Raw genomic sequence first — 57,671 nt, 5'->3', positions numbered from 1 at the left:
GTTGCTGCCGCAGAGCTATCGGTTATTTATGCCAATACGGCTGCAAATCTGGAAGACCTCTACCGATCGCTATACCGGGAGGGATGTAACTATCCCAACTATGAGATGCTTATCTCTCGTGGGTGATTTATTCTAAGAGGCGTATTCTGCAAAGACCCGCTTAAAATGGGGAATAGATGTAACTTAATCATTTATCGGGAAGTCGTTCGAGTAGTTTCTGTTTGAGCCGGTTTTATTGACGGCTCAACAATCAATCTAAGAGAAGGTTTATATAAGTTTTACAGGGAGTTTTCTGGTGGATCAATATCTGAGCTATAAATCAGGAAGATTAAAATTAAAATCACTTTATGAATACGCCAGTCAATACAGTGGTGAATACCCAGCTAATGGCAGCGATCCGATTGCGAAGGAATACACAGATAAAGTGCGCGAGCTATTGGCACAGGTGCCCGATTGTAGCGGGGTCTATCTGTGGGGTTGTTACGATGAAAAAGGTCGTTGGAGTACGATTTATATTGGCAAAACGGACTCAACAAAAAAGGCCGGCTTGCAGACTCGCCTTCGGGAGGAGCTCTGTACAGAAAATATTTTTATTTGGCGGCCGGGTTTTAGCAATGATCAAGAACTGCTGGATTATGCTTTGCAGCACTATGCCAACCCAGGTCCCAAGTCCGCAGCTCACTATAAACGGGCTCTGAAGAAAAGTGGTACTACGCATATTTACTGGGCAGAAACGGCTCAAGGTCAAAGCGCAGAGGAAGTCGAAAGTTGGTTAGTTGAACTGATGAATCCCAGTGCTAATCAGCGCAAACTATTGCCAAACGCCCTTTATCGGCAGGGCGCGCTTAGTGTATTGGAAGCTTTTAGTCAGCATATCAGTGAACAGCGCCCCGCTATCGGTCCCAGCTCAGAATACAGCGATACGCCATTAACGCTTACACCACATCAGCGTTTTCAAGGCTGCCTGCTTGCTGGTGCAGTGGGAGATGCCCTGGGGGCCCCGGTGGAGTTTATTCGCTCGGAGGATATTAGGCGGAAATTTGGTCCCCAGGGGATTCGCGATTTCTCCCCGGTCTATGGGCGCTTGGGCGCGATTACTGATGATACCCAGATGACGCTATTTACAGCAGAGGGGCTGTTGCGGGCTTATGTCCGTGGTGTCAGTAGGGGGATATGCAATGTGGAAAGTACAGTGGCTAGAGCCTATCTGCGCTGGCTGCATACCCAGTCAGGGGCTCTCAGTAATCGCAGTGATATCGTAAATAGAAGCTGGTTACTGGAGCTGCCACAATTGCACTACCGCCGGGCTCCGGGTATGACCTGTCTACAGGCCCTCAATGCCTATGCCGACGGGGCTGGAATTCGCGCCGACAATGACAGCAAAGGCTGCGGAGGAGTGATGCGAGTTGCGCCGGTAGCCTTGTACCAGTGGCGTGCTAATGGTGTATACAATATTGAGATCGCATTCAAGCAGGCGTCTGATTTTGCCGCGATTACCCACGGCCATGCCACAGGTCAGCTCACCGCAGGCGTATTAGCGGTTGTTATTTTAATACTATTAGATGGGCAGTCGTTAAATAAAGCTATAGCTACCGCTAAAACGGAGCTGTGCAAATATCCAAACCATATGGAAACCCTTACAGCCATCGAGTGGGCTGAACAGCTCGCCGCTGGAAATACGCCTCCAGGTCAGGCGATTAAACAGATGGGAGAGGGATGGGTGGCTGAGGAGGCGCTCGCTATTTCCCTGTACTGCGCCCTTAAAGCTCCGAACCTTAAAGAAGCCTTGCTGATGGCGGTTAACCATGATGGAGACTCAGACTCTACCGGGGCTATTACCGGTAATCTCCTCGGTGCGCAGCTGGGGGTGGATGCCATTCCCGCAGATTGGCTGGCTCAGCTTGAGTTATCGAATGAGATAGCGGAAATAGCTCAAGACCTGCTGGAGTTCCGCAGCTGGCCTGTGGGTGAGTTCGATGAGCGGTGTGATTATGCTGATTCAATAATAGAGAAATATCCCGGTTATTAATTTCTCTCTCAGAGAAGTATTTGTGTATCGCTCGATAGACTTGTAATACAAGTATCGACTGGTTCCCCTATCGGGACTTAAAGGCCATGGCTGCTGTGTTGCAGCTGTGGCCTTCAAGCTCCGCAGAGGTATGGCGGAGTTGTTTGGAGGCGTTCTTAAGCCTTGAATAAGAGACGTGGCGTGAGCCAAAAATGTGGCCAGCTGTTTAAAACGTTAAATGCATTAGCTTTTCGTGCCATAGTAGCGATAGCTTTTAAATCCTTTGCCGCTTGAGTCAAATCGTTCCACTTCATTAATCGATACGCCACACTCGCCCAGTGTTTTTAATATCCACTGCTTAGGGAGTATATGGACTTCCATTACACCGTGTTTCCCATACTTGACTCTTCTGAGAATATTTAAAATACGATTGCCGAGTAGGAAGTAAGCCCAGCCAGAAATGACAGAAAGATCATGCTGCGACGGAGTCTGGAAAACTATAATTCCACTGGGGCGTAGCACTCGGCAAAACTCCTCAATAAACCGCTTCTGCTGTTTGCTGGGGATATGCTGTAACACAATATTGCTATAAATAAAGTCAATAGATCCATCGGGGATTATGGATAGGTCGTTTGCGGTATTATGTATAAAGTCAATATTGGGATGCTCTCGGTGTTGAGTGCGAGCTTCTGCAATCATAGAGCTAGAAATATCTACGCCAATGACTTTTTTAAAGTGCGTTGACAGCGCACGGCTAAGGCGGCCCACACCACAGCCAAAATCCAGAGCCGTGCCTAAGCACGGTTGCATATGCTGCTGGCGAAGGTTGGCTAAAACTCGGTGTATCTCCTGTTTTCCCGAGTTGAAAAAGATCTCCTTATCCCATTGCCTATTTTTTTTTGACGGGTCTGACAGTACAGCCCAATAGGGGTCGTGAGTGCCCAAGTTTTCCCATTGTTCTTGGTGTCGATTTTTCATATGACTACTTATTTCCATATTATCAGGCACTAATGCCTGTCGGGTGTTTATAGACACCCTTTTAATCCATTCAGAGCTTCAATACAGGGGCGGTGCCGAGAATTGAGCCCCGAAGTCAAGCGTTGATAAGATTGCTGAGTGCCGTATCAAGGCATATTGGCAACCTGCTCTTTTATCGAGCTGGCTTAAAAAAGAAATTATGAAGTTTCCATTCTGGCGGTTATAAATTGTGTTTTCGAATTTGATAAATAGGACTTGCTAGTCCCCGCTATCCTGCACCTATTTCATCACTTCCTTTTCTGCTTGATTTTTGGCCTGTGAGGTCAAATGACTTTCGGTATTAAAACCGGTAGTAGCGGTATCCACTACGCCCCCCGGGGGGGGTGATGTGTTCTCCTGGCCCCCTTATTAGTCTATCACGAGCCAGGATTGCTGTAATTCCGGGCTTGTAGTAGCACATGGAGTGCATATTAATACTGTTTTTTGGTATTTGTTCACATATTGTCCCGATTGGAAATCTCTCCGGATAGCATGTGGATGTCTCAGGATGAGTGATCAGCAGGGCGGGGATAGCGCCCACCAGGCCTGATAGAGGGTAACTAAAGTGCCCGTATATCGGGGTTGAGCTGCAAAAATAATAAATGGTCACCCGCGATGATACGCCTATATCTTTCTTCGCCGCTTGCGGCGTTCTCCCCCCATCTTTTTGCTGAGCGGATGCCTATCGGTTGTAGCGCTTTAATCCGCTTCCGGGATCTGTGCAAGCAAGATACTTGTAGGGAGGGCTATGGCTGTGGAGAAAGGTGTAGTTACAAGTAGACCACCCCGGTGTAGGGAGATAATCGTTAATCATTGGCAGATAACTGCCTGTGGAGCTTTCCCTACGCGAAAAACATAACGACTACAGATGAGAGAAAAAGGAACGTGAAAATGAAAAAATCATTTCCGTTAAAGGGGCTTTTGGGAGGTGCGGGTATTGTACTCGGTGCCATGTCCAGTACCCATGCCAGCGCCGGTACCGCCTTTGTACACCTGTTTGAGTGGAGCTGGAATGATATTGCCAGTGAGTGTGAAGAATTCCTGGGCCCGAAAGGGTTTGATGCGGTACAGATTTCACCGCCCCAGGAACATATCAGCCACTCCACCTGGTGGGCGCGCTATCAGCCGGTCACTTACACTAACCTGACCAGCCGCAGCGGTACCGAGGAAGAGTTGCAGAGCATGATCAACCGCTGTAATGCGGCGGGTGTTAAGGTTTATGCAGACGCAGTAATTAACCACACGGCAGCCTGGAATGGCGGCGGCACGGGTTGGGGCGGTACCGAGTGGACTCTGCTGAATCACCCCGAGTTTTCCCCAGCGGATTATCACTCCGAGTGTACCGTCGATAACTACAGTGATGCCAATAATGTCTGGGACTGCCGCTTGGTAGGATTGCCAGACTTGGACACCGGTTCCAGCTATGTACAGCAGACCCTGGCCGATTATCTGAACAAGTTGCAGGGTATGGGCATTGCCGGTTTCCGTGTGGATGCGGTTAAGCATATGTCTCCCAGCGATATGTACGGCATTATGAGCAAAGCCGGAAATCCCTGGATCTTTTCTGAAGTTATTGGTGCGGATGGCGAAGCCAGTGAAATTCAGCCGTACAATTACACTTTCCTGGGCCGTGTGACTGAATTTAAGTACGGCACGGATGTGGCGAGTAACTTTAACGGTCAAATCAAAAACCTCGCCAGTATCGGCGAGAGCTGGGGGCTTCTGTCTTCCGGCGATGTGGTGAACTTTATCGATAACCACGATCGCGAGCGCGGCCACGGTGGTGGCGGTAACCTGACCTATCACGATGGCTACAAGTACAACTTGGCCAACGTGTTTATGCTGGCACACCCCTATGGTTACCCGAAGGTCATGTCAGGCTATGACTTTACCGATACCGATATTGGCCCTCCCAGCACGGGTCCAGAGAGCTGTGAGAACGATGAATGGGTCTGTCAGCACCGCTGGGGCAATATTGCCAATATGGTGGGTTTCCGCAACTACACCGATGGCACCAATATGGAAAATTGGTGGGATAACGGCGATAACCAGATTGCCTTTGGACGTGGTGACAAAGGCTACGTCGTTATTAATAACGAGGGTAACTCTCTCAGCCAAACGCTGTACACGGGTCTTCCGGAAGGGGATTACTGCAATGTTCTGGCGGGAGATGATGAGTGCAGCGGTGAGGTTATTTCCGTAGGCAGCAACGGCTATGCCACTTTCAATGTTGCGGCTTATTCCGCTGCGGCTATTCACGCTGGTCAGTTATCCGGCCCCTGTGACGATGCATGTTCGGGAGCGGGCTTTCCCAGCCTTTATTTCCGGGGTACGGCCAATAATTGGGGCGCGACCGCTTTTGAATTGGTGGCAGATAACACCTGGCAATTGGTGGTCAACTTTGATGGCCAGGCAGATCAGCGCTTTAAGCTGGATATCTACGCTGATTGGAGTGAAAACTACGGTGATGACGGTGCCGATGGCACACTGGATCAAACCGGAGCGGACATCTATACCTCGGTAACCGGCAGCTACCTTATCGAAGTGAATGATGAGACTCTGGCCTATACGATCACTGAGGTCTCCTCCCAGCAGGCGCCTTCAGCCGCTGTGACCCCAGTATCCAGCACCGTTGAGGTCAATGAGAGTGTTACTCTGGATGCCAGTAGCTCTACTGACAGTGACGGCAGTGTGGTTTCCTACAGCTGGAGTAGCGGTGGTAGCGCTGCCACGAAGACTTTAAGCTTCACCAGTGCAGGTACTTACACTGAGACGGTGACGGTTACCGATAACGATGGCCTCACCGATAGTGCGACGGCAACCATTACTGTAACTGACCCCAATGCGGGTTACGCACAGAACTTTGCGGCATTAAACTTCCGTGGCACGCCCAATAGCTGGGGCACGCAGGCGATGACTCTGGTAGCGGATAACACCTGGCGTGCGACAGTAGTTTTCGATGGCAGCAGTGATCAACGCTTCAAGTTTGATGTCAACGGCGACTGGGTTGAGAACTACGGCGACAACAGTGCGGACGGCTCCCTGGATCAGGGCGGTGATGATATCTACACCAATGTATCAGGCACTTATATTGTTGAGGTCAACGATGAAACCCTGAGCTACAGCCTGACCTGTGCAGACTGCACTAGCTACACGTCTAACTTCTCCTCACTTTATTTCCGGGGTACCCCAAATAGTTGGGGCGCTGACGCTATGGAATTAGTGGCCGACAACACCTGGGAAATCCAGGTCGATTTTGATGGCCAATTCCAGCAGCGCTTCAAGTTTGATGTCAATGGAGATTGGAGTGAGAACTACGGTGATAGTGACTCCGATGGCGACTTGGATCAGGACGGATCTGATATCTACACTTCTGTAACTGGCAGTTACAAAGTGCAGGTAAACGATCAAACTATGACTTATAGCGTGATAGCACTATAAAACTGCAATCAGGCAGGCTGGATTTCCAGCCTGCCTGTGTCGCTTACCCTGCCCACTACTATCCTCTGTATCTCTCCCGCGAAACTATTTTCTAAACTTATCGCTATTAAAAAAATAGCCGTAGCACCCGTTTATAGCGCATTCGTCAAAGAGTGTATGGGGGATTGGCGTCTCCTCCAGAACGCTTGGATATACTTAGTCCTGGGGATGCCTGGTAATAATAAATATATGGCTTTCAAAAGGCTCCAAATCTATTTTCATTGATCCGAGTTGATTATTGACTTCCAGATCTATAGTTTTTTGCGAAAGCTGACTTGTAGCCTTAAATTGTCCCATCTCCAAATTCCAGTGTTTAATCAGTACTTCTGGCAGCTGGAAATTAAATGACACAGCCCTGTTATCGAAGTTGGCGACTACCAACAATTTTTCTTGTTCGCTCCAGCGGGCAAAGGAAAATTGCTTTTCTCCATAGCCAGAATTTTTCTGGCGGTTGTAGCTGTGCAAGTCCAGATAATCGCCGCGCAGGGCCGGGCTCTGTTTGGAGAAATTAAGCAGGCGCTGGTAGAAGCTGCGCAGCTCTTTTTCTTCTTTTGTCAGCAGTGCAGTGTCAAAAGCGCCCTTATTGTTCCAGCGGCGTACACTGGGTACTGACCAGTAGTCAAAAATGGTGGTGCGGCTGGCTTTACCGAAGCCGGCATCTCGGTTGGCGGGTTCTCCTAACTCCTGGCCAAAGTAAATCAGGGTAGGGGCTGGGGAGAGCGCGGCGGACACCAGTATTGCGGGCTTTCCCGCCTTGGGGTTGCCGGCAAATTCTGAGCTGGCGATACGCTGCTCGTCGTGGTTTTCCATAAAACGCAACATATGAGCGGAAATATCTATCAGGCCTGCCTGCACCTCTGCAATTTTGTCAGTGCTAGCGCTGTTCTCCATAACTGCGCGAATAGCGTCGTAGGTGCCGACTTTATCGTAGAGATAATCCATTTTGCCCAGGTGCAGATAGTCCCGGTAACGCTCTGGAGTATAAATTTCAGCGAGCAGCAGTGCGTCGGGATTGCGCATTTTGATCGAGGAATTCAGGTAACTCCAGAATTCCACCGGCACCATCCCGGCCATATCGTAGCGGAATCCATCCACACCAAAGTCCAGCCAGTAGTGGGTGATATCGCGGAATTTTTTCCAGGTGTCCGGGACTTTTTTGTCCGCCCAAAATTGGGCGTGGGCGCGGTAGTCGCGCTCGGCATACTGCCGGGGCAGCTCAGAAAAGTTTTTACTGCCATCGGGGCGAACGCCAAAGTTAATCTTTACCGTTTCATACCAGTCGTGCATGGCCGGCTGTGGGCTGCGTGCGCCATTGCCGGTCCATTTGGCGGGGCTCTCCGCAAACTGTCCGTCGACAAGATCGTTGGCCTCGCCGTTGAGAGGCAGATAACCGTCCTCAGCCACGGGCACACGGAAATCTTCACCCACCACATAGTAGAAATTGTTATTGCGGGCGTAGGTGACCTGGGTGTTGTCGTCGGCGCCAAAATCCCGTAGGTTCCGGGGTTTATCGAGGGATTGATAGGCGCGGGCGACATGGTTCGGCACTATATCGATAATCACTTTTAAGCCGGCTGCGTGGCTGCGTTGCACCAGTGCCTGAAACTCCTGTAAGCGCTCTGCGGGATTGTTGGCCAGGTCCGGGTTGACGCTGTAGTAATCCTTGATGGCATAAGGGGAGCCGGCGCGGCCTTTGACCACATCTGGATCGTCGTTACTGATACCGTATTCGGTGTAGTCGCCGACGAGTGCGTGGTGCAGGGCGCCGGTGTACCAGATATGGGTGGCACCCAGTGCGTGGATTTCACTCAGTGCTTTTGGGGTAAAGTCGGAGAACTTACCCACACCATTCTCTGCGAGTGTGCCCCAGGGTTTGTTGGTGCTGTTAGTGTTGCCAAACAAGCGCGGCAGCACTTGGTAGATAACCGCTTTTTCCCCGCCGGCTTCTGTCGAGGGGTTAGTCTCTTTCGAGCTATTTTCCTGGGTGCAGCCGCCAGTACTGAATAGAGTGGCCCCCAGTAGAGAGCTCGCAAGGAGTTTGGCAATAAACAGGGAGTGTAACTTCTTCATGGTTTCCTGATGATTTTAATCTTCTCAGCCAGTGAACAGCAGCAGGTTGCTTTATGGATTTGTTAAAATTAAATCCAGCGGCTCTTTATGCCAGTCAAATTTAACCAGCAGTTGCTGTTTGCGCTTGTGATACCAGGCTCCACGGGGTGCCTGGGCAAAGTCTTTTTTACTGTCGAAAATAGGCAGGGAATCGCCACTAATATTCAGTTGCACAGGCATTTGTTGCCAGTTGTGAATATTTAAACTGACCGCACGGGATTCCGGCATACCGGTATAACCCTCGCCCTCACGCTTAAAGCTAAAAGTTAAGCTCTGCTGATTATTTTCAGCTGAGAAATACAGCTTCTCGTATTTGCCTTTTTCAAAGGCCTGCGCGGTAGCGCCATCATCTTCATAAATATAGCGCTCGGACTTTGCCGCTGCGGGATGGGCGTAGTAATCCAGGGTCAGGTTTTTGCTGGAGTAATCGCGACTGCTGTGGACAGCGTCAATGGTGGGAATAATAGCGCCGGCCCGCACCAGTACCGGGATAGTTTTCAGGTCCACTTCCACCAGGGCCTGCTCGCCAGAATATTGTTTATCCGTCCAGTAATCGAACCAGGTACCGCCGGGCAGTTTTACCGCGACCTCATCCACATCTTCTTCCACGACTGGGGCAACGAGGAAGTCCTGACCCCACAGGTAGGCATCCTTGTAGTCCAGTAGCGACAGGTCACTTTCGTTTTCGAAAAATAGCGGGCGCATCAGCGGCATGCCGGTCTGGCTGTTTTCGAAGGCGAGGGTGTAGTTGTAGGGCAGCAGGCGATAGCGCAGTTTTACATACTCGCGCAGGATATCGCGGGTGCGGCGATCGTGGAAAACCGGTTCGGAAGCAATATGCTCCTGGGCGTGCGGGCGGTAAACCGGTTGGAATACGCCGTACTGTAACCAGCGGATATAGAGTTCGCGGTCAAATTTCTCACCACCGGCAAAGCCGCCCAGGTCTGAATGGGTGTAGCCAAAGCCCAGCAAGCCCATACTCAGAGCCAATTCCACCTGGGGCTGTAAGCCACCCCATTCCCGAGCGACGTCACCGGTCCAGGGAATCATTCCGTAGCGCTGGGAGCCGGCAAAACCGGCGCGCATCATAATAAAGGGGCGGCGCTCCGGGTGTTTTGCCGTTAGGCGCTGGTGCAGTAACTGTGCCCAGGCGTGGCCAAAGGCGTTGTGGATTTCATCGGCCATACCGATTGCGTGAACGGTATCGGAGGGGTGAACTTCCGGTTCACCCAGGTCGCCCCACCAGCCGGCTACGCCCTGTTCCTGTAGTCCATCGTAAATATTCCAGAACCAATCGCGGCCATCTTCGGAGAAGACATCGATCAGGCCGGTATTGCCGAAATAAAAGTCGAAGCGCTTGGGCTCCCCGGCCAGGTTTTTGGCCAGGGCATTATTCGCCACGGCCTCCTGCCAGCGCTCGGAGGTGGAGAGAACAAAAGGCTCGGTCACCAGAATGGTGTTGATACCGCGATCTTTTAGGTCGGCCATCATTTTTTCTGGTTCGGGAAAGGCCTCCTTATCCCAGGCCAGGTTGCCCATATGGCCTTTGATATCCGGGCCAAACCAGTAGAGGTCCAACACCAGGGCGTCCAGGGGGAAATCTTCCTCGGCAAATTTGTCCACAGTTGCACGCACCTCGGCCTCGCTGTGATAGCCAAAGCGCGAGGCGAAGTTACCCAGGGCCCAGCGGGGGGGCAGGGGCTGCTTGCCGGTGGTGGATACATAATTTTCCAGCAGTTGTGGATAAGTCTCAGCAGCTACCACGATGTAAGCGGTGCGCCCGGCCACAGCTTCAAACTGTAGGACGTCTTCTTCGCTGGCGCCCAGGTCCAGGGTACCGGTGGCGGAGTTGTCGAACAGCAGAATGTATTTATTGCTGGACAGTACTGCCGGCAGGGAAAAATACATCTGGTTGGATTCGGTGGTGTAGCCGTAGTGGGCGCGGTTATACAGGGGCAGGCGTTGGCCGCGACGGTCCATACCCATAACCCGCTCTCCACCACCCAGAAGTTTTTCCTCTGGCGACAGTGCGAAGCGGAATCCGCGCATGGTCTCGGTGGCAAAGAAGCCGCTCTCCTCACTCAGGATTGGCTCTTTACCGCGCAGGTATTCAATACGGAAGGGAGACTTGTGGATAACGGCACTGAGCGCGCCCGTGCGGTAAACGAGCTTGTCGCCTTGCTGTTCCAGCGTCGCCTGGGGTTGGCCGCTGGGGTGGGGAGCGAGAGCAAATGAAGGCAACTGCTTTAGGCCCTCGCGGCGATAGTGTACCGATAGCGCTGAAGGGCCCACCGGGGTGAGGGTGACCTCTCCTTCACTTGTCTGTACAGTTAGTGAGTCTTCGCTCATGGTGTGATCGCGGTAGTTGCGCTGTTCAGCGGCTGGGGATTGTACGCTCAGGCAGAGTGCAGCTGCGAGGCATACCAGGCGCAGGAGTGGGGATTTTAGGATCATCGCGCGGGACTTCAGTTGCTTGATTGGGATTCACGGTTTCGTATTGGCCCGGCGTATACACCCGGGCTTGAGTTTATCCTAAAGCGCAGGTTCTGGCCCGCATCCTCCCCTGTGGGGGAGGATGGCTGCTGCGGGAGTGCGTGTGAGAATGGCAGAATAAGCATAACTAGTGATGCGGTGACCTCTATGACCCAATCAGCCAGCAGCGCCGTTGCGCCGCAAGCTCAGCAACCGCGCTTGCCCTTTTGGCAGGTGTGGAATGTCAGTCTCGGTTTTCTCGGGGTGCAATTTGGTTTTTCCCTGCAAAATGCCAATGCCAGTAGAATTTTGTCTGACCTGGGAGCGGACCTTCACTCCCTATCCTTGTTCTGGATAGTGGCACCGCTTATGGGGCTTATCGTACAGCCTATCGTGGGCTCGGCCTCGGACCGAACCTGGAGCCGTTTCGGCCGCCGCAACCCCTTTATCCTCTTTGGTGCCATCGCTGCGGCCCTGGGTATGGCGTTTATGCCCAACGCCGGCCTGGTTGTGGCGCTAGTGGCTCCGATTATCTTCGGCGGCGTTATGTTGGCCCTGATGGATGCGGCCTTTAATGTGACCATGCAGCCTTTCCGCGCCCTGGTGTCCGATATGGTGCCCTCAGAACAGCGCACCCTGGGTTACTCGATACAGTCTTTGCTGATTAATATCGGCGCCATCTTCGGCTCCATGTTGCCTTTTATCCTGACTAATGTGATCGGCCTGGAAAATACCGCCCGTGCGGGAGAGGTGGCCCCCTCGGTTATATGGGCCTTCTATATCGGCGCCACAGTGCTGTTGGGCAGTGTGCTGTGGACGGTACTGCGCACCAAGGAGTATCCGCCGGAGCAGTACAATGCCTATAAGGGGCTCGACTCTGCACAGCTGGAGCGGGAGCGGCAGCAGAAGGCCTCACTGGCCAAGCGCTTGAGCGGCTTTTTCCAGCTGTTAATCAAAATGCCGCGCACTATGCGCCAGCTGGCCCTGGTGCAGTTTTTCTCCTGGTTTGCCCTGTTTATTATGTGGGTTTACACCACCCCGGCGATTACTCAACACGTTTGGGGAGTGGAGGCCAAGTGGTTTGACCCGGCCTATCTGGAAAGTGTCAAAGAAATTCCCGCGCATATTGCCGCAGCCAAGGGCGCTGCCGGTGACTGGGTGGGTATTATTTTCGCGGCCTACTCCCTGTTTGCAGCGATCTTCTCCATCGTCCTGGCTCGTTTGTCTCAAGTGCTGGGGCGTAAGCTGACTTACTCGCTATCGCTGGCACTGGGCGGTTTGGGGTATATCAGCTTCCTGTTCTTCCAGGGCGGTGAGGCCACTCAGGTCAATCTGTTGATTACTCAAGTCTCCGTACCCAGTGGCGCCCTGGGGTTACTGTTGCCGATGGTGGGGGTGGGCATTGCCTGGGCCGCAATTCTGGCGATGCCCTATGCGATCCTCTCCGATTCCCTGCCAGCGGATAAAACCGGTGTTTATATGGGAATCTTTAATTTCACGATCGCCGCCCCGCAGATTGTTTCCGCCCTGCTAGCGGGCCTTATTTTAAAAACGGTGTTTGAAAACCAGGCTATTTACATCATCGTACTGGCGGGTGTGTGCATGTTGCTTGGGGCTCTATCGGTGGCCCTGGTACGAGAGCGTTCAGAGCCCCAGGCCGAATTAAAGGCAACTACTACGGCTTGATCAAAAACCGTAATAAATCTTTTAAAAAGCCCCTTTTTGGGGCTTTTTTATTGCCAGAATTTCCAGTTTTAGTGATATTTTCGCATTTATTGGGCAGTGGGGTTTCGCAGTCGTATTTTGACAGTTTGGTGTGAGCGTACCTAGACTGGGCGGATCTCACCGGAAATACATTCAATTATGTCGATATTCCCTACTATTGATCGGGCACTGGAGGCTTTTGCCAGCTTCGTTTGGGGCCCACCCTTGTTGGTGCTGTTAGTGGGTGGCGGTCTTGCGCTACTTATTTATTCTCGCGGCCGTCCCTATCGCCATTTGGGGCACAGTATTGAGCTGCTAAGCGGCCGCTACGATGACCCCAATGACCCGGGCCAGGTGAATCACAGCCAGGCACTTTCTACCGCGCTGTCGGGCACTCTGGGGCTGGGTAATATCTCCGGAGTTGCTATCGCTATAACCCTTGGCGGTCCCGGAGCGATTTTCTGGATGTGGGTCACGGCCCTGGTGGGGGTGGCCACTAAATTTTATACGGCGACCCTGGCGGTGATGTTTCGCGGCCGCGATGCGAGTGGGGAACTGCAAGGTGGCCCCATGTATGTTATCCGCGAGGGATTGGGCCGACGCTGGATGCCGCTGGCTGTACTGTTCGCCGTGGCAGGGCTCTGCGGTATGTTGCCGGTGTTTCAATCCAATCAAACCACGCAGTTATTGCGCGAGTCTTTTGCTGAGCCGTTGGGCTGGGTGGCACCTGGTGGGTCATTCACATTTGATTTTGCCGTTGGTTTACTCATTGCTATTGCCTCCGCCTATGTGATTGCCGGTCGAATTCAGCGTATCGGCAAATTCTCCGCAGGGGTGGTACCGGGCATGGTACTGCTTTACCTGGGGATGACCCTGGTGGTGATTGCCAGTTTTTGGGAGCAGGTACCGGCAGCATTTGCGCTGATTTTCTCCGATGCTTTTAGCGGCCAGGCCATTGCCGGAGGCACATTGGGTACGGCCATTACCGTTGGAGTGAGCCGCGGAGCATTCTCTAATGAAGCGGGTATCGGCACGGAATCCCTGGCCCATGGTGCGGCGAAAACCCGCGAGCCCATTCGCGAAGGTGTGGTTGCCATGCTCGGACCGATTGTGGATACCCTGCTTATCTGTACTTGCACGGCACTGGTGATACTGCTGACCGGCGCTTGGCAGCAGGGGGGGAATATTGCTGGAGTTACTCTGACTGCACAGGCATTCTCCCAGGTATTTGGCCCGTTCGGCCCTATTTTGTTACTGCTTATGGTGCTGCCACTAGCGTTTAGCACTATCGTTACCTGCTGGTATTACGGCATGAAGTGCTACGTTTTTCTTTTCCGTGGCCGCTGGCAGGGGCTCTATACCGGGCTCTATATGGTATTGATTGTCTTGGGCTCCGTCGCCTCTCTAAGTGCCGTAAACAGTATTATTATCGGAATGTATGCGGTAATGGCGATACCCACAATGCTGTCCACCTTCTTGCTGGCAAGGCATGTTAACCGCGCGGCTCACGACTATTTTACCCGTATGGATTTAGCGGAGAAGAAGAGCGCTGAGGTTTCCCAATAAAAAAAGGCGGGCTACATAGTCCGCCTTTTTTTATGACACGGAAAAGTTATTTGAGCTGCCGGTATTTATGGCACTACGGATACCCTGGTGCCCACTTTGGCGTGGTGATAGAAAATCCTGGCCATATGCCAGGGTAGGCGAATACAGCCGTGTGAGGCGGGATATCCGGGGACATGGCCGGCATGCATGGTAATCGGGCCATTAATTCGCATCATATAATCCATAGAGGCCCCGCGAAAAATGGCTCCGGCCGGCTTGCGGTGCCGGCGCACATCCACGTTGCTGCGCAGTACGTATCCTCTGCGGCTGACATAGTGGCCATATAGGTTGGAGCGGTGGTTGTACTTTTTCTGTGAAATACGAAAGTTGCCCGTCGGTGTTCTGTGCCCGGCCTTGCCGGTGGAGACAGGGGTTATACCAGCCAGGCGTCCGCCCTTATAGAAATAGGCCATTTGCTCGCTGAGATCAATCACAATACGCGGGGCGCCCTGCACATTGGTCTTAAACCACATATGCCTGCTGTATCTCGAGTGCCCGCCATAACGATTGCCATGTCCCGACTGATAGCCATACCGGGAGTGGGGATTGGAATAGTCCACGGCATAGGCCAATGGAGCCAAAATGGCCGCTCCCACTATGATGACGGCAGCGGCAAATAATGATTTTTTACGAGGGGGCGCCTGCCGGGTTCTCCTCTCTTTTATCGGGCTGGCTTGATGGTTTTGCAGCGAAGGTCGGCTATGCATTACACACCTCTCTACGACTAGTGGGCCGCGCAAACAACCGTGGATTTTGAGTTCAACCACGGTCTGAGGGTGAGCACGCTCACCCTGCTCTGGGACGAGTCCATGGTTGATGCTTTTCCCCAAGCAGATAACCGTATACTCGGTCTCAGCTGCGGGCCGGTGCTGTGGCGGTATGAGCCGCTACAAGTCCAAAGGATGGTAAGGTCGGCCTGCAAGGGCGGTGGTAATAAAAAGGAATATATTGGATAGGCTTTAGAGGATGCCCTTCTAAACAGCATTACCTAAATTGAAGCTGATGTATAGGCGCTTAGTCGGCACCGGCAAGCCTAAAAAAGTCGCTCTCGCTGTATTGATGTATGTTGCAAAATAGCCAAGACTATTTTTTCTTAGGGTGGCAGTAATTGCAAAAAGTAAGAGTGTGATTGCCACTAACCCGGTCAAGAAGAAATCTGGGAGATACTCTTCATAATAGTAGGGGAGCCATGAGTCATAAAAGGCTGAAAAAGTAAGCTAATAAGCAGCCAGTGCAAGCAGAAGTGTAATTGCGGAAATCAATAAATTTTTCAATTCAGACCCCAATAGAAGCATAATGCCCGCCACATAGGCGAGCAATTTGTTGCGAATTCAGAGCGGTAACGCGTATTTATGCTGGCGTTTTTAGAAGTTGGCTTAACGAATTATATTACTTGTAAATTAGACATCTCTGCACAGGTTGTTCTTTCATATAGCTAGGAAAAACACAAGGGCCGCCCGCAGCCTTTATTCCATCACAATTTTTCGTATGATATGTCTTTTCAATTTCAACTTCATAAATTAAGCACTCTCTATTTGATACGCAGCCTACCAAGAATAGGGGGAGAAAAAGAATCAGTTTTTTAATCATATTTTAACGCTGAAGCTACTTGGATCTATAACATTTGGGTTGTGCTTTATACACATTTTTTAGGCTTATTCAAAGTCTTATACGGCGAAATAATTTGGTTTTTCTATCGAAGAGAGCAAAGCTTGTCTGGCATGATAAGTTTTTGCTCAAATTTAAATATCGTGCCCGTAATATTGTAGGGCGATTCCGTGGTGTTTCTAGGGGCAATAAATTGAAAGAGCTTGCCGAATTTCTCCGTGGTTGGATCAATTATTTTGGTGTGTCGCAAGACTATAAAAACATCGATCTTGATTGCTGGATACGGCGAAGATTGAAAATTAACTACTGAAAAAAGTACGTCCGAAACTTACTACGCATGAGTGTGAGAGAATCACTAGCTGTCACTTGTGGGTTGTCTTGTAAACGGTGCAGGAGAAATGCAAAAACTAAAAGTATTCATATTGCACTTAACAATGAATTTTTTCAAAAGATGGGCTTGATTTTACTACGTGATTGCTGGGTAGAGATTCATTACAGATAGGGAGCAGCCCATTGCTGAACCGTACGATAAGTGGTGTGGTAGCCAGTAGCCAGTAGCCAGTAGCCAGTAGCCAGTAGCCAGTAGCCAGTAGCCAGTAGCTAGAAACTACCGGCTACTCGATTTACATTTCATTTATATTAAAAAACAGACTCCTGAACTGCGACAAAATCCACTTCACATGAATCTGTTTCAGAGTGAAGCCTAAGCTTTTTACCCGACATATAAGCAGCTGTAGCCAAACTAAACATCCGATTTATAGTTGATTCGTCATGGCTAGACGGTGTGATTACACCGTATACATTTCCGTTTTCTATACAGTTAGTATTTACATTTGTTGAATTTTCGGATAAATAAATTTTCACTGACTCATTTGAACCTAAGTCATATTGTTTTACTGCAATCACCTGACCAAAGCCAATACTACCTGCATGGCAAAGAGTGCCAACCACCAGAAAAATAAATCCAATTAAATAATTCATTAGTTCTCCATTAGTTTGTAAATGTAACGCCGCTAGCAAGGGCAGCCGAAGCAACGCGTAGGCTGTCCAGTCCAGCCCCGAAGGGGTTGGGCGAGCTTGCCTATCCTGGTTATAGTTGGCGCGCTCGGGGCTGACTACTAGCACTTTGCCAGCCATAGTTTGGCTGGCCGCTGCCCAATATTTACGAGGGAAGAATACCGCACTTCCCCCAACCAATTCCTATCTTGCTGGCACTCCGCGAAATTGCAGCGGGCTGCCCATTTTTACAATACCTGAGCAAACATTCTAGGAGTGAAACTTCTTGAATAGCAATCGGTAAAATTGCTCAATGTAGGGTACTATTTAGTGTCACTAAACTTTCAGTTTCTACAAAAAACAATAAATTCGACTGCCACAATAACGTCAACTGGGGCAATTTGCTATGAGTTTATTTCAATTTTTGTCGCCAAGTTTTTCGGTCAGGAAATCCCTTGTTTTTTGAAGGCGTATAGTGACTTCATCTATGACATTATCTTCAATTTTTTTATCTAAAAAAATTATCGCTGCTTCATATTTTAAATACCTGTAGTCCTGCTCTTGATCAGGGTTAATGAAATATATTTTTTTAATTTCATCCAGTGCCACTTTGCGATACACCACTACTTTGATGTCGTAGTCTCTTGGCCTTGATTCGCCATGATCCTGCCATTGCCACCACTCCATCCCAATAATTTCGCTAGCAATAACCTGCGGACCAAAATCGTTATAATTGAGTACTACAGTATTTTTTCTGGTATCATCTGAGCAACCAGAAGCCAATAGAAAACATACTAGTATGAGGATGCGAAGCATATTAAGCCCCGCACTTTAGTTTTGACGATGTAGATAAAAGAACTGATTGATCAAAAGGGACTACAATTGCACCGCTAATCCAAGGATATGATCGAAGGGGAGTTTCTTCGTAAAGCTCTGAACCAATTTTATCCCAATGGACTTCGTATACTTTTCCTTTTGAAAAGACCCAAGTATGCCTCCCTCCTCTAGATATACCAAAGCCAAATTTGACTAGCTCAAGGCTCGCAATGTCTATACTATTTAGTTTAGTGACAGGAGCAGATTTATTAAGCGCTTGATAAGCTGAATGTGTTTTTGGTGTAGCCGAATAATTTTGAACTTTGTATTCCAGAGGGATTTGGTAATATTTGCACGTCTTTTTTGCAAGATGGCTCGTATACGTATGTTCAGGATCAGCATCAACTGGATGCTGTGAGTCAGGATTTATGTATATGCCTTTCCAGCTATGAAAGTCCACTAAATATTTTGCCAAATCGGTTCCCTTTCCTCCGATCGTCCAAACTTTCTTTGAGGCCTTGTTATTTTCAAGTTTTTCAAACGCATAGCTAATAACATTCAAAGCATAAGTTATACAGTCTGTAGGTTTATAATCTTTATACTTTTCTGGGTAGATATTTTTCAGTTCGCTGCCTACTTCATGAGAATGATTATTAAATAAATCAATCATCTTTTCATGTGCATATTCAGAAAATGTTTTCATGTTATCTCCTTTATGTATGGCACCGCTTAGTACTCATAACGCCCCGTTAAGTAGCAGGCACGAGCTGTGTTACGTTTTTTGAAACACAGCTTTGGGCTGTCCGACTTCAACGGTTTGTTATGTTTGTTCCTCAAATAAAAACAGGGGCCGAAGCTCCTGAAAAAGAGTGCCTACTTCTTTTTGATGCTTTCGACAACTGCTGTTTTTTTACGACGCTGCACTTCCGATACCGGAACAAACCGGCCTGTGCCAGCATCACGGCCTACTTTGCAGGATTTTTTTGGCTTAGCCATATTCGTCCAAATATGTAGACAGAACCGATCTACCGCCGTGAACCCTCCTCGTGTCCTCTTCAATTACACTCAGGGGGAACAGGCTACCAAACGCCTACTTTATATATGGTTTTAGCTACTCATTACAATATATATTTACTTTCAAATTTGAAAGTTCGCTAATGAACATAATAGTGTGTTCAAAAGCGGCTGTATTGTGTCACCTGTCAACATGTTCCAGAAACAGGGAGTTATTGGAATCAAAAAGTTATATAAATCAGTGGGTTAACCAGCGCAGCATAAAAACACCCAGGTGGATATATTGCAGCTGCATTATATCTTGTTGTTTTTCTCCTTTTGATCACAGGTATAAACCATTAAAAATCAATAAGTTAGCGTCTATATTGGTGTGGGTGTATGCAGCTGCTTTTGATCTTGGATATTGGCAGCATAGAAAAACAGCAAAAGAAGCGTTACGGATGATATTCGGCCTAAATTAGCTTCTAAATCAGAGCGTTTATGGATATTTCACGTCATAGTATTCGAAATCAGGGGCTATCGTACCAAATAGGGTCGGTTGAAGTTGAGGCGTTCCTTGCTCACCTTCACCTTGCTGTTCAGGGGTTCTGCGCCATTACTTATCTCTACCAGCAGTCCTAGGGCAATCCTTTAAGCTTGCCAGGAGCCATTGGATGGCCGTGAGGCAGTGTTCGGATTCTCTGTCATTTATAGTGCGTGTCTTATGGAGAGCTGCGATGGCATATTCGAAAATAATGACTGTCGCGCGGCCGGATAGATTTGCATGGGTATGCTTCTTATATCTAGGTCGGTCTTGAGCTTAGGCGTCTTCGCCAAGAAAATATCAAAAATATTATCGATAATTTTTATATAAAAATAACCTTTCTGGTAATTAAGAGGAGCAGATCTTGGATGTTGAGCGGGTAGGTTTGTAAAGTTAAATGTTTGCCTAATTTTCTTGCTTATTAATTTCGCCTTATTTTTCATTTAAGAGCTGATGTGATGCGACTCTCCTGTTGTGGCGCGATAAATATTATTTGATGACTTCTCAATTCTGACAAGTGGTTTGTCTTGTTCTGTATTATGTGATTTTCAGCAGATAAAAATTGCCTCGCTTACCCCTTAATAACTTCGCTGGTATAGATTCCTGTAAATTTTACAAAATAGGAGTGTGCGATGAAAAGTTGGTCAAGGTTCTACGTGGTTTTACTTGTCGGTATTGCAATATTGTTTGGTTATTCAGCTGCTAGTGCGGAAGAGGGGAGGGTTAGGAAAGTCCCAACAGTTCTGGAAGATGAGGTGGCATTAATGCTGTCAATGCACCCAGAAAACAACTTGATGATTAATGCAAAAATAATAACGAGTAGTGAAGCTCAAGTAGCAATTAGAATTAACTCGACAGAGACAGAGCGTCGGAGCACAGATTATACCGATTGGGGAACGGATCACGATATTACTTTGGTGGGGCTGAGGGCAGACACTAATTATCGTTTTACGGCGCTGGCAAGGTTGGATAGCGGCGAGCTAGTACAAAGCCAGGTTGTTAACTTCAGAACAGGTTCACTGCCGGAGGGGGCTCCGCCGGTTGAAGTCACTAAATATACCGATCAGAGTGAGGGCGGAGTGACAATATTTGCCCCATCGAGTGGTAATGGGGAGACTTTCTGGGGCGTTGATGAGGCGGGGGAAATAATTTGGTATCTCCATGGTGATTTATCACTCTCGAATAATCCCGTCGTGCGCAATTTAAACGACGGCAGATTGATGTTGCTGCTAAATCGGGAAGTCCGGATTATTTCTTTTTCTGGGGAAATACTTCAATCCTTTGCGGTTCCCTCCTATCACCACGATGCAATACTCCTCGATAATGGGAATCTGTTGATACTGGCAAATGCTACTGAAAGGGTCGGTGGGAAGTTATTGCAGGGCGATGTCATTAGTGAAATCGATGATCGGGGGAATACCCTGTGGCATTGGTCGTCATTTGATCATCTCGACACAAATCGATTCCCCGGTAATCTTGCCAATAAAATTGTGAGCAATGGTGCTTTGGACTGGACCCATTCTAATTCCTTGCACTATATCGCTCAGGATAATTCCATTTTATTATCTAGCCGCTCGCAAAGCTGGGTGGTGAATATTGATCATGCCAGCGGCGATGTAAATTGGATTATGGGTAGGGGCTCGTATACTTCAGAGAGTTTCTTGGAAAAATTATTTACCTTACAAAGCGGTACTTGGATGGCCTCGCAGCATGCAGCTATGCGCGCGTCGGATGGAGGTATTTTAATTTACGACAATAGGAACGAGTCTGAATATAGTGGAGATGTCTATAATAGCCGCGCGGTGAAGTTCTCTCTGGATACTGAGGCGATGACAGCAGTACAGACCTGGGAGTACATTGCCCCCAAGTATACCGCCTCTTTGGGGGATGTGGATGAATTACCCGGGGGCAATATCCTATTGTGTGCGGGTGGTCCCTCGGGTGGCAGCAGTGGCAGTAATACAGATGCGTATATTATTGAGGTTAGCGGCGATCAGGCCGCAGAGACTGCTTGGGAGATGGTGCTAAGAGATACGCGGGTCTATCGCGCAGAGCGGTTCTCCTGGAGTGATCTGTCAGTGGTAGGGGATTTATAATTTCATATTTAGCACTATAGCGATGCACCAGTAACAATCTTCGTTACTGGTGCAGTATGTGAATAGCGATCTCACTCTAAATACGATGTTTGCTGGGGGGCTAGCTTTCCCCCTGGTTACCTGTAGATAGCGGTCGAGGTATTCATCGGCTTCTCAGGCTATCTTTTATCAACTTTTCATCGAACACCGGAATAGATGTGTATGGATAACCTACTCAGCCAGCTACCTGATGATCGGTCAGTGGAGCACTTTGAGAACTTATTGCTGGGAAAGGCGTGCCGGGTGGAGCGGATCGTATCCTACGGTCAGTCCTCACCGCAAACGGGCTGGTATGACCAGGATGAGCATGAATGGGTGCTGGTGCTGTCTGGTTACGGTGTTATCGAGATGGAGGGTGGCGATAGACACCGCTTGGAGAAGGGGGATCACTTGCTGATTCGAGCCAAGCAAAGGCACCGGGTAACAGAGACTGCGGCCGATGAGCCCACAATATGGCTGGCCGTTTTTTATCGCTGAGGCGCGTTAGGTCCTAGACCAGTCGGTCAAATTTTTCTTTTGTTGAGCTGTCCTCACATATTTCCTCCTTTCTTTTCCTTTCCTAACTGACCTTTTTCCCACTGTTCGAGATGCTGTAATCCCCTGCCACTGGGGGGAATCCAAATATTTCCGAAAAAATTCGCAAAGCAAGTAAACGAATTTATTCTTCTAACGTTGTGTGCTTGTTAACAGATTGAGTTAGCTCTATGTGTGCTTGTTCACAGACTGAGTTGGCTCTAGCTGATAGTGCGCCGCTAGAGCGGCAATCAATATCTGTCATCCTTACAAAACAGGAATACAAAATGAAAGGACGATTTAGACTGTCTATCACTTTTTTTGTGACTATTGTCACACTCTTTAGCTATTTAAGCGTTGGCGCTGAGGAGGTTTTATCTGGGGATATAGAGCTGACGCTCTCAGCACATCCAGAAAACAACTTAATGGTGAATGCAAAAATAGTGACGAGCAGTGAGTCACAGGTAGCCGTCAGAATCAATTCAGCAGAAACAGATCGCCGTCATACCAGTTATACCGATTGGGGCACTGAACACGATTTGACCTTGGTTGGCCTGAGAGCGGATACCACTTACTTCTTTACTGCCCTGGCAACACTTGACAGTGGTGAGGAGGTGCAAAGCGAGGCTATTACCTTTAAGACCGGTTCACTACCAGAGGGTGCACCGCCTGTAGAAGTCACTACCTATACTGATCAAAGTGAAGGGGGCGTAACGATATTTGCCCCGGCGGAAGATACCTCGAATACTTTTTGGGGGGTTGATGAAGAGGGAGAGATAGTTTGGTACCTTCATGGTGATGTGCCTCTGGTCAATACTCCGGTCGTGCGAAATCTGCAAGATGGCACCTTGATGCTGCTGCTGGATCAGGAGGCTAGAATCATCTCTTTTGCGGGCGAAACACTTAAATCATTTGATTTGCCCGCTTACCATCACGATGCAATACTCCTCGAAAATGGCAATTTGCTGGTGCTCGCTTATTCTTTTGCAACGGTAGATGAGCTGTTTTTGAAAGGAGATACCATCCTCGAGATAGATGAAGAGGGTAATACGGTCTGGGAGTGGTCGTCATTTGATCACTTGGATACCGCTCGATTCCCCGGTGAACTGTCCTATCGAGCCGTGCGCAATGGTTCCCTGGATTGGAGCCACTCCAACTCCCTGCACTACATGTCTCAGGATGATTCCATTTTACTGTCTAGCCGCTCTCAAAGCTGGGTGATCAACATTGACTATGCCAGCGGCGATATAAACTGGATTATGGGCAGTGAGTTGGGTGCCTCAGAGAGTTTCTTGGATAAACTGTTTTCACTGCAAGAGGGTAGCTGGATGGCCTCCCAGCACGCGGCTATGCTCGCGTCAGATGGTGAAATTTTGATTTACGATAACAGAAATGAATCTGAATATAGCGGTGAAATCTATAATAGCCGTGCAGTGAAGTTTTCTCTGGACACCGAGGCGATGACAGCTGCGCAGACCTGGGAGTACGTTGCACCTAAGTATACGGACTCTTTAGGAGATGTAGACGAGCTGTCGGGGGGGAATATTCTATTGTGTGCCGGTGGTCCCTCCAGTGAGAGTACTGGTGAGGATAGAAATGCGCATATTATTGAAGTTACCCCGGATCAGGCAGCAGAAACCGCTTGGGAAATGGTGGTGAGTGATACGGTTATCTATCGCGCTGAGCGCTTCTCGTGGAGTGAGTTATCAGAGGTAGACGCCCAATAATTTTAGGCTTGCCGATATAGTTCACCAGTAACAACCTTTGTTACTGGTGAACTATATTGATGGCTGTTTAGCGTCAAATTTAGGGGCGATAGGTTTTTTTCCGTATTGATTCTGAAATTGCGCAGGCCAGGTTATTTCTGCCGGTCTTCCAGCTAAGGTTGCAGAGGATACATTGCTCAGTCAGCTCTCTGGTAGTGGGGCGGTAAGTGTAAGTTGGGAGAGGCAGCCCCGATAAACCTAGGTAGCTTCGGAATAATTCCGCAATATCTCTGCGCGCCTTTTAGAGGCTCTCTAGTTTTATCGTTGGCCGTTTTTTATCCGTTGACGAGTGGCCCAGCGAGAGTTCGACCAGCCGGTCAGCGCAGGTCTATCTCTATATGCCGTAGCAGGCTGTATTTGCCGCTGATGTTTTGCTTAAATCACCTCGCTTTAATTTGGTCTGATCATTTGATAGCAAGTCAAATCCTTCTTTGCCAGGCAGCGTCTGCTGTCTGGTCTTTTCTCTGGGTGTCGTTTCCAGAAAAACCCTCCGCATAAATAGTGATGGAATTATGCAGAGGCTCCCTCTTTCTCTCGCAAAATAAAGTGCTTACCGGTTGAAAAGCGATAATTTCGTTTCCCTTTAGAGAAAATATCCGAGGGCTGTGAGAGGCGGGTATCGATCTGTGGTCGGGTTGATAACGGCTATCGCTATCGTTTGCTTGGTGAAAAACAGTACCATCTACAGGGTGATATTTCCCCTTTCAATAGCTTGGTGTGGGGAAGTTTTTGCCGCAGATGTTTTAACGGAAAAAAGCCGGCATTATGCCGGCACGAAAGCAGACGTCGAAAAGGAGAGACGTTGCAGAGAGACTGTCATTCTGGCTCGATGCCCAGGCTTTAAGCGGCGCAGGGCATTCCGAACAGCGTGAATAAATTAGGCTTTTTTGCGCAGCAGTACACAGGCATCAGCGGCGGCGAGCGTTAAGCTGTCCCCTTCCACATTGCCGGTAAATAGTGCTGGGGTAATATTGTGTGCAGCGGAGAACTCGGCCGGTATTTTCAGGCTGGCACTGGTTTGCCCCAAGTTGACGACTACCAGTATCTCTTCGCTGTCGCTGCGTCTTACGAAGGCAAATAGCTCACTGCCGGTATTCATCACCTCCTGCTCCGCCGTCGCCAGCGAGTGGGGTAATTCCCGATGCCAGTCGATCAGCGCGCGAAAGCGATTGAGCATAGAGTGCTGGGCGTCCTGCTGAACTTCTACTGCCCGCTGCTGGTGTTGCTCGGAAACCGGTAGCCAGGGTTTTGCGCGGGAAAAACCGGCGTGGTCGTCGCTGGTATTGCTCCAGGGCATCGGTGTGCGGCAGCCGTCGCGGCCTTTAAATTCCGGCCACAGATTAATGCCGTAGGGATCTACCAGGTCCTCATAAGCAATTTCCGCCTCCGGCAGGCCCAGTTCTTCCCCCTGGTACAGGCAGACACTGCCGCGCAGTGCCAGTTGCATCAACAGGAACAGCGGGGCTCGGGCCTCGGCTTGAGCGGCGCTAAAACCTTTGTTCCAGCGGGTTATTGAGCGGGGCACATCGTGATTGCTGATCGACCAGCAGGGCCAGCCCTTCTCGATCACGTCGCGGTTTTTCTCCAGGGTCTCGCGCAGGAAGTCCGCGCTGCACTCCTCGCTCAACAGATCGAAGGAGTAGGCCATATGCAGGCGCTTTTCCGTGGTGTACTCGACCATAATTTTGTGGGTGTTGTCGTCGCCGACTTCGCCCACCGTCACTGTGCCGGGATATTGATCCATCAATTGGCGGACCCGCTGGAGAAACACCAGGTTTTCCGGCTGGGATTTATCATTCTGGTGCCACTGGTAGTCGTAGTGGTTGACTGGGGGCAGGCCTTTTTCATCGAGCTTGAGCGGGCGCGCCGGATTATTGCCCAGGGCCTGCTGATGGAAAATAAAGTTCACCGCATCCAGGCGGAAACCATCGACACCCCGGTCGAGCCAGAATTTCATATCGGCGAGCAGTTGCTCCTGAACTTCCGGGTTGTGCACATTCAGGTCCGGCTGCTCTTTGAGGAAGTTGGCCAGGTAGTATTGGCGGCGGCGGGTACACCAGCGCCAGGAGCCGCCACCGAATACGGAGACCCAGTTGTTGGGCGGGGTGCCATCTTCCTTGGGGTCGACCCAGACATACCAGTCCGCCTTGGGGTTATCGCGGTTGGCGCGGCTCTCCCGGAACCAGGGGTGCTGGTCCGAGGTGTGGCTGAGGATCTGATCGATAATTACTTTCAGGCCGCGCTTGTGAGCCGCTTCGATCATCCGGTCGAAATCTTCCAGGTTGCCAAAAATTGGGTCTACATCGCGGTAGTCGGCAACGTCATAGCCGAAGTCCACCATAGGCGATTTAAAAAAGGGTGAGATCCAGATGGCATCTACGCCGAGGGATTTTACGTAATCCAGTTTTTGCGTGATTCCGGGAATATCACCGATGCCATCTCCGTTGGCGTCGCAGAAGCTGCGTGGGTAAATCTGATAAATAACGCTGTTGCGCCACCACTCATAGCTGTTGCCGCTCATGGATTACTGCCTTGTTTCATTATTTGAAATGTGGAGATGACCCACCTTTAAAAGATAGGGTGAGTATGGAGCAGTCACCGGTGTGCTTCCTCCTCCCCGACCAGGGGGGAGAGGGGGGCAAAGCGGCATTTGCCGGGGGTGGTGCGCGGTCGGTAGGTGGGGGGAGCGTATCCCGTGGGCACGTCCCTGTGCCGGTGAAGCGGGGTTTAATTAGGGTTTGTCCTGCACCGAGCGAAGCATCTGTTCGGCCAGGGCGATGGCCTCCTGGCGATCCTTGACGTCCAGCTTTTGGTAGAGGCTGCGGATATGGGTCTTAATAGTGCTCGGCGCCACCTTAAAGTGGCGGGCAATTTTCTCGTTCGACAGACCCGAGTGAATTGCATTGAGTACCTGCCACTCCCTTGGGGTGAGGGGGGAGTGGCGCAAAAAGTCGGGCACGGCATCGCTGGCGAGGATTTCGCGGATAATGGTGTCGTCCAGTTCAATGCGAATCCCGCCGTCCAACTCGGGCTGCTGTTGTGCCGCTTTGATCAGTTGCTGGGCCTTGCTGGACTCCGCCTCTTCCAGGCCATTTTCCAGGGCTGCTTTCAGGATAACGATTAGCGGTTTGCCTATTTGCAGGAAGCTGGCGCGGAAATCCCGCTTATGCGAGAGGAGCAGGGCTTCGCTAATCGCCTCCACAGACTGGGGGTATTGTTCCCGCAGCCACAGCAGGTGGGATTCCAGCACCCGGTTGCGCAGGCGGTCTGTTTCCAGGCCGCACTCATTGGCGACCTGTTTCAGGCGGCTCAACAGGCGGTTGGCATCGGACCAGTGGTGCAGTTCGATCATCGTGCGCACATGGTTGCGCCCGTGGCACTGTTCAAAGTGATTGCTGGGCCTATCGGCGACAGGGGCGGCCTGCTCCAGCCAGCTGGCGATGGCCTGCTGGTTGCCCAGGGCGCGCCAGGTGCGGATGCGGGTGGCATCGGCATTGGCGATCCAGTCCCGGTGGTAGCGCCCGTCTGTGAGCAGGCGTTCAATACGCTCCAGCCACTCCAGGGACTCCTCTTTTTCCCCGCGCGCCTGGGCAATTTTTAACAGCAGGGTGTACTCCGGCAGCAGCCAGTGCTCGCCCACCCGGCGGTTGATCTGCATGCCGCGGCGCGCGGCGTGTTCGGCACCTTCCAGGTCGCCGGACTCCCACTGCAACTGGCCGCGCAGCCGGCACACAAATTCAGAGATCGGCAGTGTCGACAGGTGATTTTTCTGTACCAGAGTCTGCACCTTCTCCTGTAGCGTGGCGGCTTTTTTCAGCAGGCCCTGGGCAAAGGCGATCTCGGTCTGTTGGCAGATGGCCCAGGCGGCGCTGGGGATATCGCGCTCGGCGATCGCCAGGGCCTCCACCTCCTGCATATAGCGGCTGGCTTCTTGCAGGGCACCCAGACAGAAGCTGGTCTCACCGATGACCAGCAGAGCGGAGATTCTTTCACCGAGCTGGTCCGCGCGCAGTAGGGCCAGAGCCTCCTCGGCATACTCCTTGGCTTGCAGCGTCTGCCCCCGGGCAATGGCTACCTGGGCGCGCATAGTGGCAAAGGCCCCTTCGAAGTCGCGCCACTGTATGGGGTCTTCCCGTTGCAGCCAGCTCTCGGAGGCGGACAGGTTTTTCTCACACAAATCGTATTCAAAATTCTCCCGCGCCATTTTCGCGGACAGGAGAGTAAAGTGCGCGCTGTGTTGCAGGGCTTCGGCACCGAGTCTGTCGAGGCAATCCCGCAGCAGGCGCGATTGGCCCGCGCGCAGAAGCTGCTCGCCCCGCTCGTTGAGCAGTTGCTTCAAGCGCTCGCGGTCGCCCCCGGCGAGGGCGTGGCGCAGGGCTTCCGCCGGCTGGTTCAGTGCTTGCCAGGTATCGCAGGCGGTGCTGTGCAGTTGCAGCAGGTGTTGGCGGTCATTGAGTTGCCGCTGTAGGAAACGGGCAAAAACCGGGTGGAAGCGGAACCACTGGCGGCTGGAGTCCTGTGCTTGCAGAAAGAGTCCCCGGCGTGCGGCCTCTTCCAGCAGCTGTTGGCCGTCCTGGCGACCGGTCAGGCGCTCCGCCAGCTGGGCGTTCACCCGAGTGAGAATAGAGGTACAGGAGAGGAGTTGGCGCAGTTGGGGTTCCAACCGCTCTAATACCTCTTCCGCCAGGTAGTCGAGAATATGGCTGTGGCCCTGTTCCAGCTCTGCCAGGTAGCGATCCACTTCGTTGCTGTCGCGCACCGATAAAGTAAAAAGTTGAATGGCGGGGGGCCAGCCCTCGCTGAGATGGTGCAGCTGAGCCGCGCGGTCGCCGTCGAGGCTAAACGGCAGGCGCTGCTTGAGCAGGGTGGCGATCTCCTCGATATTGAGGGCCAGTTCATTACTACCCAGTTCCAACAGGCGCCCCTGTACCCTCAGGGTAGCCAGGCCCAGGGGCGGCTGGCTGCGGCTGGTGAGCACAATGCCGACGCCGGCGGGGGCGTGGCGCAGCAAAAAGCGGGTGGTGTCGTGTACCTGCTGGTTGTCGATCTGGTGGTAGTCGTCCAGCACGATACGCAGTTCGCTGGGCAGGCTGCGCAATTCCGATAGCAGGTGGCTCACCAGAGTCGAGGGGTCCGGGCGCTGGGGCGCGGACAATAACTGGTGGGTCTGGGGGACGCCATTGCCCGTTGCCCTGTGCACACTTTCCACCAGGTAGCGGCAGAACTGGCTCGGTTCATTATCGCTGGCATCCAGCGTATACCAGGCGACCGGGTTGTCCTGCTGCGAGGCCCAGGAGGCAACCAGTGTCGTTTTGCCGTATCCCGCCGGGGCTGTCACCAACAGCAGTTGATCGCTGTGACATCGGTTTAGAACCGATAGCAGGCGCGGGCGCGCTAGGGCGTGCTCGGGGCAATCCGGCAGGCTGTATTTGGAAGTTAAAAGCATCGCTGCGGGAGTGGCTGTCTTTAATGTTTGATTTTTGTACAGGCGCTATTATGCATCAGCTCTCGATAAGTGTGACAGCACTGTCAGGGGGCACTACTGTGGCGGCCTCCCACTCAATCGAGATTGGGCAATGGCGCATTTAGCTTGGCACAGTATATTATTAATCGGCTTAAATCGGTCACCTCAACTCGTCGCAATCTAATTTCTGTGGCCCAGTAGCGGGCAAGTTCACAGTGGCTCTACCTATCCCCAGCGGCCCACTGCCGACCGGTGAGGAGGGTAAATAAAGCCCGCCAGCGGGCTCTCGCGGTATAATCCGCAATTACCTCAACAGTTTCCTGTAAAAGAACAAGGGCCGTTTTCCTATGTCGCTGCAATTTCACCTGGTTCCGGTTACTCCTTTCCAGCAAAACTGCTCACTGCTGTGGTGTGAGGACAGCAAGCGCGCGGCGGTGGTGGACCCCGGTGGCGACCTGGATAAAATTCTGGCTGCGGTGGCAGAGCGCGACCTCAAGCTGGAAAAAATCCTGCTGACCCACGGCCACCTGGACCATGTGGGCGGCACTGCGGCGCTGTCCAAGCAGCTCCAGTTGCCGGTGGAGGGGCCGCACAAGGGCGATGATTTCTGGATTCAGCAGTTGCCCATGCAGGCGCAGATGTTTGGTTTCCCCGCCGTCGAGATATTTACCCCGGACCGCTGGCTGGAGCAGGGAGATACCGTTACTGTGGGGGACCAGCCACTGGAGGTGTACCACTGCCCCGGCCATACACCGGGCCATGTGATTTTCTTCCACCGCCCCAGCCAGCTAGCCCTGGTGGGGGATGTGCTGTTTGCCGGCTCGATCGGGCGCACCGATTTCCCCCAGGGGGACCACGATACCCTGATCCGCTCGATCAAAGAGCGCCTGTGGCCGCTGGGTGATGAGGTGCAATTTGTGCCGGGGCACGGCCCCATGTCCACTTTTGGCCAGGAGCGCCAAACCAATCCTTTTGTCGCCGACAAGCGCTTTGGTTAAGTGATATAACAGGCGGTAAATACAGCCTCGGGAGGCCCATTTTATGTCCGCCGGAAAAATACGCCTTTTTCTCGCTTTGCTGGTGCTGGGGTTAAGTGGCTGTGCGGTAATTTCCGAAGAGGAGTGTCGCGCGGGCCTCTGGTATGAGCGGGGCCTGCAAGACGGTGCTCGTGGCCGCTCACAATCGCTGCTGTACGATATCGCCCGCGAGTGTGACAGCTACGATATGCACGTAGATAACGACGCCTGGCTACAGGGGCATGAAGAGGGGGTGGAGACTTACTGCACCGCTGAAAATGGCTACCGCGAGGGGCGCCGGGGGCGCAATTACCAAGGGGTTTGTACCGGCCCTACCGCCGACCTGTTTGTACAAAACTACCAGCGCGGCCTCAGCGAGTATCGAGTTGAGCAGCACTACCAGCGCCTATTGTGGCGCCGGGATAATTTAGAGCGCGAGCTTCTGTCCCTGCATTATGCCTACCGAAATACCGATAGCGAGGCCCAGGCCCGGGCGCTGTACTTACAGCGCAGCCGCCTCCGCTGGGAATTGCGAATGTTGGATATGGAGTTATTCCGCTACGGTTTGTTTGGCGCCAGGCATTTAACCCCCGGTTTTTATCCCCCCGGATTTTTTTCGGCCAGATTATTTTACTGGTAAGTGGAATAGTTGATCGGCCCTGTTGGTACACGCGAAAGCTGGAGCAATACTCCGCTATTGCACGCATAAGAGATTTATTGGAATGGCAATTTGGCATTTAGAGCCCTCGCTGGAAGAGCTGAACCTGGGGATATCCCAGTGTATGCCCGGCTATCTGGGGATGGAAATTACGGAAATTGGCGCTGACTATTTGGAGGGGACATTACCGGTCGATCATCGCACTCGCCAACCTTTTGGTATTTTACACGGTGGCGCCAATGTCGTGTTGTCGGAGACCCTGGGCTCCATAGCTGCCAATCTGTTAGTGGATACCGATAAATTTTATTGTGTCGGCCAGGAGGTAAACGCCAATCATCTGCGCCCTGTGCCCGAGGGGAAGGTGCGCGGTCGCGCAAAGCCCGTGCATATCGGCCGCAGCAGCCAGGTGTGGGAAATTCTGATCTATGCGCCCAGCGGCAAGCTCAGCTGTATTTCACGTATTACCATGGCTGTTGTAGCTCATGGTGCCTAGCGTTATCTCCGGGGCTGCGCGTGGAGATATCTCTTGACGCAGGCCCAGGATTTTATCTTTGAAGATATTCCCTACCGCTTGGTGCGCTCGAGCCGGCGCAAGCGCCTGGGACTGGTGCTGGGTACCGCCGGGGTGGAGGTGCGGATTCCGCAGCGCTGCGCCGCGCGCTATGGGCACGAGTTCCTACAGGAAAATATTCAGTGGGTGAGAGCGCAATTGCTCGCTGCCGACCGCCGCGCTGCGCAGGTGCCGCAATATCAATACACCTTTGGGGAGACGTTTCCCTGGCTGGGGCAGCAGCTGCCCTTGCTGCGCGCCGCAGACAGTAGCCGTGCCGGTATTGGCGCTGACGCTATCAGACTTTATACCCGCTATCGCCAGCCCGACGAGGCACAGCTGCAAAGCGCCTTACAGCGCCTTTACCAGCGGGAGGCGCTGGCATTGCTCACGCAAAAGTCCCATAGGCTGGCCGGGCAGCTGGGGTTGACTATTTCCTCGGTAAAAGTGCGCCGCACTAAAACTAAGTGGGGGCACTGTAGTATTCGCGGCGAACTGCAATTTAATTGGCTTATTGGCCTGGCCCCCGAGCCGGTGGTGGACTATTTGGTGGCTCACGAGGTCTGCCATTTACAGCACCACAATCACAGTCGCGCTTTTTGGCAGTTAGTGCAAAGCGTGTGCCCCAGATTTAAAGAATTGCGCCGCTGGTTGCGCGATAACGGTCACCGGTTGACCCTGTAATTTTTCTATTCTTTAGTTGTACAGAATTTCTCCCGATTAATTATGAGTAAGAAGCCCCGCTTTATTACCGGCCGCAAGCCGGTAAAAAAAACCTTGCCGACCCGTGCGGAAGCCACAATAGAAAAATTCAGCCACGATATGCGCGGCATTGCCCGTGTCGCTGGCAAGACAGTGTTTATTGATAGCGCTCTGCCCGGTGAGCAGGTTAAATTCCGCTATACCGCGCGACGCGCCCGCTTTGACGAGGGGATTGTTGAAGATGTTATCTCCGCCTCCGCAGATCGATGCGCACCGCAGTGTGCCCATGTGGATTTATGTGGGGGCTGCTCACTTCAGCACCTGGCGCCAGCGGCGCAAATTATCGAAAAGCAAAATATTCTTCTGGAGCAGCTGTCGCGTTTTGGCGGCATTGCGCCCGATGAAATACTGCCGCCATTAACCGCTGATCCCTATGGCTATCGGCGCAAGGCCCGTATCGGTATTCGCAAATTAAAAAAGTCCCAGGGCGGTGAGCTGCTATTTGGTTTTCGCAAAAAACACAGCAACGACCTGGTGGATATTGCGGAGTGCCCGGTACTGCACACAAAAATTGCCGAGCATTTAGCGCCGCTAAAAAAACTCGTGGCTGAAAGTGACGGGCGCGCGAACTTTTCTCACCTGGAAGTGGCGGTTGGGGACGATGTTACAGCCCTGGTACTTCGCCATTTAAAACCCCTGTCAGAGAGGGATCTGGCGCGCTGGCGGGCCTTCGCAGAAGGTGCTGGTATACACCTGTATATACAAGGTGGAGATGCCGGCTCGCAACAGAGAATCTGGCCTGTAGAGGGGGCCGCCTATTTAAGTTATCAACTGCCGGAATTCGATCTGGCGTTGCGGTTTCAACCACAGGATTTTGTGCAGGTTAATTTTTCTATCAACCGGCAGATGGTGAGTCGGGCGGTCGAATTACTCGACCCGCAACCCGGCGAGCGGGTATTGGATTTATTTTGCGGGTTGGGAAATTTTACCCTGCCACTGGCGCGCCGTGCAGCGGAGGTGATTGGTGTCGAAGGTGTCGGCGCTTTAACCCAGCGGGGCGCAGACAATGCGGCGTTGAATCAACTGCAAAATGTGCATTTTTATTCTGCCGATCTCAACGACAATATGGCAGCTGCACCTTGGGCGCAGGCAGGTTTCGATAAAATTCTACTGGACCCTCCCCGGGATGGCGCCTTGCAAGCGGTGCGCGGACTGGCGCAATTTTCTGCCAGCAGGATCGTCTACGTTTCCTGTAACCCGGCCACCCTGGCGCGGGATGCCGGTGAGTTGGCTAAGTTGGGATACCGGCTGAGTAAAGCCGGTGTCATGGATATGTTTCCCCAGACCGACCATGTTGAGTCGATGGCAGTCTTCGACAGAATTTAGGGCCTATTGAGCCGGGGAAAACTAACGTAAACTGCGGTAAAACCGTTTAAGCGAAGTTGTTATGCAAAGCGAATCTCTAACCGATAATTTTGAAGATAATTGTGCGCGCTTCCTGCCTGAAGCTGTAGGCCAGGGGTGCGTCTGGGCCCTACAGGGGGCCGAGGGCTTTGCGCTTTGTGAGTCTGAAAAGCGCGCCGATACCGAGGTTATGCCCTTTTGGTCGCAACAGGAATTTGCCCAGGAGCACTGCGAGGGGGATTGGGCTGCCTATGAGGCGGTGGCCGTCGACCTGGAAGAATTTATGGATGATTGGCTCACCGGTATGCATGACGATGTCTTGTTGGTGGGGATAAATTGGAACGCCGAACTGGAAGGGGTTGAGGTGGAGCCCCTGGACTTGCTGGAGCAGCTGGAGCAGGAGCTGCAATAAGTTGCGCCATAGTGCCCCGCCCGGTGGATAAAAAGCGCTAAATAGGGAGTCTTAAATGGGGCAGATGCTTGGCTTGCGCAAAACGGTCTACGGCGTTGCCAATCTCGGCAAGGCTGTGGCCTGGTATACGCAGCTGCTCGGGCAGGAGCCCAGCTATATAAGCGACAACTACGCGGAGTTTCAGCTTGGCGATAGTCAGCTCGGACTCAATGCCGATGCGCGCAGTGCGATCAGTCGGGCCGATGGTGTTGTAGCGTATTGGCAGGTTTTAGATTTGGCCGCGCAGGTTGAGCGCCTTGGCACCATGGGGGTGCGGCAGCATACCGATATAGAGGAAGCGGCTGGAAATGCGCTGATGGCGAGCTTTCTCGACCCCTATGGCAACGTTGTTGGTTTAATTGAGTATCTGCCATCGCCCATTGAGAGATAGGACCATTAACCGGAGCAGTTCCTGTGGACAAGCCGCCCATTTCCCAGTCCAAGTTTCATTCTCCCAAGCGAAGTTTTGCCGCCGAGAGCCTCGCACAAATCGGGCGGGGTTATGTGGTGCCGGATCGGGTGGCTTTAATTACCGGCTGTTCCAGCGGTATTGGGCGGGAGCTGGCCCTGGCGCTGCATCGCCGGGGCACCATCGTGATCGCCACAGCGCGCCGCCCGGAAAGTTTGCAAGAGCTGGCGGACTTGGGAATTGCCACTGAGGCACTGGATGTAAATTCCCAGGCGGATATCAACCGGGTGGTACACGCGGTAAAAGCCGCTTATGGGCGCCTCGATATACTGGTCAATAACGCCGGTTACGGCCAGATGGGCCCCCTGTTAGAGCTGGATACCCGGGCGCTGGAAAATCAGTTTCGCACCAATGTATTTGCCCCTCTCGCCCTGATCCGCGCCTGTGTGCCCCTGATGCGCTCTGAGCGTGGGGGAGTGGTGTGTAATATCGGCTCGGTGTCCGGAGTTATGCCCACCCCGTTCTCTGGGGCCTACTGCGCCTCTAAAGCTGCCCTGCACTCGATTTCTGATGTGTTGCGACTCGAATTAAAGCCCTTTGGTATTCGGGTTATGACGGTGCAGCCCGGTGCTATCGCCTCGGAATTTGGCCGCCATGCCGAGACCTCCCTGCGCGGTCTTTTGCCGCCAGACTCCCTGTATAAATGCCAGGAGGAAATCGTTAGGGCCCGGGCACAGGAGTCTCAACACAATGCCACACTGGCCAGTACACTGGCGAAAAAACTGGTGCGCGAGCTGCTGCGCAAGCGCGCTCGTCCGCTGGTGCGTATTGGCAATCGCAGCAGTTTGTTACCCTGGATCGCCCGCTGGCTACCGCGCAGTGTGAGAGATTGGTTGTTAATACGGCGCTTTAAGTTGAATCGTCTCACCTCTAAAAACTGAAAACCTACCAGCTATTTTTGCCGCAGCTGACAGGAATCAACCAGCCACTGTTGTACTTCAGCGTGACTGCCGCGAAACAGGATTTTGTGCTCGGACTTTTTCATCAGGTAATCGTAGCTGCCATCGTAGTAATCCCGCAGCAGTGCGATCACTACCGGGATATAGGCCTCGCTATTATTGTGTTGCTGTAATTCACGGTTGGCAGAGGTGAGTGCCTCATCCAACTGTTTGTAACGCAGTCCGCCCAAGCGCTTGCGGATTTTGTTGAGATTAAAGTGCAGTTCTTCCCCCAGGCTTTGCGCAGGCAATTTTTCACTGCCAGAAAAACGTTTGAGCCCATCACTGATATAGTCGCGCACAATGCGTTGCGCCCGGGCTTCCAGCGGTTCCTCAACGAGTACCCGCGGCGCTGATTGCATAGCGGCTTGCAGTGTGGGGGGCAGGGCACAGCGCCCGATCAGGCGGCTTTCATCCTCGATAGCCACGGGGCCGGATTGCTGGGAGAGTTTGAGTAAATCGATACTGAGTTGGTTTTCGAAATCGATTTGTGACGGTTGTTCACTGTCGGTACGGCCAAAACTGGAGCCGCGATGTTTGGCGATACCTTCGAGATCGACAGAGCGCTGAACCCGGTTGAGCAGCGCTGTTTTACCGCTACCGGTATGCCCGGCGACTACGACAAAGGCAAGGCTTTGGCACTGTGTTTCCAGTTCTGCCAGCAGGAAACTGCGCATCGCTTTGTAGCCCCCTGTGACCATTGGATAGTCAAGCCCCTCTGCGCGAAGTAATTTCTGCGCCATACGCGAGCGCAGCCCGCCTCTGAAGCAGTAGAGGTAACCGCTGGGAAACTGATCGATAAATTTTTTCCAGGCACTCAGGCGAGCGGCCAGAACTTCTTCACTGGCCAGTTCCCAGCCCAACTCAATCGCTGCCTGCTGTCCGTCACTTTTGTATCGGGTACCAATTAATTCGCGTTGGCGGTTATCCAATAGCGGATAATTCTCGGCCAGGGGAAATGCACCACGGTTAAATTCCACAGGTGCGCGTATATCTAAGAGGGGAGTATCCTCTAAAAAGAGTTTGGTAAAGTTTGCAGTATCTGTCCGCAAAAGAATACTCCAGTTCGCTTGGTAATGATTTCAGTTTTGATTGTATCGCTATTCGATACGGGGGCCCACTTATAATCTCATTTGGGTATTGGTAATCGTGTGAATAGAGAAATGAATCGTGGCTGGAAGAATATGGGGCTTTAATTTGTGTTTTGATATTTGTATATGTTTTAAGGGGGTTGTGAATATATAGTTAAAGATCAGTTTGTGTGATGGTTTGTTTCTCTTGGTTGTTTTATCGGTGTGTATTTGCGGTAGTGTATGAGAGTTAAAAATCTGCTTGCGTGTTATTAGTTTCTATTTTTAGGGCTTCTCTTTTTCCTGTTTAGCTTGTGCTGCTTTTGCTGTGTATGCCCCAGCTTGTTTTAAGTTTGTCATTTGATGGGCGCCGAGAAAAAAACGGTTGAATTTTTTGATTTTTCTATGGCTCTCCCCCTCGGCAAGTAGTGTCTATTCAGTTTATTGGAAATGCCAGCATTTTTCCTCTATCAGACAAATGTGTAAAAAGTAAGGATTTGACGCTGGTTTTTTTTAAGTTTGTGAGACGTGTTTGATGCGGGATAAATCTCCTTTGCATTCGATCAAAAATAGATTTAATTTTCTTTTGCTGTGGGTCAAATATGAAAAAAATCTCTTTTTTGAGCTTTATTGTTGACCTGTATTGCGCAAACAGTGACTGTGTGGGTGTTTTCGGTCTATTTTTTTATGGGGTAGGCCGTATTATTTCTTGGCAAAGTTTTAATCATCCTCATTTTCACAGTATCTGAAGTGAAGAAGTAGGTAAGAAAAATGGCAAAAAAATATATCTATATCCCGGTAAATAGTGAAGAGATGCAGGAGTTCGCGAAGGATCTTGCAACGGCTTGGAAAATACCTGTAAATCAGATACTGGCGAATAAAGTCACCTCTGGGCGCGGCAAGGCGATGTATCGCTGGGTGGATCAATGTCTGAGTAAATTAACGGCAGCAGATACGCTCTATATCGTTACCCATGGCACGGGCGGCGCCGATGGCAAAGTGATTGGCGCAGAGCGCTCGGTGGGTAACAACAAGCAGAAAAGAGTGGTCAATAGAGGTGCCGTCACCTGGGAGGGGGGAGAGTGGAAAACTTATACCCCAGAGGAACTGGCTACTACCCTTAACAAAGAGGGGCTACCGGCGAATTTTGTTGATCTACATGTTTGTGCCTGTGGCTCGGGCTACGATGGGAAAAAATTGAGACCCTGGGCCCAACGCCTACGCCAACAAATGGCGGGTACCCATAAGAGTATTCAAGTTACCGGCTATTTAGGCTGGTTTTCCTGTAGTACAAATAAAGTGTGCATTAAAGTAGGGAATGAGTTTTTCCCGATGGAAGAGCGCTCTGTTACTTTTTCCTAGGGCAGCGCAAGACCTAATAATGGTACTGCGTTAATACGTTGGGCTCCTCAGGGATGAGGACCGTCAAAAATTTAAGCAACCTCCGAATCTTATGCCTTCTCGGCAGCAACTGCGCTTATAGCGAGTTAGTCCCGCCAGCTTTTGCTTTACTATCTGTGATCGTTACTTTGTGCCGCAGCGAAATTTTATAGCTGTAGGGCCGGCTCCATAGTAGTTTTCTCCATAGCGGCGAGCGACCCAGCGGCTGTGGCTTCAGGGCCCGCTCTGCGGAGTTTTTAGTGGGATTCACACACCGCATTGTGACTTCTTGATCGGCCTAGATATTCCGGCGAAGCCGCACCGCGATTGTGAACTGCCCTGCACACCAGAGGTCGCATGGCATTATTCAGCGGCTCCCTAGAGGGAATAGCTTTGCCGGACATCTCGTCCTGTACGTTTTTTAAGCGCATCTTGCTTTTGATCATTGCTGCAACTGGCGCCTACCGAACACTGCTCGCGCTGCCAGGGCGGGGCGTTTGGAGGTGGTTGGAGCGGGCTTGGCAGCTGAGCCGTCTACTGGCCGCAGGTGCCCCCATATGTCTCCTGTAGGCGCGGTGCGCTCAGGCAACAGAATCGTCTACTGGCTGGGCAAGCTCCGCCATAAAGCGGCTGCAAAAGCGCAGAACATCCGTCACAGTGACAATCCCAACCAGCTCACCCTCCCGCATAACCAGTACCGAGCCGATATTGGTGTCGGCCATGGCCAAGAGAATTTTATCTAGAGGGTCGTGAATATCTGCGATAAAGGGACGTCTGGCACATAAGTCATGTACGTAAAGCTGCTGCTCTTCCAGGCGGTGCCCGGGTGCGTGGGCCCTCTCGATATCCCCACGGGAAATGACCGTCTCCAAATCGCCGCCACGGGTTACCGGCAGATGGCGCACCTTGTGCTCCTCCATCATCGCCAGAGCGTCCTCTACCGTGGCATTGATATCAATATGGTAGGGAAATGGCGTCATTAAAGCGGCCAAAGTTGGGATATGGTGGATATTATTGGAAGTGGACATGATTTGATCTGGGTATCCAATTGTATTTGGCAATATGCTTGATTACCGTAGCATTGTGTCTAATTTGCAATTGACGACTACAGCTACAATATAGCTAATTGCGCTCCCGCTGGATATCCTTTTAAGATTGCAGATATGGCCGCCTTTGTTACAATTTTTAGTCCTTCTCTTGAATGATTCCTATTATATTCAAAGGTAGGGGCATAAATGGTTGATATTTGCCGGCGAAAGATTATTATTCGCGACCTCAGCCGAAAAATATAATCAGCGATTCGGAGTGTTTGCCGAAGCGAGTTGAAATCGGCTAGTTTTTAATAGTGTATTTACCGAATATGCCTAACACCAGAACTTACCGGTGTGGTGGCACTTACTGATGGATATCGGTCAGTTCATAATATGCCGGACTAAACGTCACTAAATTGCTCGCCCCTGGCCAGCGATAGCATTTGTTGATTTTTTATACGGTATATCCGGAATAACAATCTGTGTCGTCCCGCGTCACAGGTATATCTCTGTGTTTTTTAATAACCGTCGTTGAGGTTTATTGAATGTTTCAGGAATACGAACAACTTGAACAACAAATCGCCGAACATCAGGCGAGAATCGAAGAGTTGCAAGAGCAAATGGCTCAGGCTGAACGCAAGAAAGATGGCGTAATTGCCTATGATAAAGCACTGCTAAACCTTGCCGCTGAGTATCACATGGATGAAGAGGAGTTCTTCGTTGCCCGTGGTCAGCAAATCGTTGAGTGGCTGGTTGCGCAACTCGGTGATGAAGATCCGGCAGACTACGTGCAAACTCTGAAGGCCCGTGTTGCCCGCCATCTGAAGAAAGAGGGTGACAGCCCCCGTCGCGGCCGCCGTGCAGCACCCGCCGCTAAGGCCGCAGAGCCGAAATTGGAAACCGGTCACTACCGCAACCCGTATACCGGCGCGACCGTTGAGAAGAAAAAGCGCAATCCCAAGGCCCTGAGCCAGTGGATTGATGAATACGGTTTGGATACCGTAAAAGAGTGGAAAATCTAATTCTAGATAACCACTGATTTGATGCCGGATATCCGGCATCAAATATTTTTTAAAAACCATTTGGTTTTATTTTATCGCATTATTTAGTATTTTTGCCGCCTCTGCTCTTTACTTACCCCGCCGTATTCTGCATAAGTTTAATCGTTAATTCCCCGGGAGCTTATGCCGTGATTACAAGACTTAAATCGTTTACTGTTTGTTTGTTTTTTGTTCTATCTGGGTTTCCCGGTTGGGCTTTTGCCGACCCGGCTGAGTCACAGGTTATCTACCTGATACGCCACGGGGAAAAGGAAAAAGGCCCCGAGGCCGGTACAGACCCCCATTTAACCGATATGGGGCAGCGGCGTGCGCGCCAACTTGCCTATATCCTTGGAGAGGTGGGCATCGACACTATCTATAGCACAGACTACAACCGCACCCGGGAAACCGTAGAGCCCCTGGCGAAAGCGCTTGGATTGAAAGTCAAAATTTATGACCCAAGAGATTTAAAAGCATTTGCCGATGATTTACAGCAGGCGGGCAAGCGAATTTTAGTGGTGGGGCACAGCAACAGCACTCCAAAGCTGGTGGGGTTACTCGGTGGGGAAAAAGGCCGCCCTATCGAGGAGGCCTACGAATTTGACCGGCTCTATATCCTCGTGCGGGATAAAGCGGGAGTCACCACTTTGCTCCAGCGCTATGGCCCGTTCAAGCTGTCGTCGATAGACAATACTGCCGCAGCTATCAATTGATTATTTCGCTGACAAAGCGATCGACGACCAGGGAGGCCGGCCCGTGGCGGTGTTCCAGGAAGGCATCGCCGACATTGCTGCGCTCCAGGTTGAGTTCTACGGTATGGGCCCCGGCCAAGTTGGCACATTCGACAAATCCCGCTGCCGGGTAGACGTTGCCTGAGGTGCCGATGCTTATAAACAGATCGCATTCGGATAGTGCCCCATAGATAGTCTCCATCTCCAGGGGCATTTCACCGAACCAGACCACATGGGGGCGAAGAGTCCCCGGCTGTTGGCAGCAGTTACAGGTGTCTGTGACGGTGAGATCTGAGTTCAGCGAAAATAGCTCGCCACTCAGGCAGCAGCGGGCTTTGAGCAGCTCGCCGTGCATATGAATAAGCCGTTCACTACCTGCGCGCTCATGCAGGTTGTCAATATTTTGCGTGACCAGCAGAAAGTCCCCGTGAAACTTGCGCTCCAGCTCAGCCAGGGCCAGGTGGGCCGGATTCGGGGCGACCTCTGTAGAGAGCAGCTGCTGGCGGCGCTCATTGTAAAACCGCTGCACCAGGACCGGATCGCGGGCAAAGGCTTCAGGGGTGGCGACATCTTCCAGGCGATAATTCTCCCAAAGACCATCGGCACCGCGAAATGTGCCTATGCCGGATTCGGCGGAAATACCTGCACCGGTTAGCACGACAATTTTTTGATAGGTTTTTTTCATGGTATGCCTGGGCTAGAGCGAAACTTACCAGCGGCACAGGGCTTGTCGCCGTCTGCCAGTAGTTTTCCTCGATATTATCGTTTTGCACCTCCGTGTGCAGTTTTTATCGCAATCCGATCGCAGGGAGCTTACTCGCTGTACTTAAGAGGCACAGGTCTCTCCGCTTGAATGGCTAATTTTTTGGCTATCCCTGCCGCTTTGTACACCTGTTGCTTCAGTGCATTTTGAGTTTTGGTTTTACAACACGATTTGCCTGCCCAATCAGGTAGAGCAGCATTGCTCGCGGCCAGCCGTGGATTGCCGCCAGGTGCATGCGGTAGAGGGAGCGGTAGGCGAGGCCGGCAAGGCGCCCCTCTACAGCGAGGCTGCCTTTGACCAGAGCCCCCATCAGGTTTCCAACGGCGGTGTACTGGCTGAGAGATACCAGGGAGCCCCGGTCGCGATAATAAAAATGCTGCAAAGGTTTGCCCTCCAGCAGGGCGATCAGATTATTGCCTGCGAGGTCTGCCATCTGTTGTGCGGCCTGGGCGCGGGGCGGCACTTGCTGGTGATGGCTGTCGATACAGCTGGCGCAGTCCCCCATGGCAAAAATTTTGGCATCGGTTTGGGTTTGCAGGGTAGTTTCCACTTCGATTTGGTTGAGTCGATTGGTGCTGAGACCATCTAGCTGGGTGAGAAATTCCGGCGCCTTGACACCGGCGGCCCACACCCGGATAGCCGCCGGCAGCTGTTTGCCGCAGGCAGTGGTCAGTCCGCTCTCTGTGGCGGCGGCAATCTGGTAGTGGGTGAGAATATTCACTCCCATTTTGGCCAGTTCGCGCTGGGCATTGTTGCCAATACGTTTGGGTAGTGCCGGCAGTAAGTGCTCACCGCCCTCGATCAGGGTGATTTCCATGGCATTGGGGCGGATGCGCCCATAGTCGCCCACCCGCTTTACGGCGTCGACTAATTCTGCGGAGAGTTCGACTCCCGTTGCTCCCCCGCCAACGATCGCCACCTGCAATTTATCGTCGACGCGGGTCTCCAGGCGCAGAAAATGATTGAGAAGGTTTTGGTGAAACTTTTGTGCCTCATCGCTGCTATCCAGGAAGATGCAGTTTTCTCTGACACCGGGAATATGAAAATCATTGCTGTGCCCACCGAGGCACAGTACCAAATAATCGTATTCCAGCTGCCGCGCCGGGACCAGCTCGCGGCCGTCCTCGTCATTGAGCGGGCCCAGTTCAATGACCTGTCGTTTGCGGTCCAGGGAGACCAGGCTTCCCAGCTGAAATTCGTAGCCGTGGCGACGGGCGTGTACTTGGTAATTCAGCGCATCCATATTGGCGTCCAGTGCGCCGGAGGCCACTTGGTGCAGCAGGGGCTTCCACAGGTGGGTGCGATTTTTATCGATTAGGGTAACTTGTGCGATAGGGGATTGGCGGCGGCGTTTGAGGTGGGGAGTAAAAGAAAAATACTGACCGAGCCGCGTGGCCAAATGCAGGCCACTGGCACCACCGCCAACAATAACGATCTTTTGCATAGGGGTCTTCCTGTCGATTGCTAAAAGCCGACTCCCCAATCTGTGAAGACCTTTTTTGGTATCGATAAACGGTTACCGATGTTTTTTCTAGTGCCAGTATGTCGCGCGGGGAGAGCGGAGGCAAGTTGATAATGTCGCTGAAAAACCTTTTTTGGCGCGAAATTGTCCAGAGTCTAAAATCGACGGCCGTTCCGCTTTGGCCGAGCCTTAAGCTTGGCTTTGCAGTGCCTCACTGCCCTGTGATAGCAGCGCGCGCCAGTCCGCAGACTTGCGCAAGTGTACGCTTACCCCTGAGTCCGGTGCGCCGGTGACCACACCGATAATTGCGGCCTGGGTGTAACCGCGCTGTAGCAGTGCGCCCACACAGGCCTCGGCCTGATCGACGGGCACTGCCGCCAGGAGCCCGCCGCAGGTCTGTGGGTCGGTCAGCAGTGACCACTGGGGTAACGGCTGCCACTCCAGGGGATTTTCCACAAAGGCGTAGGCACTGGCATTTTGTGGTTGCAGGCTGGATAGCCACCCCCGCTCGACACAGGTGGCGGCGCCGGCAATTAAAGGTAGGGCTTCGGCAATAAGGGTTGCACCGAGTCCATCGGGGCCGAGCATTTCCAGCAGGTGGCCGAGTAAACCAAAACCGGTGACATCCGTCAGGGCACGGGCCTGATGCCGGGCAAATATTTCTGCGGCGTCGGCATTGCTGTGCAGCATGGTTTCCAGAGCCTGCTGCAACCACAGGCCTTTGGCCTCCCCCGCCGCCTCTGCCGCCAGGATAGTGCCCACGCCGAGGGGCTTGCTGAGAATCAGGCAGTCCCCCCCGTGAGCGCCGGTTTTTTCCAGAAGCTGCTCTCGTTCGGCCAGCCCGTTCACGGTTAAGCCCATCAGCATCTCGGAGCCCTCAGCCGTGTGCCCGCCGGATAGAACACAGTGGTGGCGATTGAGTTCGTGAATGGCGCCGGCGAGTAATTGCTGTAGGTCGCGGCGGGTAATTTCCTCGGCTGCGGTGGGGAGGGTAGCGAGAATCTGCGCGCTGATGGGGCGGGCGTTCATGGCAAATAGGTCCGATAGGGCGTGCAGGGCCGCGAGTCGGCCAAAAATCCACGGATCAGCCACGGGCGCGCGCAATTGGTCGGAGCTCTGTACTAATAGATGGTCGGCGGGGAGTTCCATAACGGCGGCATCATCGCCGACGCCTCGCAGCAGATAGTCGGAATGCTGTAGCGGTAGTGTTGCCAGGGTGCGGCGCAGGGTATCGGCGCCAACTTTGGCACCGCAGCCATTGCAGCGCATCGGGGATAGAGAACTGCCGGCACGCTGATTGACGACCTCGCCGGGTTTGATCCTGGTCTCGCCGATCATATTCATCGGCAGTTCGCTAAAGCGCTGCATAAATGAGCGGTCGATATAATCTTTCCATCGCCACATCAGGTCGCCGGCGACGGCGAAGCCATTGCGAACGGCGACTGCCCGCTGGCCACCGCAGGAGAGCAGGCTGAGAAAGTTTTTCTGCGCTCGGTATCGCTTTAAACGGCGCCCGGTCAGGACGGCGCGCAAATTGTGAAAGAGAATCGGCCCCTGGCGAACGGCGTAAACCCCGGCTTTGGCCAGGGGTTCCGGGGTGAAACTGGCTACATCGCCGGCGGCAAAAACATCTTCCCGCCCCAGGGCGCACAGCGTCTGATCGACCCGTACAAATCCCTGCTCGTCCAGTGAAAGGCCGGAGTTTGCCAGCCAGGGCGGCGCACAGGCATTGGTGGTTAGGATGGCCTGATCCAGGGGCAGGCAGTCGCCACTGGCACTGACGACGCCCTGCTCGGTAATCTCACTGACGCTCCAGTTGGGGTGTAACTGGACCCCCAGCTTGCGTATTTCCCTTGTAACCCGCTTGCGGGCCAGTGCCGGATAGCCCTGGGGAATCGCTGCGCTGCCGTGAATTAGATGAATCTCTACCCGCTCTCGATTTAGAGCATCTTGCAGGGTATGGGCCATTGCCATCGCCAGCTCACAGCCGCCGGCGCCGCCGCCGACAATGCCCAGGCGGAAGGTGGAGTCGCTCTCGCCGATTTGCTTTTGTAGTTTTTGCCAGAAGCGGTAGAAGTGCCCAATGGGTTTGACCGGGACCGCCAGTTCTGAGCCGGGTAGCTCGCGGGCGGGGGTGGCGCCGACGTCTAAAGAGAGCAGGTCGTACTCCACTGGCGGCCTGCCCAGCAGGGACACGCGGCGATTCTCACTATCAATTTCGTGCGCGCAAGCTTGGATAAAGCGCGCACCGGCGGCCCGGCAGAGCCTGGCCAGATCTATATGAGTTTCTTCCAGTGAATAGTGGCCCGCGATCATTCCGGGCAGCATGCCGGAGTAGGCGGTTTGCACTTGGGGGGAGACCAGAGTCAGGCGCGCGCCAGGCAGGGGGTTCATAGCCCACATTTGCAGCACAATAGCGTGGCTGTGGCCGCCGCCGACCAAGAGGATGTCCTGATAGTTTGGGTGCTCCTGCATGTCTACTCACTGGCTGGGTCAAAGAAAAAATGAGAGGCGGTAAACGATACTGGCTTCCCAAGCTCCCACGCCGCGCAAATACACTCCTGGTTAAATAGTAGACAGTTCGCATTTTAGCGCGACTGAATGGGCGACGCTGGGGGCTATTATCGGGGATAGCCGCGTCAGGGCCAAAAAATCTCTAGGTGCTGGTCTTTACTGTATGGGCCCGGGGAGCCTCTGGTCATTTCGCAATACCTCTGCCGGCCTTGAGGGCCCGCTCTACGGGGCTTGCAGAGACTCCCTAATTGTCGTTGCCGTCTGTGTAAAATTTATTGCCCGGCGCTTAATCCCAATGCCCCCAGAGTCCACTTCGCAGAGTACCCTTTTCCGCCGTTTAATCCGCTGGCTGCTGGCCGGGTTAGTACTGATTGAAGCGCTGCACTGGTGGGCGGCGGACAGGCTGCGAGAAACAGCCGGCGACTGGATGGAGCAGCGCGGTCTGGAATTCAGTGTGGGCCACCTGCGTGTATCGCTGCTGGATTTAAGTGTTATAGGGGTTAATGTCAAAGCCGAAAATCGGCAGGGGCGGGGATTTTCTGCCCGCGAGCTGGTGCTCGATTACAGCTGGTGGCAATTATTGCGGGGGCGAGTCCAGCTGCCCAAGGTTGCGGTAACTGGCGCCTATATGGATCTGCAATCCTCCCCCGGTGAGCGATCTCGGCTGTGGGAGTTGGGGGGCTGGAATCTCGGCGAGGGGCAGCGGCGGGATCGCAACTTCCATTTGACCATTAGTCGGGCTCAAGTGCGCGATAGTGAACTCTGCTATCGGCACCGGCCAATTTGGGCTGAAGCGACCTGTGTATCCATTGGCAAGCTCTACGCAGACAGCTTTAAGCTGGCGCTGCGGCGCACAGGCGATACCCCGCTACATGTCGATATTGCAGCAGCCGAATTAGAGGCCAGCGATCTACTGACCTGGGAGAGAGGTCACTCCGATTACAGCACGGTGCTCGGACGCCTACATGGAAATCAGGTCCACTTTGCCTGGCCGGGTCTTGCTACGACGCTACACAGTGTCGCTGCGGAATACTTCTCCGGCTGCCCGCCGCAACGCTGGGCCGAGGTTGTTAAAGGATTACAGCGCCTGGTGGGCCACTGCGCCTCGGCCCGACGTCTTGCGGCGGAAGGCGATATACATTTTGGTTTTGGGCGCAAAGCCCGGGTTCAGTGGCGCCAGCTCAATGGGGAAAATGTCGTATTGAGGCGCAGTGAGCGGCGCTGGCAGGACTGGCGGGCTGGAGTTATTCGTATCCATAACTTTAATTTCGAACGCCCGAAAAAACGTTTGCAGTGGCAGCGGGGCTTTGCCCGGGCATTCGACTGGTGCCCACGACACCTGCGCAATGCCAACTCCCATCTGTGCCTGCGGGCCGCCAACCTGGATCTGCCGGAACGCACGGTTTTCGATTGGAGTCAGCATTTAAATATTCAGAGCGGTTCCAGCGCCATTAATCGGGGCTACCTGCTGGATATGGCGCAACCGACCCACCACCCCATCAGGGCCAATAATGGGGTATTTGGCCCCCTCCAATTTTCTGCGACAACGCGAATCCTCTCTTTTACGCACTTGGGAATTGAGACCGCCAGTGGGTGTGTGCCGGGAGGGCTATGGCACAAGCCCGACCACTGTATTGCTATGCGCGGACTCAAAAGCACAGAGAGTTTTGCTTTTCGCTTTGGGTCTAGCGCGCGGGATATTGCTTGGGGGCTGTCCAGCGGCCCTCTACAACTGGCTCAATTTTCTATCGGCGCCAGGGGGCAGCCCAGGGCCGAGTTGCAGGCGTTGCGCTGGCGCTCCCTAGATACCATTGGCAACAGCGGCCCTCTGTCGGCGCAGGATTTTTTTATACAGTCTCTGTCCGGCTGTGTCCCCCGGGATTTTCTGCCACCGGACTGGCAGCCGCTATGCGCACACTTAAACCGCTTCGCCGGGCGCGGGCAGTTTGCCTGGCAGGGCGGTGAAGACGGTTATGCCATCTTGGGAGAATTGGCGCTGCATCGATTGCTTCTCAATGACTCTGTGGATGCAGGAGGTGGCTTACTATTACAGCGGTTCGAGAGCGGCAACAGTTTTTATAAGAAAAGGGTGGCCGATAACCCCTGGCTGGTCAGCGCCCCACTGCCGGGAATGCCCGGCGGGATTAACCGCGATAGCGGTACTCGTGAAAAAGGAAGGTTGCAGCGGCGGGATAGTACTGCGGAAAAAAATTCCAGCGACTTAGCCCTGGCAAGTATTGAGAATCCCAATCTGAAAATAAACAGTCTTGCCCTGAGGCAACTTGGCGGGTGCCTCACTGAAGGCTGGACAAGGTTATTTTATCGCACCAGCCAAAATGATAAAGCTCGAGTGGTTTGCTTTGAACTCCAATCGCTACAGCAGAAAAAGCCCCTGCTGCTCTCCTGGCAGCAGGGGATAGATTTTTCCGCAAAAGCCTTTTCTGTTGCCCGCGCTGAGGCGAAGACTAGGGACAATAAGTCGCTGATTAATCTCTCTGGAATAGAGCTCCCCCTGGTCAGGATCAGACATAGAGGAACAGGGGAGTTCGAATCCTATATCGCCCTGCCGGGGGCCACTGCCGAGCGAGTGAACAGTTGTGGGCCCACTGGTCGCGAAGTGAGTTCGCTGAAAATTCACTGTGTAAACCTAGAGAGTTTATCGCTGGGGGATTATTTCTACACCTATCTCAGTCCGCGCTACCTATTTGCCAATCTGGATAACTCCGCGATTAAATCTGTGCGGCTACAGGGCGTGTCTGCACAGGATCTCTTGGATATTGGGGGTGTATCGATCGCAAAACTTGAGTTGCAGTGGTTTCGAGATAAGCCTACTCGCTCAAAAATTGCATTGCAGGATATTGCAGCCGGCACCTTAACGTTGTGTCTTCCCCAGCAGGCGGGGGGGCATCAATCGATGCCGGCCTGTGTATTTGGGCGAAATCTGCATTCTTTGGGGCAGAGTGGTTGGTCCATCGAAGCGGTTGAGTTTAAAGGTGGGGGCGAAGCTGCACCCATATTGCAGCTGGGGCGAGTTTTTACCGAGCGTATGTCTTTTTCAGCAAATACCCTCGATTTATATGGGCTGAATATTAACAATATCTTATTTTGTGGATTAAAGTCTTTTTCTTCAGAAAATAGCGCTGAGATAAGTCTCGCCGACTGTATCGAAACACCACTTATCAGTTTTTCTGACTCCTGGGTAAAACTGGGGCTAGTCGCCGATGTGCCCCGCGTGAGTCTGGGGCCACTAAAGAGTGAACCCATCGCTTTTTGGCAAAAAGCCGGCAACTATTTACAGGCTGGGGTACAGAGTCTGGGCTGGAGCCGTTTTACTTGGAATCGTGGCGCCGCATTTTCACTCGCGGATTTAACTTTACAAAATATTCGGGTGTGCACCCGGGATACAGAGCTTGCGGTAACTGTAGCCAAGTTAAAGCGAATCAGGGCCGGTGACTCTTATCACTGTTTTGGCGTGGATAAACTATCCATGCCGGGATTACAGAAAATTAAACTGTCGAGTCCCTGGTCGGTACAGAGCTCTGTGGCGTTGGCGGGCGTGTCCATACCCAGAAAAAAATTGGGCCCGCTAAAAATACCAAAGTTTGAAATCGATAATATCTCCCTGCGGGGAGAATCCCTGGCGCAAGCTACTGGGGCCCGGGGGTGTATGCCCAGGGGGATATTAAAAGATGACAAGATTGCCCCCTGCTATGAATTGGGAGAATTCAGTATTGGCGGGGCGCAAGCTATTCACGGCGCCGCTGGGCGCCAGCTTATCCTTTCGGGAATCAAAGTCAGCAATATACAACTACACGAACAGAATTTTCCGCAGGATTTGCCGCTTAAACTACTCTCTGTTTCCGCTGTGGGGGCGGGGCACCTAAGGATCAGTCGCGAGGCCGTTGATTTCAAGGAGTTAGAGTTTAAAGAGATCGGAGGCTGTTTTCCCAGTGGCTACCTGGATCAGGGAGATCACTGCTTTCGTTTCTCAAGGTTGTTACTGGAGGGTAATTTCCATCGCGGCCGGGGCGCCGAACTCGCTACGCTGCAGCTAAATGACATAACTTTGCTCTCCCCCAGCGGAGAAGAGCTGGTACAGGGGGAGAGTATCAGCTTATCGCGGCTGCTCTTCACGGATACCGAGTGGCGCCTCGCTGCGGGTGAGGCCACTCACTTTCACTTTTTTGAGCGCCATCCCGACAGCCTGGAATTTGACCGCCATCGCTGGATGTTGGACTTTGAGTCCCTTCGGCTTGAAGACTTGCGCTACCACCGCCCCAAGAAAACACTCAATATTGGCTTTATCGATTTTCTGCGCCCCCGCGTTATCCTTTTGCGGGATTTGTCGGGAAACCTCCCTATGCTCAGGAAAATCCATGAGCTGAGAGGGTTTACCGGCATAGATACAATAACTCTTAAGGAAGAGGGCGCGCCAGCACTGCTTTATCATCTCGGTGATCTCTACTTAAAACACGGTACTTTCACTTGGGTGGATCATCGAGAGGAATTCCGCGCCCGGCTGCCGATCAGAGATATCAATTTTAATCTCAGCGATTTAAGCAATCTGGCTAAACACCCCCCTGCGGTAATTGTTGTCAATGGCAGGCCCGGTGGCTTTGGTGAGGTCCAGATTGGCGGGACCGTGGATTATCTGGGGGATAAAAAGTGGAATGCCGAGCTTACTGGGTATCTTACCAGCGTAAACCTGATCCCTGCGGCTCCCTATATGGCAAAACTGCTGGGTTATAAAATCCTTCAAGGGCAGGGGGATGCTGTAGTTAATATTCAGGTATTTGAGAATCAGCTCAAAGGCTTTTCTGATATACGTCTGGAAAAACTAAAAGTGCGCCGTGTGCGCAAAGGCGACCCACTGCCGGTAAAGTCGACACTGATTCCCCTAAATCTGGCGTTGTGGCTGCTTAAAGATGGCCAGGGAAATATCAAGTTTGCTATGCCGGTGAGTGGCAATATTCGCGATCCCAAGTTCTCTTTTAGCTTTGTCTTTAGTGAGCTGTTACAGAAATCGATCATAGATGCCCTGATGAGTTACTTTACCCCCTATGGGGTGTATTTATTAGCGCGCTATGCCTGGGGGCGCTTCCGGGCAACCTCGTTCCCCGCTATTGACTTTGAACCCGGTAGTGCCAAGTTAACTGGCCTAGCGCTGGCACAACTGCAGCGCATGGTGGTGGTGTTAAGCAAAAATCCCGATACGCGGCCGGGCATATGTGGTATTGCCAATGCCAGAGATTGGCAAGCCCTCTATCCCTATTCCACTGCGGGTATACACTGGGGGCGGGGAGATTTTTATCGCAATCCGCCCCTTGGATTGCGCGAAGAGTTGGAAAGCCTGGCTAAAGCGCGCAGTCGAGCGGTAGAACGGTATTTAATAGATGCGGGAATCAAGGCCTCCGAACTGATTCCCTGTGCGCCGGACTACCTGGGAAGGGAGTTTGGTCGCCCAAGAGTCGAGTTCTCAAATTAGAATTTAACTGCTATTTTAAATAATTTTATTAGCGATTGGTTTATTAGAGTGTTTCTCCGTCTGTTTTGATTTTTATTTGCCTGTCGGGTAAGTGAGCATTAATTTATCTTTAAAATATAGGTCTGCTTAAATTAAAGGTGCTTGCTGTTTTTTTGTAATATTTTTTTGTTGGTTGTGCGCTAATTCACAGTGCAGTGTAAGGTGCTGTTTTGGATCAATTTTTGTCTGATTTTATATGGTAGATTCCGACTCTGGTTTTTATCGTGATCTCCTGAAGTAAGAAATATCTAGGTAGAAAAATGACTCAAGTGCATGGAAGTTGCCTGTGTGGTTCAGTGACAATTAGCGCATCTTTGCCCGCCTCAAATCTAGGGGTTTGTCACTGTGGTATGTGCAAGAAATGGGGGGGCGGTCCCCTGTTGGCCGTTGACTGTCAGACCAGCGTTGAGATTAGCGGGGAAGAGCATGTCAGTGTATTTGATTCATCCATTTGGGCCGAGCGGGGTTTCTGCTCAAAGTGTGGCTCCCATCTTTTTTACCGCTTAAAGGAAACCTCCCAGTACTCGGTACCCGCAGGGATCTTTGACCTTCCGGCAGAGACCACCATGACCCACCAAATCTTTATCGATGAAAAACCGGATTACTACGAATTCGCCAATGAAACCCAGAAGATTACTGGGCTGGAGATAGTGACTGAATTCTCGTGATTGTGAGTGCTCACTATCTTTCGGTCAGAGCTATTTATGCGCCTGGGGGCGCTTTAGGGTTACTATAGTGCCCCTGAGCTGTAGCGCCGCTTCCTTTAGGGGTGGCGCAGCTTAGAAGGGTACCAACTGGGCCGACTTTGCGGGTTTCACTCCCTGTGGCGGTTTTTTGTACAGCTTTGTGCGGGTGCCCGGATATCTCGTTCTGGAGCACCTAACCTTTTAGGGTGCCGAGAACATCAAGATGTAATCGGAAGGTAATACGGACTGGCGAAACCCCATGACTGAAACCCAAATTGTAGAAATTTTCCTGGCCAACCAGTGGTGGTCCATCCTGGCACTGATCGTAATTGTAATTGGCGTAACCTTGTGCTGGTTTGGGGGGCTGATGGCAGCGCTGACCGCTCTGGGTAATAAGCGTTGGGTTTGGGGGATTGTAACTATCGTCCTCGGCCCGATTACCGGTATTCCCTATGCCCTGCGTCACAAGGAAGCCGAGTATGCCCGCTCGCTGATGTTGCGGGGCGTATGGGCCCTGCTGGCCGGTTTAGTTATGGCTGCGGCCATCTTATTTTTGGGTCGCTAAGCCCCAACCGAGCGCTGGTACGCTTCGATCCGGCGCTCTCTCTTCTCCGATTAAGCTCCCTAGGTATTTTTGATCAGTTGATCGGTACGCAAGCGCTCCCGTTTATCAAATAGTTGCCTCGCAGCCATTGTGACGGCGAGAAAAGCGCCGAAGCCGGTGCTCGATGCAATCGTAAATAGAATCAGGATCTGATATTTCACTGCGATTGTGGGCGAGGTGCCGGAAATAATCTGTCCTGTCATCATTCCCGGTAAAAATACGATACCGGCGGCAGCCATAGAATTGACTGTCGGCATCAGCCCCGCGCGCATTGCTTCCCGTCGAAATTCCAGACTGGCTTGCTGCCAGGTATGCCCCAGCATCAGGCGGTTCTCGATGATATCCCTTGAACGCCGCATACTCTCCGTCAGGCGGTCCAAACTCAGGGCGACACCAGTCATCGTATTTCCCAGTAACATGCCTAACAGCGGAATCGAGTATTGTGGCTGGTACCAGGGGCTGGGACCAATCAGCACCGCCAGGCTTAAAATAGTGACGCTGAAAGCGGATACCAGCATTGCCAGGGTGGCCACAGCAAAGCTCCGCCCCCCGCGCAGGCGATACTCTTGCCGGGCAACCACTTGCTGCCCGGCAAATAGCAGCATTGCCAGAGCCAGCAGTCCAATCCAGAGCAGAGTGCCCAGTGTGAACAGGGTGTCTAAAACGAGCCCCACCAGTGTTAGTTGAATGGCTGTGCGCAAAGCGGCAATAACCAGCGGCCTACTTGTTTGTAGGCGTGCGATATGCGCACAGGCGGCCAGGGCCAGCACCAAACCTGCGGCTAATGATAGTTGCCACCAAGAGAGGTCGATCACGCTCATCGATGGATTTCCTGTTCTTCCAAGTGGTCGTCAACGATGGCTAGGTGTCGCTGGGCAACCCGTCGGATCTGTTCCAGGTTGTGTGCGACCCAGAGTATGGGAAGCTGCTGTTTTTTTGTCAGTCCAATTAACCACTGTTCTACCAGCTGAGTGGAGCTGGCATCCAGGTTGGCTGTTGGCTCGTCCAGAAGCAGCACACGGGGGCTGTAGGATACTGCGCGAATAAGCGCTAGCCGCTGCTGCTCTCCAGCGGAAAGCCGATTGACTTGCCAATTTGCGGCATCCCTGGGTAAGCCGATAGCCTGAAGGGCAGCGGGCATAGGTTCGAGAAGGTGCTCGCCGACAATATCTCCCCACCAGGCACTCTGCGCAGGAACCAACATTACCTGGCTTCTCCACTTGTGTGCTGGATAGGCACTTTGAGGCTTATCATCCAGGAATATATTACCCGAGTGGGGCTCCAAGTCTGTTATGGCTCTAAGCAAGCGACTTTTACCGGAGCCCGATGGACCGGATATAGCCACAATCTGGCCGGGCTGTAGGGAAAAGCTCGCCTTGGTTAAGGCGCCTATGGAAAGATTTTTGACTCGGAGGGTTGGCATGGGGTGTTCTACACAGACTAAGGGACCTCTGAATAATTCTACAAAATTTGAAGGCTGCAGACGTTAGGCGCGGCTCGTCGAGAGTGGCCTAGCCTTTTGCAACTGCTGTAACTTCGGCCTTCTCTCTGGCTTATACGGTGCGATTTTTGAAAGGTCTAGCCCCCATTGTGAACCACTCTGTAAGCCAGAGGCGTTACTAAGTTATTTGAATGGGGCGCCATTATAGAAGGTCTTTGACTGTAAAGTTAAATGATTTTAGGAATATAAAAAACAACTGTTTTCATACGTGCTTTACACCTACATTTAGTTCCTGTGATCGATTTTTTGGTATTTCCTGCATTCAACTCTGAAGTGCATCAGTTAATGGTCTGGAAAAGAACGGCCAGCTGCAGGTATTCAAAAAATTTTGAAATCGAAGATTTGTTCTACTTTGATCAGGTTTCAGATTTTTATATCTATGTGATGGTTTATGTTTACGCGTTTGATGAAGATCATGATAAGGATATGTTGTGCTCTTATACGCTTATGTTTGATGAAAACCTTGAAGTCATTGATGATTTTGCAGGCTGATTAAAAAGAAGTTTTAAAGTTTAATCTGTTGAAATAGGCCCCGATAGATACGTCTTTCAGGGCTTTTAAGTTATATTTAATTGTCAGAGAGCTTTTCTGTACATCATCTCTTTCGATCATCAAAAAGCTACTTTGTATAAAGAGTAATTGCCACAAAAGTACCAAGCCCCGTATCCGTAGCAATCGTAAACATAATCAAAATCTGATATTTCACGGCAATAGGCGCTGTAGCAGTTAGTATTTTCCCGGTCATTATATCAGGCAGAAATACAATGCCAGCTGCTGCCATCGGATTGATCGTTGGAATTAAGCCTGTGAGTGTTGCCTATTTTCTGTCAGTCGATCCAAGCCCAGGACGTACCGTCATGGTGTTTTCCAGAAGAGCTCCCAATAGAAAAATAGAGTATTGCGGTTGGTACCAAGGCTGGGGCCAATCGGCGCTACCAAGCTTAATATGGTGATGCTAAATACGAAAACCAGTATGGAGAATGTGTTTATGGCAAAAAACCAGCCGCGCGTAGACGATATTGTTGCCGCAATAACCTGTCGCCTACCGAGCCGCTAGAGGGTTCCACTTTTTGTCTGGAATCCGTACTGGATTGGTTAAGTCAGCGTGAGTGAGGCTTTAGGAAGAGGGGGCGAGTAAGTGCCAAATACCGACTCTCTCCCATAGAGAGTCCACCTAGCGACTTTCTTAGAGAATCTCAATAGCTGTAGTGCTTCTAGTCTTAGTTGCGGTATCTTTCAGGTTAATTGAGTTAATGGGGAATTTAAAACCACCTCTTTTGGGGCAATGGGGAGCTGTCTGGGTTGTGGCTTTACTTTCGCGTCAACGGCAGGGCGTATATTTGAAGTCATCAGAAGCGTATAGCTACTGATTGCCATTAACACTAGCCGCTTCCCTTTGAACCTCCCGCCCCAGTCCGCCATAATCCGCCCCTTCCGAACAAAATAACGAGTGCTGTATGACCGACACCTCTGTTTATGAGGCCACAGAGCGCCTGCCGTTAAAGGAGTACACCGAAAAGGCGTACCTGGATTACTCCATGTATGTGATCCTGGACCGCGCCCTGCCGAATATCGGTGACGGCCTGAAGCCTGTACAGCGGCGTATCGTGTACGCCATGAGCGAGCTGGGCCTGAAGAATACGGCCAAGTACAAGAAGTCCGCGCGCACCGTCGGTGATGTGATCGGTAAGTATCATCCCCACGGCGATAGCGCCGTGTACGAGGCGATGGTGCTGATGGCACAGCCGTTTAGTTACCGCTATCCCCTGATCGACGGCCAGGGCAACTGGGGTTCGCCAGATGATCCCAAGTCCTTTGCGGCGATGCGTTACACCGAGTCGCGCATGGGCAAATATTCAGAAGTCCTGCTGTCGGAACTGGGGCAGGGCACCGTCGATTGGCAGCCGAACTTTGACGGCACCATGGATGAGCCCTGTGTACTGCCGGCGCGGGTGCCCAATATCCTGCTGAACGGTACCACCGGTATCGCCGTGGGGATGGCGACGGATATCCCACCGCACAATCTGCGCGAGGTGGTTAACGCGACGGTGGCGCTGTTGGAAAACCCCAAGGCCACAGTCGAAGAGCTGTGTGAGCATATTCTCGGTCCGGATATGCCCACTGAAGCAGAGATTATTACGCCGCGCGATGATATCCGTAAGATTTACACCTCCGGTCGCGGCTCTATCAAGATGCGCGCCCTGTGGAGCAAGGAAGACGGCGATATTGTGATTACCGCGCTGCCCCACCAGGTAAGCGGTGCCAAGATACTGGAGCAGATTGCCCAGCAGATGCAGGCGAAGAAGCTGCCGATGGTGAGCGATCTGCGCGATGAGTCGGACCACGAAAACCCCACGCGCCTGGTAATTGTGCCGAAGTCCAATCGGGTGGAGATGGAATCGGTGATGAACCACCTGTTCGCCACCACCGATCTCGAGCGCAACTACCGCGTCAATATGAATATGATCGGTATCGATGGCCGCCCCCAGGTGAAGTCCCTCGATAAGATCCTGCGTGAGTGGCTGACTTTCCGCGCCACTACCACCCGCCGTCGCTTGCAGTTCCGCCTGGATAAAGTCGAGAAGCGCCTGCACCTGTTGGCCGGCTTGCTGGTTGCCTTCCTCAATATTGATGAAGTTATCGAAATCATCCGCACCAGTGATGAGCCCAAGCAGGAGCTGATGGACAGTTTCGAGCTGACGGATATTCAGGCGGACTACATCCTCGATACCAAGTTGCGCCAGTTGGCGCGCCTGGAGGAGATGAAGATTCGCGGCGAGCAGGCGGAGCTGGAAAAAGAGCGCGACACCCTCAGCAAGACCCTGAATAGTGAGCGCCGCCTCAAGACCCTGATCAAGAAAGAGCTGTTGGCTGCGGCCAAGGAGTTCGGCGACGATCGCCGCTCGCCAATAGTGGCCCGCGCAGAGGCCAAGGCGTTTAGCGAGTCCGAGCTGTTGTCCTCAGATCCGATCACCGTTGTCGTGTCCGAGAAAGGCTGGATTCGCGCGGCCAAGGGCCATGAGATTGACGCGGCAGCGCTCAGCTATAAGGCGGGGGACAGTCTCGGCTTTGCCGCGCGGGGCAAGAGCAACCAGCCGGCGCTACTGCTCGACAGTACCGGCCGCAGTTACTCCATTGCCTCCCACACCCTGCCCTCGGCGCGGGGGCAGGGCGAGCCCTTAAGTGGCCGTATCAACCCGCCCTCCGGCGCCACCTTCGAGGGGCTGTTGATGGGCCCCGACGAACAGCGGATTCTGCTGGCCTCCGATGCGGGCTACGGCTTTATCGCCAAACTGGCCGATTTGCACTCGCGCAACAAGGCCGGCAAGGCCATGCTGACCCTGCCGAAGGGGGCCCAGGTGCTACCGCCGCAGCTGCTGGAGAATCCGGGCGAGGCCCTACTGGCTGCGGTGACTTCAGAGGGGCGCATGTTGGTATTCCCGGTAACAGAATTGCCGGAGTTGTCCAAAGGTAAGGGCAACAAGATTATCAATATCACCTCGGCCCGCGCGGCGGCCCGCGAGGAAGTGGTTATCGGTGTCGCAGTACTGAAAGGTAGAGACCAATTGGTCGTTCACGCCGGTAAGCGCCACACCAAGATCAAAATCTCGGAGATGGACCACTATCGCGGCGAGCGCGGCCGGCGTGGCAATAAGCTGCCCCGGGGCTTCCAGAAGGTCGATAGGATCGAGGTTCTGGAGAAATAGCCCCATCCCGGGTGCGAAGCGAAAAGGCGGTCCTAGTGACCGCCTTTTTTAATGGGATTTTGGGATATTGATAACTCGCGCATTGATGAAATTATGAGCAAGCTTATAATGAGCGGCCTTAGACAGGGAGAGTGGGTATGTCCAGGGAAGATACCGTCACTGAAATGAGTTTTGAGCTGCACAGCGCAGCGCGATTACTGCGGCGCAACTTTGACCGCAGAGCCAAGGACCACGGTTTGA

44 protein-coding genes (2 of these 44 only partly in view) are annotated in these 57,671 nt (G+C 52.3%); 26 read left to right on the top strand and 18 right to left on the bottom strand.

Going from position 1 to position 57,671, the window contains the following annotated elements; all coding sequences use genetic code 11:
• Together ACJJIK_RS12805 and ACJJIK_RS12800 are read left to right on the top strand one after the other, a co-directional pair.
• On the top strand, positions 1–126 hold the 3' portion of the coding sequence (locus ACJJIK_RS12805; protein WP_444928689.1) for a hypothetical protein. Its footprint begins 102 nt before the window's first position; the window shows 126 of its 228 coding nt (coding positions 103–228); its start codon lies off the left edge, out of view; it ends in the stop codon at positions 124–126.
• A 169-nt stretch (positions 127–295) separates the two neighbouring features.
• Positions 296–2,029, top strand: coding sequence for an ADP-ribosylglycohydrolase family protein (locus ACJJIK_RS12800; protein WP_444942963.1), 1,734 nt, complete (start codon positions 296–298; stop codon positions 2,027–2,029).
• A 222-nt stretch (positions 2,030–2,251) separates the two neighbouring features.
• Here ACJJIK_RS12800 and ACJJIK_RS12795 read toward each other — a convergent pair whose 3' ends face one another.
• Positions 2,252–3,043, bottom strand: coding sequence for a class I SAM-dependent methyltransferase (locus ACJJIK_RS12795; protein WP_444942962.1), 792 nt, complete (start codon positions 3,041–3,043; stop codon positions 2,252–2,254).
• 873 nt (positions 3,044–3,916) lie between these two features.
• Here ACJJIK_RS12795 and ACJJIK_RS12790 point away from each other — a divergent pair.
• Entirely contained in the window at positions 3,917–6,466 is a 2,550-nt protein-coding gene (locus ACJJIK_RS12790) for an alpha amylase C-terminal domain-containing protein (RefSeq protein WP_444942961.1), read from the top strand.
• A 195-nt stretch (positions 6,467–6,661) separates the two neighbouring features.
• On the opposite strand, the gene ACJJIK_RS12785 is transcribed toward ACJJIK_RS12790, so the two are convergent.
• Both ACJJIK_RS12785 and ACJJIK_RS12780 read right to left on the bottom strand, forming a co-directional pair.
• A complete protein-coding gene (locus tag ACJJIK_RS12785) occupies positions 6,662–8,575 on the bottom strand; it encodes an alpha-amylase family glycosyl hydrolase (RefSeq protein ID WP_444942960.1) in 1,914 nt (637 codons plus the stop codon).
• 51 nt (positions 8,576–8,626) lie between these two features.
• A complete protein-coding gene (locus tag ACJJIK_RS12780; protein ID WP_444942959.1) occupies positions 8,627–11,068 on the bottom strand; it encodes a TIM-barrel domain-containing protein in 2,442 nt (813 codons plus the stop codon).
• Between the two features lie 186 nt (positions 11,069–11,254).
• Here ACJJIK_RS12780 and ACJJIK_RS12775 point away from each other — a divergent pair, with 186 nt between their 5' ends.
• Together ACJJIK_RS12775 and ACJJIK_RS12770 are read left to right on the top strand one after the other, a co-directional pair.
• Positions 11,255–12,772, top strand: a complete 1,518-nt coding sequence (locus ACJJIK_RS12775) for an MFS transporter (RefSeq protein WP_444942958.1) — start codon at positions 11,255–11,257, stop codon at positions 12,770–12,772.
• Between the two features lie 177 nt (positions 12,773–12,949).
• Complete coding sequence (locus ACJJIK_RS12770; protein ID WP_444942957.1) at positions 12,950–14,356, top strand: alanine/glycine:cation symporter family protein; 1,407 nt, start codon at positions 12,950–12,952, stop codon at positions 14,354–14,356.
• A 65-nt stretch (positions 14,357–14,421) separates the two neighbouring features.
• On the opposite strand, the gene ACJJIK_RS12765 is transcribed toward ACJJIK_RS12770, so the two are convergent.
• Complete coding sequence (locus tag ACJJIK_RS12765; protein WP_444928681.1) at positions 14,422–15,102, bottom strand: L,D-transpeptidase family protein; 681 nt, start codon at positions 15,100–15,102, stop codon at positions 14,422–14,424.
• A gap of 917 nt (positions 15,103–16,019) precedes the next feature.
• Here ACJJIK_RS12765 and ACJJIK_RS12760 point away from each other — a divergent pair.
• Positions 16,020–16,313: a group II intron maturase-specific domain-containing protein gene (locus ACJJIK_RS12760; RefSeq protein WP_444928680.1), complete on the top strand. Its 294-nt coding sequence runs from the start codon at positions 16,020–16,022 to the stop codon at positions 16,311–16,313.
• Positions 16,314–16,642: 329 nt separating this feature from the next.
• Here ACJJIK_RS12760 and ACJJIK_RS12755 read toward each other — a convergent pair whose 3' ends face one another.
• The 3 genes from ACJJIK_RS12755 to ACJJIK_RS12745 form a co-directional block, all read right to left on the bottom strand.
• Positions 16,643–17,200 (bottom strand): hypothetical protein, encoded by a 558-nt coding sequence (locus ACJJIK_RS12755; protein ID WP_444942956.1) that lies wholly within the window; start codon positions 17,198–17,200, stop codon positions 16,643–16,645.
• Positions 17,201–17,416: 216 nt separating this feature from the next.
• Positions 17,417–17,815 (bottom strand): hypothetical protein, encoded by a 399-nt coding sequence (locus ACJJIK_RS12750; RefSeq protein WP_444942955.1) that lies wholly within the window; start codon positions 17,813–17,815, stop codon positions 17,417–17,419.
• A gap of 1 nt (position 17,816) precedes the next feature.
• Entirely contained in the window at positions 17,817–18,518 is a 702-nt protein-coding gene (locus tag ACJJIK_RS12745; RefSeq protein ID WP_444928677.1) for a hypothetical protein, read from the bottom strand.
• A 1,466-nt stretch (positions 18,519–19,984) separates the two neighbouring features.
• Here ACJJIK_RS12745 and ACJJIK_RS12740 point away from each other — a divergent pair.
• The 3 genes from ACJJIK_RS12740 to ACJJIK_RS12730 all read left to right on the top strand — a co-directional run bounded on the left by ACJJIK_RS12740 (position 19,985) and on the right by ACJJIK_RS12730 (position 23,727).
• Positions 19,985–21,448, top strand: a complete 1,464-nt coding sequence (locus ACJJIK_RS12740; RefSeq protein WP_444942954.1) for an aryl-sulfate sulfotransferase — start codon at positions 19,985–19,987, stop codon at positions 21,446–21,448.
• Positions 21,449–21,649: 201 nt separating this feature from the next.
• Positions 21,650–21,964, top strand: a complete 315-nt coding sequence (locus ACJJIK_RS12735) for a cupin domain-containing protein (protein WP_444928675.1) — start codon at positions 21,650–21,652, stop codon at positions 21,962–21,964.
• 323 nt (positions 21,965–22,287) lie between these two features.
• Positions 22,288–23,727: an aryl-sulfate sulfotransferase gene (locus tag ACJJIK_RS12730; RefSeq protein WP_444942953.1), complete on the top strand. Its 1,440-nt coding sequence runs from the start codon at positions 22,288–22,290 to the stop codon at positions 23,725–23,727.
• A 916-nt stretch (positions 23,728–24,643) separates the two neighbouring features.
• On the opposite strand, the gene ACJJIK_RS12725 is transcribed toward ACJJIK_RS12730, so the two are convergent.
• Positions 24,644–26,287, bottom strand: coding sequence for an alpha-amylase family glycosyl hydrolase (locus ACJJIK_RS12725; protein WP_444942952.1), 1,644 nt, complete (start codon positions 26,285–26,287; stop codon positions 24,644–24,646).
• A 210-nt stretch (positions 26,288–26,497) separates the two neighbouring features.
• Positions 26,498–29,212 carry an HTH-type transcriptional regulator MalT gene (gene malT, locus ACJJIK_RS12720; protein WP_444942951.1) on the bottom strand — a complete coding sequence of 905 codons (2,715 nt, stop codon included), beginning with the start codon at positions 29,210–29,212 and terminating at the stop codon, positions 26,498–26,500.
• A gap of 365 nt (positions 29,213–29,577) precedes the next feature.
• Between malT and ACJJIK_RS12715 the strand changes: the two genes are divergently transcribed.
• The 8 genes from ACJJIK_RS12715 to ACJJIK_RS12680 all read left to right on the top strand — a co-directional run bounded on the left by ACJJIK_RS12715 (position 29,578) and on the right by ACJJIK_RS12680 (position 35,361).
• Positions 29,578–30,228, top strand: coding sequence for an MBL fold metallo-hydrolase (locus ACJJIK_RS12715; protein WP_444942950.1), 651 nt, complete (start codon positions 29,578–29,580; stop codon positions 30,226–30,228).
• Positions 30,229–30,271: 43 nt separating this feature from the next.
• The gene (locus tag ACJJIK_RS12710; protein ID WP_444942949.1) at positions 30,272–30,886 is read left to right on the top strand and encodes a DUF2799 domain-containing protein; all 615 of its coding nucleotides are present in this window, start codon (positions 30,272–30,274) and stop codon (positions 30,884–30,886) included.
• An 82-nt stretch (positions 30,887–30,968) separates the two neighbouring features.
• A complete protein-coding gene (locus ACJJIK_RS12705; RefSeq protein ID WP_444928669.1) occupies positions 30,969–31,397 on the top strand; it encodes a hotdog fold thioesterase in 429 nt (142 codons plus the stop codon).
• A 33-nt stretch (positions 31,398–31,430) separates the two neighbouring features.
• Positions 31,431–32,138 carry a M48 family metallopeptidase gene (locus ACJJIK_RS12700; protein WP_444942948.1) on the top strand — a complete coding sequence of 236 codons (708 nt, stop codon included), beginning with the start codon at positions 31,431–31,433 and terminating at the stop codon, positions 32,136–32,138.
• 42 nt (positions 32,139–32,180) lie between these two features.
• Positions 32,181–33,542 carry a 23S rRNA (uracil(1939)-C(5))-methyltransferase RlmD gene (gene rlmD, locus ACJJIK_RS12695; RefSeq protein ID WP_444942947.1) on the top strand — a complete coding sequence of 454 codons (1,362 nt, stop codon included), beginning with the start codon at positions 32,181–32,183 and terminating at the stop codon, positions 33,540–33,542.
• A gap of 61 nt (positions 33,543–33,603) precedes the next feature.
• On the top strand, positions 33,604–33,972 hold the full coding sequence (locus ACJJIK_RS12690; protein ID WP_444928666.1) for a DUF2750 domain-containing protein: 369 nt from the start codon (positions 33,604–33,606) through the stop codon (positions 33,970–33,972).
• 55 nt (positions 33,973–34,027) lie between these two features.
• Positions 34,028–34,402, top strand: coding sequence for a VOC family protein (locus ACJJIK_RS12685; protein ID WP_444928665.1), 375 nt, complete (start codon positions 34,028–34,030; stop codon positions 34,400–34,402).
• A 23-nt stretch (positions 34,403–34,425) separates the two neighbouring features.
• Positions 34,426–35,361 (top strand): SDR family oxidoreductase, encoded by a 936-nt coding sequence (locus ACJJIK_RS12680; protein WP_444928664.1) that lies wholly within the window; start codon positions 34,426–34,428, stop codon positions 35,359–35,361.
• 11 nt (positions 35,362–35,372) lie between these two features.
• Here the strand turns inward: ACJJIK_RS12680 and mnmH are convergent, their stop codons facing one another.
• A complete protein-coding gene (mnmH, locus tag ACJJIK_RS12675) occupies positions 35,373–36,470 on the bottom strand; it encodes a tRNA 2-selenouridine(34) synthase MnmH (RefSeq protein ID WP_444942946.1) in 1,098 nt (365 codons plus the stop codon).
• 789 nt (positions 36,471–37,259) lie between these two features.
• On the opposite strand from mnmH, the gene ACJJIK_RS12670 reads away from it, so the two are divergent.
• Positions 37,260–37,850, top strand: a complete 591-nt coding sequence (locus ACJJIK_RS12670) for a hypothetical protein (RefSeq protein ID WP_444928662.1) — start codon at positions 37,260–37,262, stop codon at positions 37,848–37,850.
• Between the two features lie 275 nt (positions 37,851–38,125).
• On the opposite strand, the gene ACJJIK_RS12665 is transcribed toward ACJJIK_RS12670, so the two are convergent.
• Both ACJJIK_RS12665 and ACJJIK_RS12660 read right to left on the bottom strand, forming a co-directional pair.
• On the bottom strand, positions 38,126–38,314 hold the full coding sequence (locus ACJJIK_RS12665; protein WP_444942945.1) for a hypothetical protein: 189 nt from the start codon (positions 38,312–38,314) through the stop codon (positions 38,126–38,128).
• A 135-nt stretch (positions 38,315–38,449) separates the two neighbouring features.
• Positions 38,450–38,896, bottom strand: a complete 447-nt coding sequence (locus ACJJIK_RS12660) for a CBS domain-containing protein (RefSeq protein ID WP_444928661.1) — start codon at positions 38,894–38,896, stop codon at positions 38,450–38,452.
• A 548-nt stretch (positions 38,897–39,444) separates the two neighbouring features.
• On the opposite strand from ACJJIK_RS12660, the gene ACJJIK_RS12655 reads away from it, so the two are divergent.
• Positions 39,445–39,921 carry a DNA binding protein gene (locus tag ACJJIK_RS12655; protein WP_444928660.1) on the top strand — a complete coding sequence of 159 codons (477 nt, stop codon included), beginning with the start codon at positions 39,445–39,447 and terminating at the stop codon, positions 39,919–39,921.
• 167 nt (positions 39,922–40,088) lie between these two features.
• The gene (locus ACJJIK_RS12650; RefSeq protein ID WP_444942944.1) at positions 40,089–40,652 is read left to right on the top strand and encodes a SixA phosphatase family protein; all 564 of its coding nucleotides are present in this window, start codon (positions 40,089–40,091) and stop codon (positions 40,650–40,652) included.
• Here the strand turns inward: ACJJIK_RS12650 and cobB are convergent.
• The 3 genes from cobB to selD all read right to left on the bottom strand — a co-directional run bounded on the left by cobB (position 40,645) and on the right by selD (position 45,370).
• Positions 40,645–41,355 (bottom strand): Sir2 family NAD+-dependent deacetylase, encoded by a 711-nt coding sequence (cobB, locus tag ACJJIK_RS12645; RefSeq protein ID WP_444942943.1) that lies wholly within the window; start codon positions 41,353–41,355, stop codon positions 40,645–40,647. The genes ACJJIK_RS12650 and cobB overlap by 8 nt on opposite strands.
• 214 nt (positions 41,356–41,569) lie before the next feature.
• Positions 41,570–42,877: an NAD(P)/FAD-dependent oxidoreductase gene (locus ACJJIK_RS12640; protein WP_444942942.1), complete on the bottom strand. Its 1,308-nt coding sequence runs from the start codon at positions 42,875–42,877 to the stop codon at positions 41,570–41,572.
• Positions 42,878–43,084: 207 nt separating this feature from the next.
• The gene (selD, locus tag ACJJIK_RS12635; RefSeq protein ID WP_444942941.1) at positions 43,085–45,370 is read right to left on the bottom strand and encodes a selenide, water dikinase SelD; all 2,286 of its coding nucleotides are present in this window, start codon (positions 45,368–45,370) and stop codon (positions 43,085–43,087) included.
• Positions 45,371–45,572: 202 nt separating this feature from the next.
• On the opposite strand from selD, the gene ACJJIK_RS12630 reads away from it, so the two are divergent.
• The 3 genes from ACJJIK_RS12630 (at position 45,573) to ACJJIK_RS12620 (ending at position 52,184) form a co-directional block, all read left to right on the top strand.
• The gene (locus ACJJIK_RS12630; protein WP_444942940.1) at positions 45,573–50,894 is read left to right on the top strand and encodes a DUF748 domain-containing protein; all 5,322 of its coding nucleotides are present in this window, start codon (positions 45,573–45,575) and stop codon (positions 50,892–50,894) included.
• 299 nt (positions 50,895–51,193) lie between these two features.
• Entirely contained in the window at positions 51,194–51,601 is a 408-nt protein-coding gene (locus ACJJIK_RS12625; protein WP_444928654.1) for a GFA family protein, read from the top strand.
• 277 nt (positions 51,602–51,878) lie between these two features.
• Positions 51,879–52,184, top strand: a complete 306-nt coding sequence (locus ACJJIK_RS12620; RefSeq protein WP_444928653.1) for a hypothetical protein — start codon at positions 51,879–51,881, stop codon at positions 52,182–52,184.
• A gap of 59 nt (positions 52,185–52,243) precedes the next feature.
• Here the strand turns inward: ACJJIK_RS12620 and ACJJIK_RS12615 are convergent, their stop codons facing one another.
• Positions 52,244–53,044 carry an ABC transporter permease gene (locus ACJJIK_RS12615; RefSeq protein WP_444942939.1) on the bottom strand — a complete coding sequence of 267 codons (801 nt, stop codon included), beginning with the start codon at positions 53,042–53,044 and terminating at the stop codon, positions 52,244–52,246.
• Positions 53,041–53,646, bottom strand: coding sequence for an ABC transporter ATP-binding protein (locus ACJJIK_RS12610; protein WP_444942938.1), 606 nt, complete (start codon positions 53,644–53,646; stop codon positions 53,041–53,043). The genes ACJJIK_RS12615 and ACJJIK_RS12610 overlap by 4 nt, the downstream gene beginning before the upstream one ends.
• Positions 53,647–54,009: 363 nt before the next feature.
• Between ACJJIK_RS12610 and ACJJIK_RS12605 the strand changes: the two genes are divergently transcribed.
• Complete coding sequence (locus ACJJIK_RS12605) at positions 54,010–54,216, top strand: hypothetical protein (RefSeq protein ID WP_444942937.1); 207 nt, start codon at positions 54,010–54,012, stop codon at positions 54,214–54,216.
• 127 nt (positions 54,217–54,343) lie between these two features.
• Here ACJJIK_RS12605 and ACJJIK_RS12600 read toward each other — a convergent pair whose 3' ends face one another.
• A complete protein-coding gene (locus tag ACJJIK_RS12600; protein WP_444942936.1) occupies positions 54,344–54,505 on the bottom strand; it encodes an ABC transporter permease in 162 nt (53 codons plus the stop codon).
• Positions 54,506–55,181: 676 nt separating this feature from the next.
• On the opposite strand from ACJJIK_RS12600, the gene parC reads away from it, so the two are divergent.
• Positions 55,182–57,431, top strand: coding sequence for a DNA topoisomerase IV subunit A (gene parC / locus ACJJIK_RS12595; RefSeq protein WP_444928648.1), 2,250 nt, complete (start codon positions 55,182–55,184; stop codon positions 57,429–57,431).
• 137 nt (positions 57,432–57,568) lie between these two features.
• On the top strand, positions 57,569–57,671 hold the 5' portion of the coding sequence (locus ACJJIK_RS12590) for a MarR family winged helix-turn-helix transcriptional regulator (protein WP_444928647.1). The gene runs 347 nt beyond the window's last position; 103 of the gene's 450 nt are visible here — the first part of the coding sequence; the start codon lies at positions 57,569–57,571; its stop codon lies beyond the right edge, outside the window.

This window comes from Microbulbifer regidiadema (SeqCode) (assembly GCF_052466995.1).
The sequence above is the reverse complement of the archived record's forward strand: the minus strand, read 5'-3'. Positions and strand labels throughout refer to the sequence as shown.

Excerpts from the sequence above, each read along its gene's own strand:
- ACJJIK_RS12685 (WP_444928665.1), top strand. The coding sequence starts at position 34,028 with ATGGGGCAGATGCTTGGCTTGCGCAAAACGGTCTACGGCGTTGCCAAT.
- parC (WP_444928648.1), top strand. The coding sequence starts at position 55,182 with ATGACCGACACCTCTGTTTATGAGGCCACAGAGCGCCTGCCGTTAAAG.
- rlmD (WP_444942947.1), top strand. The coding sequence starts at position 32,181 with ATGAGTAAGAAGCCCCGCTTTATTACCGGCCGCAAGCCGGTAAAAAAA.
- ACJJIK_RS12660 (WP_444928661.1), bottom strand. The coding sequence starts at position 38,896 with ATGTCCACTTCCAATAATATCCACCATATCCCAACTTTGGCCGCTTTA.
- ACJJIK_RS12640 (WP_444942942.1), bottom strand. The coding sequence starts at position 42,877 with ATGCAAAAGATCGTTATTGTTGGCGGTGGTGCCAGTGGCCTGCATTTG.
- ACJJIK_RS12605 (WP_444942937.1), top strand. The coding sequence starts at position 54,010 with ATGGTCTGGAAAAGAACGGCCAGCTGCAGGTATTCAAAAAATTTTGAA.
- ACJJIK_RS12740 (WP_444942954.1), top strand. The coding sequence starts at position 19,985 with ATGAAAAGTTGGTCAAGGTTCTACGTGGTTTTACTTGTCGGTATTGCA.
- ACJJIK_RS12765 (WP_444928681.1), bottom strand. The coding sequence starts at position 15,102 with ATGCATAGCCGACCTTCGCTGCAAAACCATCAAGCCAGCCCGATAAAA.
- ACJJIK_RS12780 (WP_444942959.1), bottom strand. The coding sequence starts at position 11,068 with ATGATCCTAAAATCCCCACTCCTGCGCCTGGTATGCCTCGCAGCTGCA.
- ACJJIK_RS12705 (WP_444928669.1), top strand. The coding sequence starts at position 30,969 with ATGGCAATTTGGCATTTAGAGCCCTCGCTGGAAGAGCTGAACCTGGGG.
- ACJJIK_RS12775 (WP_444942958.1), top strand. The coding sequence starts at position 11,255 with ATGACCCAATCAGCCAGCAGCGCCGTTGCGCCGCAAGCTCAGCAACCG.
- ACJJIK_RS12665 (WP_444942945.1), bottom strand. The coding sequence starts at position 38,314 with ATGATCAAAAGCAAGATGCGCTTAAAAAACGTACAGGACGAGATGTCC.
- ACJJIK_RS12770 (WP_444942957.1), top strand. The coding sequence starts at position 12,950 with ATGTCGATATTCCCTACTATTGATCGGGCACTGGAGGCTTTTGCCAGC.
- ACJJIK_RS12625 (WP_444928654.1), top strand. The coding sequence starts at position 51,194 with ATGACTCAAGTGCATGGAAGTTGCCTGTGTGGTTCAGTGACAATTAGC.
- selD (WP_444942941.1), bottom strand. The coding sequence starts at position 45,370 with ATGCAGGAGCACCCAAACTATCAGGACATCCTCTTGGTCGGCGGCGGC.
- ACJJIK_RS12750 (WP_444942955.1), bottom strand. The coding sequence starts at position 17,815 with ATGCTTCGCATCCTCATACTAGTATGTTTTCTATTGGCTTCTGGTTGC.
- ACJJIK_RS12630 (WP_444942940.1), top strand. The coding sequence starts at position 45,573 with ATGGGCCCGGGGAGCCTCTGGTCATTTCGCAATACCTCTGCCGGCCTT.
- ACJJIK_RS12790 (WP_444942961.1), top strand. The coding sequence starts at position 3,917 with ATGAAAAAATCATTTCCGTTAAAGGGGCTTTTGGGAGGTGCGGGTATT.
- ACJJIK_RS12670 (WP_444928662.1), top strand. The coding sequence starts at position 37,260 with ATGGCAAAAAAATATATCTATATCCCGGTAAATAGTGAAGAGATGCAG.
- ACJJIK_RS12655 (WP_444928660.1), top strand. The coding sequence starts at position 39,445 with ATGTTTCAGGAATACGAACAACTTGAACAACAAATCGCCGAACATCAG.
- ACJJIK_RS12620 (WP_444928653.1), top strand. The coding sequence starts at position 51,879 with ATGACTGAAACCCAAATTGTAGAAATTTTCCTGGCCAACCAGTGGTGG.
- ACJJIK_RS12615 (WP_444942939.1), bottom strand. The coding sequence starts at position 53,044 with ATGAGCGTGATCGACCTCTCTTGGTGGCAACTATCATTAGCCGCAGGT.
- ACJJIK_RS12725 (WP_444942952.1), bottom strand. The coding sequence starts at position 26,287 with ATGAGCGGCAACAGCTATGAGTGGTGGCGCAACAGCGTTATTTATCAG.
- ACJJIK_RS12690 (WP_444928666.1), top strand. The coding sequence starts at position 33,604 with ATGCAAAGCGAATCTCTAACCGATAATTTTGAAGATAATTGTGCGCGC.
- ACJJIK_RS12745 (WP_444928677.1), bottom strand. The coding sequence starts at position 18,518 with ATGAAAACATTTTCTGAATATGCACATGAAAAGATGATTGATTTATTT.
- malT (WP_444942951.1), bottom strand. The coding sequence starts at position 29,212 with ATGCTTTTAACTTCCAAATACAGCCTGCCGGATTGCCCCGAGCACGCC.
- cobB (WP_444942943.1), bottom strand. The coding sequence starts at position 41,355 with ATGAAAAAAACCTATCAAAAAATTGTCGTGCTAACCGGTGCAGGTATT.
- ACJJIK_RS12715 (WP_444942950.1), top strand. The coding sequence starts at position 29,578 with ATGTCGCTGCAATTTCACCTGGTTCCGGTTACTCCTTTCCAGCAAAAC.
- ACJJIK_RS12610 (WP_444942938.1), bottom strand. The coding sequence starts at position 53,646 with ATGCCAACCCTCCGAGTCAAAAATCTTTCCATAGGCGCCTTAACCAAG.
- ACJJIK_RS12730 (WP_444942953.1), top strand. The coding sequence starts at position 22,288 with ATGAAAGGACGATTTAGACTGTCTATCACTTTTTTTGTGACTATTGTC.
- ACJJIK_RS12710 (WP_444942949.1), top strand. The coding sequence starts at position 30,272 with ATGTCCGCCGGAAAAATACGCCTTTTTCTCGCTTTGCTGGTGCTGGGG.
- ACJJIK_RS12600 (WP_444942936.1), bottom strand. The coding sequence starts at position 54,505 with ATGGCAGCAGCTGGCATTGTATTTCTGCCTGATATAATGACCGGGAAA.
- ACJJIK_RS12785 (WP_444942960.1), bottom strand. The coding sequence starts at position 8,575 with ATGAAGAAGTTACACTCCCTGTTTATTGCCAAACTCCTTGCGAGCTCT.
- ACJJIK_RS12735 (WP_444928675.1), top strand. The coding sequence starts at position 21,650 with ATGGATAACCTACTCAGCCAGCTACCTGATGATCGGTCAGTGGAGCAC.